This window comes from Mycoplasma sp. 327 (assembly GCF_053851655.1).
On record NZ_JBSQBA010000002.1, the window covers coordinates 1 to 57,671 of the forward strand.

41 protein-coding genes and 1 tRNA gene (1 of these 42 running past the window's edge) are annotated in these 57,671 nt (G+C 26.6%); 13 read left to right on the forward strand and 29 right to left on the reverse strand.

The window, feature by feature from the left end; genetic code table 4:
* Positions 1-399: 399 nt before the first annotated feature.
* Both ACWXVS_RS00540 and ACWXVS_RS00545 read right to left on the reverse strand, forming a co-directional pair.
* Positions 400-522 carry a hypothetical protein gene (locus ACWXVS_RS00540; RefSeq protein WP_438340749.1) on the reverse strand — a complete coding sequence of 41 codons (123 nt, stop codon included), beginning with the start codon at positions 520-522 and terminating at the stop codon, positions 400-402.
* Positions 523-750: 228 nt separating this feature from the next.
* Positions 751-11,619 carry a hypothetical protein gene (locus ACWXVS_RS00545; protein ID WP_455994526.1) on the reverse strand — a complete coding sequence of 3,623 codons (10,869 nt, stop codon included), beginning with the start codon at positions 11,617-11,619 and terminating at the stop codon, positions 751-753.
* A 196-nt stretch (positions 11,620-11,815) separates the two neighbouring features.
* Between ACWXVS_RS00545 and ACWXVS_RS00550 the strand changes: the two genes are divergently transcribed.
* Complete coding sequence (locus ACWXVS_RS00550) at positions 11,816-12,730, forward strand: gamma-glutamylcyclotransferase (RefSeq protein ID WP_438340751.1); 915 nt, start codon at positions 11,816-11,818, stop codon at positions 12,728-12,730.
* A 3-nt stretch (positions 12,731-12,733) separates the two neighbouring features.
* Positions 12,734-14,428: an excinuclease ABC subunit UvrC gene (gene uvrC / locus ACWXVS_RS00555; protein WP_455994528.1), complete on the forward strand. Its 1,695-nt coding sequence runs from the start codon at positions 12,734-12,736 to the stop codon at positions 14,426-14,428.
* A gap of 62 nt (positions 14,429-14,490) precedes the next feature.
* Here the strand turns inward: uvrC and ACWXVS_RS00560 are convergent, their stop codons facing one another.
* Positions 14,491-16,185 carry a S41 family peptidase gene (locus tag ACWXVS_RS00560; RefSeq protein ID WP_455994530.1) on the reverse strand — a complete coding sequence of 565 codons (1,695 nt, stop codon included), beginning with the start codon at positions 16,183-16,185 and terminating at the stop codon, positions 14,491-14,493.
* 459 nt (positions 16,186-16,644) lie between these two features.
* Here ACWXVS_RS00560 and ACWXVS_RS00565 point away from each other — a divergent pair.
* A tRNA-Arg gene (locus tag ACWXVS_RS00565) sits at positions 16,645-16,720 on the forward strand.
* A gap of 130 nt (positions 16,721-16,850) precedes the next feature.
* Here the strand turns inward: ACWXVS_RS00565 and ACWXVS_RS00570 are convergent.
* From ACWXVS_RS00570 to ACWXVS_RS00610, 9 genes are all read right to left on the reverse strand, one after another.
* Positions 16,851-20,159, reverse strand: coding sequence for a hypothetical protein (locus ACWXVS_RS00570; RefSeq protein ID WP_455994532.1), 3,309 nt, complete (start codon positions 20,157-20,159; stop codon positions 16,851-16,853).
* A gap of 239 nt (positions 20,160-20,398) precedes the next feature.
* Complete coding sequence (locus tag ACWXVS_RS00575; protein WP_455994534.1) at positions 20,399-21,229, reverse strand: hypothetical protein; 831 nt, start codon at positions 21,227-21,229, stop codon at positions 20,399-20,401.
* A gap of 271 nt (positions 21,230-21,500) precedes the next feature.
* On the reverse strand, positions 21,501-23,630 hold the full coding sequence (locus ACWXVS_RS00580; protein ID WP_455993963.1) for an MSC_0620 family F1-like ATPase-associated subunit: 2,130 nt from the start codon (positions 23,628-23,630) through the stop codon (positions 21,501-21,503).
* A complete protein-coding gene (locus ACWXVS_RS00585; RefSeq protein ID WP_438340756.1) occupies positions 23,614-24,087 on the reverse strand; it encodes an MSC_0621 family F1-like ATPase epsilon subunit in 474 nt (157 codons plus the stop codon). Before ACWXVS_RS00585 ends, ACWXVS_RS00580 begins: the two co-directional genes overlap by 17 nt.
* A complete protein-coding gene (locus ACWXVS_RS00590; protein WP_455994536.1) occupies positions 24,087-24,995 on the reverse strand; it encodes an MSC_0622 family F1-like ATPase gamma subunit in 909 nt (302 codons plus the stop codon). Before ACWXVS_RS00590 ends, ACWXVS_RS00585 begins: the two co-directional genes overlap by 1 nt.
* A 1-nt stretch (position 24,996) precedes the next feature.
* Positions 24,997-25,506 (reverse strand): MSC_0623 family F1-like ATPase-associated protein, encoded by a 510-nt coding sequence (locus tag ACWXVS_RS00595; protein ID WP_438340758.1) that lies wholly within the window; start codon positions 25,504-25,506, stop codon positions 24,997-24,999.
* Positions 25,493-26,974, reverse strand: a complete 1,482-nt coding sequence (locus ACWXVS_RS00600) for an MSC_0624 family F1-like ATPase-associated membrane protein (RefSeq protein WP_455994538.1) — start codon at positions 26,972-26,974, stop codon at positions 25,493-25,495. The genes ACWXVS_RS00595 and ACWXVS_RS00600 overlap by 14 nt, the downstream gene beginning before the upstream one ends.
* Positions 26,974-29,772 carry an Ig-specific serine endopeptidase MIP gene (gene mip / locus ACWXVS_RS00605; RefSeq protein WP_455994540.1) on the reverse strand — a complete coding sequence of 933 codons (2,799 nt, stop codon included), beginning with the start codon at positions 29,770-29,772 and terminating at the stop codon, positions 26,974-26,976. Before mip ends, ACWXVS_RS00600 begins: the two co-directional genes overlap by 1 nt.
* 140 nt (positions 29,773-29,912) lie before the next feature.
* Positions 29,913-30,791 (reverse strand): DegV family protein, encoded by an 879-nt coding sequence (locus tag ACWXVS_RS00610; RefSeq protein ID WP_455994542.1) that lies wholly within the window; start codon positions 30,789-30,791, stop codon positions 29,913-29,915.
* A 271-nt stretch (positions 30,792-31,062) separates the two neighbouring features.
* On the opposite strand from ACWXVS_RS00610, the gene tyrS reads away from it, so the two are divergent.
* Positions 31,063-32,295 carry a tyrosine--tRNA ligase gene (tyrS, locus tag ACWXVS_RS00615; RefSeq protein WP_455966318.1) on the forward strand — a complete coding sequence of 411 codons (1,233 nt, stop codon included), beginning with the start codon at positions 31,063-31,065 and terminating at the stop codon, positions 32,293-32,295.
* A gap of 699 nt (positions 32,296-32,994) precedes the next feature.
* Here the strand turns inward: tyrS and rplS are convergent.
* From rplS to rpsP, 3 genes are read right to left on the reverse strand one after another with little or no spacing between them, the layout of a single operon-like run.
* A complete protein-coding gene (rplS, locus tag ACWXVS_RS00620; protein WP_438340763.1) occupies positions 32,995-33,345 on the reverse strand; it encodes a 50S ribosomal protein L19 in 351 nt (116 codons plus the stop codon).
* Complete coding sequence (gene trmD / locus ACWXVS_RS00625; RefSeq protein ID WP_438340764.1) at positions 33,335-34,012, reverse strand: tRNA (guanosine(37)-N1)-methyltransferase TrmD; 678 nt, start codon at positions 34,010-34,012, stop codon at positions 33,335-33,337. Before trmD ends, rplS begins: the two co-directional genes overlap by 11 nt.
* Positions 34,013-34,014: 2 nt before the next feature.
* The gene (rpsP, locus tag ACWXVS_RS00630) at positions 34,015-34,275 is read right to left on the reverse strand and encodes a 30S ribosomal protein S16 (protein ID WP_438340765.1); all 261 of its coding nucleotides are present in this window, start codon (positions 34,273-34,275) and stop codon (positions 34,015-34,017) included.
* Positions 34,276-34,469: 194 nt separating this feature from the next.
* On the opposite strand from rpsP, the gene ACWXVS_RS00635 reads away from it, so the two are divergent.
* Together ACWXVS_RS00635 and ACWXVS_RS00640 are read left to right on the forward strand one after the other, a co-directional pair.
* A complete protein-coding gene (locus ACWXVS_RS00635; RefSeq protein ID WP_438340766.1) occupies positions 34,470-34,874 on the forward strand; it encodes a cytidine deaminase in 405 nt (134 codons plus the stop codon).
* A gap of 12 nt (positions 34,875-34,886) precedes the next feature.
* Positions 34,887-35,939 carry a helix-turn-helix transcriptional regulator gene (locus ACWXVS_RS00640; protein ID WP_455994544.1) on the forward strand — a complete coding sequence of 351 codons (1,053 nt, stop codon included), beginning with the start codon at positions 34,887-34,889 and terminating at the stop codon, positions 35,937-35,939.
* A gap of 78 nt (positions 35,940-36,017) precedes the next feature.
* On the opposite strand, the gene ACWXVS_RS00645 is transcribed toward ACWXVS_RS00640, so the two are convergent.
* From ACWXVS_RS00645 to ACWXVS_RS00660, 4 genes are read right to left on the reverse strand one after another with little or no spacing between them, the layout of a single operon-like run.
* Positions 36,018-36,599, reverse strand: coding sequence for a hypothetical protein (locus ACWXVS_RS00645; protein ID WP_455994546.1), 582 nt, complete (start codon positions 36,597-36,599; stop codon positions 36,018-36,020).
* 37 nt (positions 36,600-36,636) lie between these two features.
* Positions 36,637-37,110 (reverse strand): hypothetical protein, encoded by a 474-nt coding sequence (locus tag ACWXVS_RS00650; protein ID WP_444705090.1) that lies wholly within the window; start codon positions 37,108-37,110, stop codon positions 36,637-36,639.
* 10 nt (positions 37,111-37,120) lie between these two features.
* The gene (locus ACWXVS_RS00655; protein WP_455994548.1) at positions 37,121-39,469 is read right to left on the reverse strand and encodes an OppA family ABC transporter substrate-binding lipoprotein; all 2,349 of its coding nucleotides are present in this window, start codon (positions 39,467-39,469) and stop codon (positions 37,121-37,123) included.
* A 22-nt stretch (positions 39,470-39,491) separates the two neighbouring features.
* Positions 39,492-40,442: a hypothetical protein gene (locus ACWXVS_RS00660; RefSeq protein WP_444705092.1), complete on the reverse strand. Its 951-nt coding sequence runs from the start codon at positions 40,440-40,442 to the stop codon at positions 39,492-39,494.
* A gap of 101 nt (positions 40,443-40,543) precedes the next feature.
* On the opposite strand from ACWXVS_RS00660, the gene ACWXVS_RS00665 reads away from it, so the two are divergent.
* Together ACWXVS_RS00665 and ACWXVS_RS00670 are read left to right on the forward strand one after the other, a co-directional pair.
* On the forward strand, positions 40,544-42,409 hold the full coding sequence (locus ACWXVS_RS00665; RefSeq protein WP_455994550.1) for an MAG3240 family lipoprotein: 1,866 nt from the start codon (positions 40,544-40,546) through the stop codon (positions 42,407-42,409).
* 3 nt (positions 42,410-42,412) lie between these two features.
* Positions 42,413-43,423, forward strand: a complete 1,011-nt coding sequence (locus ACWXVS_RS00670; RefSeq protein WP_444705094.1) for an HxHSH motif-containing lipoprotein — start codon at positions 42,413-42,415, stop codon at positions 43,421-43,423.
* Positions 43,424-43,484: 61 nt separating this feature from the next.
* Here the strand turns inward: ACWXVS_RS00670 and ACWXVS_RS00675 are convergent, their stop codons facing one another.
* The 3 genes from ACWXVS_RS00675 to ACWXVS_RS00685 are packed head-to-tail and all read right to left on the reverse strand — an operon-like array spanning position 43,485 to position 46,596.
* Positions 43,485-44,660 (reverse strand): ABC transporter permease subunit, encoded by a 1,176-nt coding sequence (locus ACWXVS_RS00675; protein ID WP_455994552.1) that lies wholly within the window; start codon positions 44,658-44,660, stop codon positions 43,485-43,487.
* Positions 44,650-45,609 (reverse strand): ABC transporter permease subunit, encoded by a 960-nt coding sequence (locus ACWXVS_RS00680; RefSeq protein WP_455994554.1) that lies wholly within the window; start codon positions 45,607-45,609, stop codon positions 44,650-44,652. The genes ACWXVS_RS00675 and ACWXVS_RS00680 overlap by 11 nt, the downstream gene beginning before the upstream one ends.
* 51 nt (positions 45,610-45,660) lie before the next feature.
* Positions 45,661-46,596, reverse strand: coding sequence for a Vmc-like lipoprotein signal peptide domain-containing protein (locus tag ACWXVS_RS00685; protein ID WP_455994556.1), 936 nt, complete (start codon positions 46,594-46,596; stop codon positions 45,661-45,663).
* Between the two features lie 223 nt (positions 46,597-46,819).
* On the opposite strand from ACWXVS_RS00685, the gene ACWXVS_RS00690 reads away from it, so the two are divergent.
* From ACWXVS_RS00690 to recU, 5 genes are all read left to right on the forward strand, one after another.
* Positions 46,820-47,887 (forward strand): hypothetical protein, encoded by a 1,068-nt coding sequence (locus ACWXVS_RS00690; protein ID WP_455994557.1) that lies wholly within the window; start codon positions 46,820-46,822, stop codon positions 47,885-47,887.
* Between the two features lie 218 nt (positions 47,888-48,105).
* On the forward strand, positions 48,106-48,624 hold the full coding sequence (gene msrA / locus ACWXVS_RS00695) for a peptide-methionine (S)-S-oxide reductase MsrA (RefSeq protein WP_455994559.1): 519 nt from the start codon (positions 48,106-48,108) through the stop codon (positions 48,622-48,624).
* Between the two features lie 193 nt (positions 48,625-48,817).
* A complete protein-coding gene (locus ACWXVS_RS00700) occupies positions 48,818-49,669 on the forward strand; it encodes an MAGa7180 family putative nuclease (protein WP_455994561.1) in 852 nt (283 codons plus the stop codon).
* Complete coding sequence (locus ACWXVS_RS00705) at positions 49,659-51,785, forward strand: UU173 family protein (RefSeq protein ID WP_455994563.1); 2,127 nt, start codon at positions 49,659-49,661, stop codon at positions 51,783-51,785. Before ACWXVS_RS00700 ends, ACWXVS_RS00705 begins: the two co-directional genes overlap by 11 nt.
* A 51-nt stretch (positions 51,786-51,836) precedes the next feature.
* Complete coding sequence (gene recU, locus ACWXVS_RS00710; RefSeq protein ID WP_438340781.1) at positions 51,837-52,340, forward strand: Holliday junction resolvase RecU; 504 nt, start codon at positions 51,837-51,839, stop codon at positions 52,338-52,340.
* Here the strand turns inward: recU and ACWXVS_RS00715 are convergent.
* From ACWXVS_RS00715 to topA, 7 genes are all read right to left on the reverse strand, one after another.
* Positions 52,330-52,626 carry an HU family DNA-binding protein gene (locus ACWXVS_RS00715; RefSeq protein WP_438340782.1) on the reverse strand — a complete coding sequence of 99 codons (297 nt, stop codon included), beginning with the start codon at positions 52,624-52,626 and terminating at the stop codon, positions 52,330-52,332. The genes recU and ACWXVS_RS00715 overlap by 11 nt on opposite strands.
* A gap of 29 nt (positions 52,627-52,655) precedes the next feature.
* On the reverse strand, positions 52,656-53,630 hold the full coding sequence (locus ACWXVS_RS00720) for an NAD(P)H-dependent glycerol-3-phosphate dehydrogenase (protein WP_455994565.1): 975 nt from the start codon (positions 53,628-53,630) through the stop codon (positions 52,656-52,658).
* Between the two features lie 2 nt (positions 53,631-53,632).
* Positions 53,633-54,949 (reverse strand): ribosome biogenesis GTPase Der, encoded by a 1,317-nt coding sequence (gene der, locus ACWXVS_RS00725; protein WP_438340784.1) that lies wholly within the window; start codon positions 54,947-54,949, stop codon positions 53,633-53,635.
* Positions 54,949-55,617 carry a (d)CMP kinase gene (cmk, locus tag ACWXVS_RS00730; protein ID WP_455994567.1) on the reverse strand — a complete coding sequence of 223 codons (669 nt, stop codon included), beginning with the start codon at positions 55,615-55,617 and terminating at the stop codon, positions 54,949-54,951. Before cmk ends, der begins: the two co-directional genes overlap by 1 nt.
* Complete coding sequence (locus ACWXVS_RS00735) at positions 55,617-55,907, reverse strand: hypothetical protein (RefSeq protein ID WP_444705101.1); 291 nt, start codon at positions 55,905-55,907, stop codon at positions 55,617-55,619. The genes cmk and ACWXVS_RS00735 overlap by 1 nt, the downstream gene beginning before the upstream one ends.
* 3 nt (positions 55,908-55,910) lie before the next feature.
* Positions 55,911-57,020 (reverse strand): hypothetical protein, encoded by a 1,110-nt coding sequence (locus ACWXVS_RS00740; protein WP_455966292.1) that lies wholly within the window; start codon positions 57,018-57,020, stop codon positions 55,911-55,913.
* Positions 57,021-57,101: 81 nt separating this feature from the next.
* Positions 57,102-57,671, reverse strand: partial view of a type I DNA topoisomerase gene (topA, locus tag ACWXVS_RS00745; RefSeq protein WP_438340788.1) — the final stretch only. Its footprint extends 1,272 nt past the window's final position; the window shows 570 of its 1,842 coding nt (coding positions 1,273-1,842); its start codon lies beyond the right edge, outside the window — the gene reads right to left on this strand; it ends in the stop codon at positions 57,102-57,104.

Sequence of the window (57,671 nt, forward strand, 5' to 3'; positions counted from 1 at the left end):
TCTAAATATGTTCTTAATTGTTTTGATCATCTATAATTAAATTCAAGTATTTTTTCTGTTGTTATATTTTTATGCAAAAGCATTGATATCATTGAGTTTGAAGGAATTAAAAATAAACCAGAAAAATTTTTATATGCCCACTTTTTAAATAATTGTGAAACCGTAAATTCTTAATCAATATAATGAGATGCCAATGCCTTTATTAATTCGCTTTTTGTGTTAAAAATATTTTCCAAATGTTCATCTATATAAATCTTTAAAAAAATTAGTTATTGCCAAATATTGCCCGATAGGAACAACGGATGATATTTTTTATCATCTTATATTATTGTTATTTTTGCGCCGGGAAAATTAAAAATACTTATCATTTGATACTAAAAAATTGTCATTTTTTTAAATCTATTTTACCAATATTAACTCTCTTGTTGATATTATATTTTTTATTTTTTTATATTCGGTTCCTGCAACATAATATACATATTTATTATCATCTTTTCTAATGATTTTGACATTTTTAGGCATTTGAACTTTTTGGACTTTTAGTATAATTTCTACCTTATTTTCTTTAGTGTATTTATAACTAAATTATTATATATTTGAGGTCAAAAAAAGTAAAAAATGCTGATTTTTTTAATAAATCAGCATTTTCCCCTTATTTTATTTTAGTTATAAAAACCAGTAAAAGTTTAAGATTTAAAATATTTATACAAGAGAATATACATAAAAATTTCTACATTACTTTGATATTTTTTATCTTCAAATATAAGGTTTAGCATTTTTTGGATAGCCATCGTTATCTAATTCACCAGGGCCAATTAGACTACTACTGTAGAATCTATCTTTGAATTTTTTCCATTCTTCTAAAAATGCTTTATCTGTTGAGTCTGTATTTAAAGCTATTTTATCTAGCAATTCATATTTTTCTTCTTGGCTAATCAAACTTTCTGGAGCATTGGCTATTTTTTTTGCTCATCAGTTTAAGAAATTAATTTGTGACGTTTTTTTTCATCATTCAGAAACATTGTATGTACCGAATAATTGTTTATTTGATTCTAAAATAATTTTACTCTTATCTTCTGCATTTATAACACCTTCAAAATTAGTTTTTAATTGCTCTAGACTATATCGTGTCGAATCGTCAACTATTCCAGCATCTTTTACTCTAGCTATTAATTTTAGAAACTCATAATTTAATTTAGCATTTCTTCTATATTTGTAGTAGACATCAAATAACGCTTGATTTTCTACCTTGATAGCATGTATTCTATCAATATCCTGTTTTTCAAATTCGTATATTATATATGTTCATGAACTTTGAGGAATTGTAACATTATATGGACCCGCATCGGCCGGGTGTTTTTTGTAATTTGAATCAACTCTTTTTTTAAAGAATGGCAATCATTTTTTACTTTCTTTAGATTCATATTTAGCTATGAATTTTTCTACCTTAATTTTTATAGATTTATATTTTTCGATTGTATCAGCAGATTTGATTTCTGAAACCAAAGCATAATATTCTTTAGTGTACTGTTCAGTTAATGTTCCAGAAGCATCCATTGCCTTGTTATTTGGAGCAATAGACAATGATTGATTTAATGATAATTTCATAGCACTATTTCCTCTATCATCAATGCCATGTGATTCTAATCTGGTCTTCTTTAAATCATCTAACTCTGCATTTTTTTGCTGCATTATTTTAGTATTTATTGTATTTAGCTCATCATTAGATGAAGCGTTAGCTATCAGCTTATAAAGATCTTTTAGATTATATTTTGTCGCTTCGCTAGCTTCGGGTCTAAATTCACTAGGTAATCCACCTCTATTATTAGACAAATCAAATAGTGCTAATTTGTCAGCCTCTTTTCTTAATTCTATTTTTCTAGAAATAATTTTAATTTCTGATTTGATAGCCGAAAATTCTGGTTCAGTTTTTGATAATTCTACCTTATCTAAAAGATTCTTTTTATCAGGAGAATTAGGTAAATTGTTAATTTGTTTGATTAATTCTTGTTTTTTAGCTTGAATTTCAGCTTTTTGTTTTATTTCTTTATCCCTTTGTTTTTCGGCATCAGTTTTAATAGTTTCAAGGTGTTTAATACTATTTGTTGAGTTATTTAGTCTATCTTGCAGTTTTTTCTTTTCTTTTGGGTCGGAAATTTGTGAAATTGCTTGTTGAGCTAAACGCTTTTTGTCTTCATAATCCTGTTTATATTTTCTAACATTTTGTAATAGTGTTGAAATATTATTGTGATCAGTCTTAGAAAATTCTGTTAAGAATTCACTTTTCTTTGCTTCTGGTTTAATGTCATCTATTTCATTTTTTAATGTGCCAATATTTGTTTTTAGCGTATTTAGAGTCGCTTCCACAGAATTTTTGTTTGAATAATCAATTTTAGATGTTAGAGCTTGCTTAATTTTTTCTTTTGTATTTAATGAATCAATTCTTAATTGCGATGTATTTTCTGGATATGCTAATTTATCAATAAATAAGTTGAAGTTTTGTCTTGTAGCATTTGTCACAAGCGACTTAATGTCATTGATGGTTTTAGATAAATTTGTATGATCACTAGGAACTTGTATGTTATCGATATTTCTCGTTATATTATTTTTTTCATTTTGAGGAATATTGCTTAAAGTGCCAATTTTGACTTTTGAAAGACGTTTATAGTTTTGTATTATTTCATCTTTTAGGTTATTTTCATTATAAATGTTATTACCAGTTATTGTTGTAGGAACAGTTTGGTTTAATCTTGTTATTAAATTATTTTTATCTGCCCCGTTATCAAATGAACTATTAATTACATTTTTGTATGTCCCAATCTTATTTGCTCAACCATCAGGCAACGCGTTGTTAGCTTGGCCTATATTTTGTGCTGAATTTAGCTTTTGTTTTATTTTTTGAACTGCTTGTGCGTTATTTTGTGAATATTTCAGATTTCCGCCATTTGCATTTAATTGATCTTTCTTTGTTTGCATATAGCGACTAAAATTAGTTATTTCAGTTTGTTTTTGGTTTAAGCTTTGCATATCATTTAATTTATTAACAGCACTTTTTAGAGCATTTTTAGCTTGGGTTGCTTCATTTGAATTTGGTTGAGGATAAGGAATTTGGTCAATTAATTTATTAATCTCCTTTTTCTTATTAGCAATGCTTGTATCGCTATCTTGTTTTGTTTTCTTTTGTTTAGCTTTATTTAATTCATTTTCTAGATTTCTAGATATTTCTTCTAATTGAGCTTTTGTCTTTGCTGCTAGATGAGGTTTATTTTGCGAATTGTATGTATTAAGAATATTTTGTAGTTCTTTCTTAATTGTGTTGTATTCTTTTTTATTTAGGTTTGAAGTTATATAAGTGTTAATTGCATCTGCTTTTTGTTCCACTTGAGTTCTTAATGTTTGTTTTTGGGTATTAATAGCATCAAGAGCTTTTTTGGCAACATCCTCAGCTGCCGTTAATTTTTTATTAGCATCAATAATTTTGGCATCAGTCAGCTTAGTAGTTTTATTAGCTGCTGGTTGTGCTGAACTAATCGCATTTGTAAGTGCAGTTGTTGAATTACTTAATGCTGGTTCCTTAGCCATTTCTGTTTTTGTAGCATTTGCTTTGGCAAGAGTCGCTTCTAATTTAGCAATTTCAGCATCAGTCTTCTTATTTGCGGCCGCCCTTTGTGTCTCGGCATTTGTTGTTGCTTGCTCTAAGGCATTAGCCTTATCTGAAATGCTTTTAATTGGGTCAGTAACTGCTTTGGATTTATTTGTTTTAATTATTTGTTGCAATTGACTAATTATGGTAGCTAAATTTGCGTTGTTTGGATCTTGTTTTAATGAATTTAATTTTGTTTGTGCATCCCTGAGTTTTTGGTCATGTTGAGCTTGCACAGCATGAAGTCTATTATTAAAATCATTTATTGCGCGGTTTGCTTCATTTTTTAAGTTATCAATTACTTGTTTTTGCTGAATATATTTACTTTGATCATTAGTATTAATAATTCTTTCTGCCTCTTTAATAGCCTCATTTAAGCGTTTTTTAAGTGCAACCATTTCAGGGTCATGAGTAATAATGCGCGTTACAACGCCATTTATTTGATTTTTAGCATTTATTAGATTTTGTCTATTTCTTGCTACAATCTGGGTATCTTTTTGAGTTTTATCACTTTTGGCTTTTTCAAGTGCATCATGAAGTTTTGACTTAAGTTGTTCTAAATCGCGTTTTGTTTTAGAATTAATATTTGCTTTATCATTCTTATTATAATCATTTAAAACTCGTTCTAATTCAGTCTTAATTTGATTATAATCACTATTATTAGATAAATTTTGGGTTATATATTGTTGAACATTATTAGCGTTTGTCTGAATTTCACTTATCAATTTTGATTTTTGAACATTGATATTATCAAGTGCAGCTTTTGCAACTTTTTCAGCATCAGCAAGTACCTTATTAGCTTCTTTTATTTGAACATCAGTTGCATTTTTACTTGCATTTTTAATACCATTAGCTGTATTAATTGCTTGTTGCAAGGTTTGTTTTTGACTATTTAATTCTGGCTCATTATCCATCGCGGTTTTAGTTGCATCAGCCTTTTGAATTGTTTTTTCAAACTCAGCAAGTTCGTTATTGGTTTTTTGATTTGCAGTGGTTTTTTCTGTTTCGGCAGTTTGAATAGCATTTTGCAATGTTTCTGTTTTATTGTCTATATTTACAATGCTGTCATTATCGTTAATGCTTTTATTGTTATCAATAACTGATTGTAATTTTTTAATTACATTAGTTAAGTTTGCAGAGTTCTTGTCTTGATTTAATTGGCTTATTTTAGCTTCTGCTTCTTTAACTTTTTTATTATGCTCAGTTTTTGCGCGTTGCAATTTAGCTTCAAATTGCTTCTTCTTTTGTTCAGCTTCAGTTTTTAGATCTTCTAATTTTTGTTTTTGAGTAACATAATTACTTGCTTGATTATTATCAAGAATTGTTTTTGTTTCTTTTATTGCATCATCAAGTTTTGTTTTAAGTGTTGTCATTTCATTATCATGACTAGTAATTGAATTTGAAATATTTTGCAATGTATCTCTTGCTTGTGCAAGTGATTGTTTATTAGCTTCTTTGATATCATTATCTTTTTTATTTTTATTTTGTTGTGCTTCAGTTAGTGCATCATTCAATTCCTTTGATATATTTTCAAGTTCATTTTTAGATTTTGAATTTAACGCATTTTTATCTTTGTATTTATTATGAGTTGTATCTAATTTATCTTTGATTTCTTTGTATTCAGGATGGTTTTTTAATGTATTTGAAAAGTTTGAAACTTCATCTATTTTTTGAGAAATTTGATTTATTAAAGTTGTTTTTTCAGTATTTATATTTTTGAGAGCTTCTTTTGCCACATTATCAGCCTGAGTTAATGTTTGAATTGCACTTTCTATTTGAGTATCGGCTAATTTTTGATTATTATCTTTTGCTTGTTGAGCAACTCTTATAGCTTCACTTAATGTATCCTTAGCACTATTTAGTGCAGATTCATTTGCCATCATATCTTTTGTTTTATTTGCGGCAGTTATTGCATCATTTAATTTATTTAAAGCTGCTTGTGTCTTTTGATCTGCCTGAGTCTTGGCTTGATCTGCATTTTGCATTGCGTGTTGTAGAGAATCTTTTTTGTTGTTAATATCTTGAATTGCATCATTAATATTAGCGTTTTGATTATTGTTAATTTGTTGTTGCAAAGCATTAATTACATCAGTTAGGTTTGCTACATTTGGGTCGCTTCTTAGATTTTTTAATTTCTCGTTAGCTTCTCTTAGTTTTTGGTCATAGGCATCTTTTGCTCGTTTTACTTTGGCATCAAATGATGTTTTTTCTTTTTCAGATTTTTCTTTTAAATCATCAAGTTTTTTCTTTTGTTCAACAAATTTATCTGTTTGGTCTTGGGAAATTATACTTTCAGCTTCCTTAATTGCATCGTTTATTTTTTTCTTAAGGTCTGACATTTCCTTATCATTGCTTGTTATTGAATCGACAAATGTCTTTAAATTATCTTTTGTGGTTGATAATTCTTGCTTATTAAGAGCATTTATGTCATTATCTTTTTTAGCTTTGTCCACCTTAGCATCGGATAATTTTTTATTTAGATCCTCTAATATTTTATCTAATTCAGCTTTTGTTTTAGAACCAAGATTATTCTTATTATTTCTATTGAAATTATCTAATTCTGTAGTTAATTTATTTTTAATATCATCATATTGATTTCCATTTAGGTTATTTTTGTAATCCTCAATTTCCTTGGCTTTTTGGTTTATTTGCATCTTGATTGAGGCTTTTTGGCTATTTATGTTTGTTATAGCTTGTTCTGCTGCTGTTTTTGCTTTTAATAAGGTTTTATTTGCATTTTCTATATCTTTATCAGCTAGTTTTTTAGGTGTGTGATTTTTTATACCCTCAGCTGTTTTTATTGCTTCACTTAATTTATTTTTGGTATCCGATAATAAAGGTTCAGAATTCATTGAAGTTAGCGTAGTTTTTGATGCATTAATTGTATTTCCTAATTTTGCTAAATTTGCTTCAGTTTTCTGATTTGCAACAGCTTTTTCTCTTTCAGCTGTTTTTATTGCTTGGTCTAAATTATCCTTTTTAGTAGTAAATGATGAAATTGGGTCTCTGTCTTGGGCATTGTTATTTTGATTTATTGTGTTTTGCAAATTTTGAATTACAGTATTTAGATTTGCTGAGTTTGCATCATTTTGTAATTCAGATACTTTATTATTGGCTTCTTGTAGCTTTTGTCTATATGCGTCTCTTTCGGTATTTAATTTTTTAGTAAAGTCACTTATCTTTTTATCTGCTTCAGTTTTTAAACTTTCGATTTTTGAAATTTGCGATATATATTTATTAAATTCGTTTTTGCTAATTATGCCCTCAGTCTCAGTGACAGCTGTATTAATGTCTTGTTTTAGTTTTGTCATTTCAGGATCATGACTTGTGATGCTATTACCAACACTTTTAAGGGTTTCTTTTATTTTTGTTAGCTTTTGCTTATTTTGTTCTCTAATTTCTAAGTCTTTTTGTTGTTTTTTATTCTTAATGTCTTGTAGTTGTGAATCTAATTTAGATAGTAAATCGGTAAGTTGTTGTTTTGTTTTATTTGATAAGCTATTTTTTTCATTATTTACATAATCATTTAAGTGTTTTTCTAATTCGCTTTTTATATTTGCAAAATCATTTCCTGCTAAATCGGTATTTATATAATCACGAATTTCTGTTTCTTTTTGATTAATTTGATTTTTAATTTGGTCTTTTTGATCATTTATCTTTTTAATTTCTTGTTTGGCAATATTTTCTGCTTGTAGTAATGTTTTTTTAGCTTCATTGATTTCGTTATTTGCTAATTTTGGAGTTTGATTTTTTGCTGTTTGTGCTATTGCGATTGCTTGCTCTAAGTTAGTTTGGGCACTACTTAATAATGGCTCAGAAGTCATTGAGTCTTTTGTAGCACTAACATCTGTTATTGCTTTTTGTAGTTGTGCTAAATGCTCGCTAGTTTTTTGTGCCTCAGCATTTTTTTTGTTTTCTGCAGTTTCTATTGCTTTTTGTAATTGATCTTTTTTATTATTAATTTCTGATAGTGGTAGATTATCATCGATTGTTTGATTATCCGCAATTGCTTGTTGCAATTCTTGAATAACATTATTTAAATTAGCAGCATTTTCATCTGCTTGAAGTTGTGAGATTTTATTTCTTACGTCAAGAATTTTTTGCGCATGAGCTGCTTTGGTGTTTTGTAATTCCTTAGCAAATTCTGTTTTTGTGGTTTCTGCTTTTTTACTTAGGTTTTCTAGTTTTTCTTTTTGACTAACGTATTTATTTGATTCTTCATTTGTAATGATTGCTTCTGATTCGCTGATTGCTTGGTTAAGTTCGTTTCTTAAATCAATCATTTTTGGATCTTTGCTTGTTATTGAATTTGAAACATTTGTTAATGTTTCTTTTGCTTCTGCTAGAGCTTGCTTATTTTTAGCTCTTATTTCTGCATCTTTTTCGTCTTTCTTTTGTTTAGCAGAATCAAGATGCATATTCATTTGCGTTACTAAATCATCTAGTTGCTGTCTAGTTTTTTGCCCTAGAAGATTTTTATCATTTGCCTCATAAGATTTTAAAAAGGCATCTAGATCATTTTTAATAGCTTCGTATTCAGGTTTCATTAAAATATCGTTAATATAATTTTGAATTTCAACTTCTTTTTGAGCAATATTTGTTCTGATACCATCTTTTTGTTTATTTGCTTTATTGATGGCATCATTTGCTACATCCTCTGCTTGCTTTAGTGTATCTTGAGCTTGTTTTATAGCGTTATTAGTTAACTTCGGATTTTGTGTATGTGAAGTTCTAGCAACTTCAATTGCTTTTTCTAACACTGCCTTTTGTGTATCTAAATCTGGTTCTTGCTCCATTGTGTTTTTAATTTGTTCAGCATTTTCGATTTCTTGATTTAGTTTGTCAAGAGCAGCTTGTGTAATAGCATCAGCTTTTTCTTTTTCTGTATTATAAAAACTTGCTAAACCATTAAGTTCAGCTGTTGCAGCATCAATATTTTTTAAAGGACCGTTTTCATCAATAACATCATTTTGACTAATCTTTTCTTTGATTTTAGTAATGATGTCAGCATAGTTAGCGCTATTAGGATCACTTTTTGCTTGTTCTAGAACGCTATTAGCACTTTCTTTAGCCTGGTTAAATCTACTTTTTGCTTCTGCTAATTTTTGTTCAAAATCAATAATTTGTTGTTCTGCGCTTTGCTTTAGATTATCAATAGTTTGTTTTTCTTGAGTATATTTATCCGTTTGTTCTTTTGCGATTATTTCACGTGCTTTTTGGATTTCAACATCTAAGTTGTGCTTTAGTTGCATCATTTCGTCATCATTACTTTTGATGCTATCTTTTATAGCCTCAAGTTGGTTGGTTGATAATGAAAGCTGTTCTTTATTTTGCGTATTTGAAAGCAGTTGTTTTGCATTATCTAGTGCGCTTGTGATATTAGATAATTTTTGTTGTAATTCTTGGATAGTATTGTTATAACTTGGATAATTATTGTCTTTGACTAATTTTAGCGATTCTAATAATGGGGTTGTTATTTGAGGATATTCATCTTTATTTGCATTAGCAAAATCGGTTATTTCAGCAATCTTGTTATTAATTTTTTCGATTTCTTCATCTTTATTAGAATTAATTTGGATAATTTTTGTTTCCGCTTTTCGATTTTTATCCTTAAAATCTTCAACTAATTGTTTTAATTCATCAATAGCATCCCTATTGGTTGGATCTTCGGTTTTGGTTATTAAATCTTTTAGATCTTGTTTTTCAGGATTATATTCATCAGTTGGCATTTGCGATACAAAGTCATTTGCTTTTTTAACTAATTCATCCAATTTAGTATTTAATTCGCTAAATTTTTTATTGATTTCTTCTTTTTCTTTAGGTATTTTATCAACTATTTTTTTTAGATTAACTTTAACATCATCTAATCTCGCGACACCAAAATCGCTAACATTTGGCTCAATGTTAGTATTATAATCTTCTAAAACTTTGTCTAATTCCTTGATTAATGTCTTATATTTTTCGGAATTTTCATTTTTTAGCCCATTTTGAGCACCAATTAGTTCATTCTTTTTGCTAATAATGTCTTTTTTTAATTCGATAATTTCTTCAATTATTTTCTTGCGTTCATTTTCATCAGCATCACGGAATCTTTTAGCCTCTTTAATTGCTTTATTTAGCTCGTTAAGTTTTTCAAGAACATTGTAACTATTTGAGTTAGCATTGCTATTTGTTTCTTCGGCCGAATCTATTCTTGATTGTAGATCCTTTTTAGAAACATGATAAGTTCCCTTGTCCTTAAATTTTTCTTGTTCTAGTTCAGTGTTAAGTTTTTTAGCTTCAACTATTGTGCTTATAGATGCTTCCTTAGATTTTTGAAGGTAGCTATCCTTTAAAGTTTTAGCACCGTTGTTATATTCAACCTCAATTTCATCTACGGATTTTTGTTCATTATCTAATGTTTCTAGCGTTTTTTCAGCATCTTGTATGAATTTTTCAAATTCATTAGTCGAACTAATAATATTATTTTCTTTGGTATATTTAAGATTTTGTTTTGCGATAGCAATTTCTCTGGTCAGATTATCTCTTGCGACTTGCTTTTTAGTTTTTGTTAATAAACTATCAAGCATATTTTTATTTGTAACTAGATCGCCTAACAAAGTATTAGCATTATTGTTTCGTTGTGCATTTTCAATGGCATCGCTAATTTGGTCTCTATTATTTTCATATTCATCAGAAGATTTAATTTTATCTAATTGTTGATGTCCTTTTTCAATTAAGCCAGTTATTTCACTAATTAATTTGTCTTTTTGTTTTGCAATTAAATCACTTGCTTGTTCTGATTTGTTGTTTAGATTAGCCAAAGCTTCTGTAATACTATTTTTGTCAAGTTTTTTTAGAGCTTCATTACCTACATTTATTGCATCTTTTAATTCGTCCTCAATTTTTTGAGAACTAAATAAATCACTAGCTGATTCGATTTCTTTTAATAATTTTTGTGAAGAAGGTAATTCTTGGGTTAAACCGTCAATAGCTTCTTTAATTTGCTGTGCATCACTTTTTAGTGGTTTAGCCTTTTCTAGAATATCTCTTAGTGTAGCAATTTCATTATCTTTGCTCATTTTATTTTTTATGTTGGTTATTTCAGCGTCTAATTTTTTGGCTAAATTTTTATATTTGTCATAATCGAGGGTTGTGTTCTTATAATTTTCGGCATCTTTTACTAAGTCATTAATTTGCTTTATTAGGTTTTGTTTTTCTAATGATAGAGTTTTTTGGAATTCTGAAATTTTTTCATGTAAAGAATTTAGTGCTTTTTGTCTTTCCTCTAGGGTTGCATTTGGATTATTAAGAATTTTTTCAGCTTCTTTGATTGCTTTTTCAAATATACCTTTATTTTTGATATCAGAAGGAAATTTTGAATCAATGTTTTTTGCATTTAAAATTTCATCTGTCAGGTTAAACAACACTTGGAGATTGTTTTTTAATTCAATAGCTTTGGCTTTTACTTTTGCAAGTCCATCTTCATTGGTTGCATTATTGTATTGATTTTCCAAATTTGTTTTTTCTTGATTGTAAATAGTTATATATTTGGTAGCAAAAGGTTTATTATTGTACTTAGATTCATAGTTTGCAAGAAGATCACTAAATGACGATTTTTCAGAAATTGCTTCACCATTAAGTAATTCAAGATTATCATATTGACTTTTATAATTCTTGAAATTAATTTTAGATGATTGTAATTTAGTTAATATTTCATCTACTTTTTTGATGTCTTTTATATTTAATAATTGGTCTAGCTCATTTAGTTCTTTTTCAAAGGTTGCATAAAGATCGCGAGTATATGTTTTTTTATCAATTTCATTTTGTTTCTTCCACTCATTCATCTTTTTTATTAATGCTTGTAATTTTGCCATTGTGTGATTTCATTTTATTGTTTCATTTAAAAGAACATAGCCTGTTCCAATTGTTGCCCCAATTGAAACACCAGTTATTATTCCGGCTACAACTTTTTTTCTTCTATTTGTTTTTTTCATAAACACCTCAATAAAATATTTTTTGTATAGTTTTTTATATTAATTTAATATTTTAGATAAAAAAAAAAAAAAAAAAAGAAAGAGGCTCAAAATTAGGAAATTTTTAAATATTACAAACTAAAATGGGCTTAAAAAAATAATATTAAATATAATTAATAATATCTACCTAAAATTGGTTTATGTTTAAGGAGTAAAAATGGAAAAAGACAACAAAATTTATTTATTTTCATATGGAACTATTCAAGATGAATTGTTCTATAAAAATTTATTGTCGCCTGATTGCGTAAGAAGACCCGCTTTATTAAATGGCTATGCTAAGTGTGTTGATGAAACTGCATATTTTTTATTAAAAAAAGATATTGCCCATCAAGTTAAAGGCACTCTTTTTGAAATAACAAAGGATGAATTATTTATGATTGATAGATGAGAAATGTTTCCGCAATATCAAAGATTTCAAGCCAATGTTATCGCCACTGATACAAACGAAATTATTGAAAATGTATATGTGTACACTAAATTAGAATTTGGTAAATATTATCTAGCAACCGATGACATGGGATTTTCAACCTCACCTAATGAAAATGAGCAAAATTTAAAAGCTTTTATCACGTTAGAACAACAAACAGAATTATTTCCGTTGGTTGATAATGCTATTTTGTATGAAATTTCCGATGAAGAATTTGAAAAAATAATTCATCTTTCGCATCCGTATGTTGCGTTAATATTGGATGACCAAAAATTTAAAAATTATTTGGTTGACCCTTATGCAGTTTTAGGTATTAAAATTCATGATAAAAAATATGCTTTATTAATTTCGTTTGGTAGAAAAAATTCATTAAATAGTATTTTTTATTATCATGCTATAGAAAATAAAATTGAAGGGGTAGAAATTATTAAAGATATTAAACCACTTTATAAATTTAATATTGATTTCTTATTAGATAAAAAGCCAATTAAGTACATTAATTTAAAGTTAGATAAAACAATCGAAAAACCTAAGTTTGGTGTATTTGAAGATATTGCCTATGAAATAACCCTTAATGATTTTGATATCGATCCATTTAGAAGATTAGATATTATTATTCATACTCTTGAAGAAAATATGAAATAGCTAATGATTGATAAAGAATTAATTAAAGACGTTTCAACAAAACCTGGTGTTTATTTTTGAAAAGATAAAGATGGCAATGTTATTTATGTAGGCAAAGCCAAAAACCTAAAATCACGGATGTCACAATATTTTGACAAAAATGTTCATAATTCATTTAAAACTAGTGCAATGTTAAAACATATTGCTTCTTTTGATACAACCGTTTTTGATAAGGAATCGGAAGCCTTGATGTTTGAACGAGCTAGTATTAATAGATATAAACCTAAATATAATGTAATGCTCCCTTCTCATAATAATTATCCTTATATTTGTATTATAAAAAAAGCCAATAGTATTGATATACAACTTAAAAATGAATATAAAAAACGTGATGATATTATTTATTATGGTCCGGTTGTAGATGGCGAAAAAACACGCCTATTAATTAAATATTTAGTCCATTTATTAAAAACGCAAGAAGGATTAATTATTAAAAAAATGACTCCGGTAGAGGTAGATAAAAGATTCACAAAAGCAAAGGAAATAATAAAATTTAATAAGGAATTTAAACAAGAATTAATTAGTAAAATTAGAAGCGCCTCCTTACAACTTGATTTTAGAAGGGCGGAAGAACTTAAAAAAATTCTTGATTTTATAAACGAAAAGAATAATATCCAAAACATTAGATTAAAGACAAAAAAATCTATTGATGTATGGGGCGTATATTTATATGATAATATTTTGTTTGCTTCTATTTTACAATATCGTTATTCATTGTTAAATAATCGCCAAGACTTTCAATTTTGTTTTGAAAAAAATGAAGAAGAATTGGTATTTGAATTTATAGAAAATTTTTATAAAAACAACCTTATTCCTGATCAAATAATTATTGATGATAAATATAAAAATCAGCCTTTTAATAAAGAAATTAGAAATTCGATTATTAAAAAGAATTATAGTATAAATTCTAAATTACTTGATTTAGCTAATGCTAATGCTAAGAATGATTTAAGCAATAAAATAAAGAAAATAAAAGATAAAACAAAAACCAATGATATTCTCCAATCTTTAAAAAATATATTAAATATTGATTGTTCAAGGTTTGCAATATTCGATAATTCGTTTCAATCAGCAACTAAAGAAGTCGTTGGTAGAGGGATGATTTTTGTTGATGGAATTAATGTTAAGAAATTTAATCGTTCTTATATACTTTGCAAAAATGAAGATGCTAATTCTGATTACCATTATATGTATCAAAATATTAGTAAGTTTTTTTGTGACCATTCAATTGCTGAAGATATTAATTTGATTTTTGTTGATGGCGGTGAGATTCAAATTAATGCCGCAATTAAGGCCTTGAAAAAATTTCATAAAAATGTGCCTATTTTCGGACTTGTAAAAAATAATCACCACGAGTTTGCAAGATTAATTAATGATAGTGGCGTAGAAATTAAAATTTCAGATGCTAAGGTGTTTAATTTTTTATCGCAAATTCAATATGATGTCGATAAGAGTGCTAAGGCCGTTTATAATAAAAGACACAATAAAATAATTACAGATAGTTTCTTAACAAAAATAAAAGGTGTTGGGCCTAAGATAGAACAAAAATTATTGGAAAAGTTTGGCTCATATCGGGCAATAATTGACGCAGATATTTTAGAATTATCTAAAATTATTAATACAAAAATCGCTAGTGAAATTAAGAAAATAAAAATCTAAAAGTAGGAATTTTAAATTCCTACTTTATTGTTTAAAGAAAAAAATTCAATTTAAATTTAGATTTATTTAGGCAAAATTTTAGTTAGATAGTCTATATCATAAAAGTTGTTATATGGAATTTCAATGTCTGGTTTTACACCATCTTCTAGATTTATTTCTGATCCGTGATGTTTATATAAATAATTTAATGGTGAACTAGTTGATATTGATGTTCCATCATTTAAAACCAAGGGCAATACAGGCGCGGTCCCTCCTCCAGATTTTTGACCTATAATTTTGGCTACTTTTAGTTCCTTTATGATTCCTGAAAATGTGTTAGCAGCACTAAAAGTATTTTTGCTAGTTAATATATAGTAATTAAAGTTTTCAAATGCATCATTATCATAATAATTGCCATCCTTGTTAGCATCGATTTTATATTTTTGTGTTTCTATAATACCAGAAAGTAGTGATTTACTATGCACAACAATGTCCTTATTTGTTAATAAACCAACAGCACGATACATTGCTCCAATATTTCCGCCACCATTTCTAGAAATATCAATCACAACATTTTTAATATTTTTTTGTTTTAATATTTTTTGCAATGTATTTCTTAAAAATTCAAATGTGTCACTTTTGATATTTTTTGCATAAATTTCATTATTAGATGCTGTTTCAAAATTATCGATAATAATATATGCTAAGTTATCCTTTATAATAAAGCCATCTTGTTTAATTTTTTGCTCAAGTATGGCTCTTTTTTGCTCAAGGTATTCATTAACTTTGGCATATTCACTACGTTCAGTTCCATATAATTTAGATGCATAATCATTGATTTTTTTGCTATTGTTTGTGAATATATTTAACATATTAATTCTAGTATGCAAGTCATTTAATTTGTTAAAGAATAATTTTGCATATGCCTTGTTATATATATCGGGATTATTGCTTAATAATTCTTTTTTTATATCGCTGATATACTGTTGAAAGTTTGATATATTTTTATATGATTTAAGTCCATAAAAATTATCAAGGGTAAATAAGAGATTATCAAGGTTATAAATTCGATCCTGTGTTGTTTCTTTATCCGCCGACCATGAACCTTGTTGATATGAGTAAGCGTCATTTTCATCTTCTATTAGTGAAAAAAATTTACCATAAACTGCATCGCCATTATAGTAGAGATTGTAATAGTTTTGACTACAAAATAAGGTATTAAAAATACTTAAAGGAATAAAAGTTCTTCTCCCCTCTTTAAAAATATCGATGTGATAACTTCTTAAATCAAATTTGATAGGTCCGCTTAAATCGTTAATATTTTCAATTTTTGAGCCTTCATAACTTATGAAGCGTGAGTAATTAGTTGAATTGCTTTGCTTAACAAAATTAAAAAATGCTTCGTTGCTAACACTAATAATATCACGATCTGCGTCAATATACATTAATTGATTATTTGAAACTAGTTGTGTTGCATTGATGTCATAAGTCGGTATTTTTCTAATTAGCGAAGTATCAACGAAGCCATTTAAAACACCTAACATTTCCTCAATAGCAACATATGGTTGATGAATTTTATTGTCAAGAAAATATAAGTTTAGATTTTTATTTTTTATTGAATAATCTTTTGATGATAAATTTATAAATTTTGTTTTCTTGATATTAAAAATTTTAGAAGGACCATTGTCTAAATAATCAAAATCACTATAACATGAAACAGCACTCAATGATATTAGTGGTAATGGTGTACCTAATATAAATAAGAACTTTTTCTTCATATTTTAATTCCCTCTTAATTCCCTATAATATTGAAATTTTACGCTTTTATTAAGGTTCATTATCAAAATTATTGATTTACTTATGCAAAGATGTGAAATAGATTAATTTAATTAGTTTCTTTATAAAAACTTATTGATTTTGAAAAATTTATAAGTTTGTGTTGCTCTATACAAAAACAAAATTTTTTGATATTTGAAATTAAATATTTATTTTCCCAATTTTATGATTTAAAAATACAAACTCAACTTAAATTAAGATAGATTTATGATTTTATTTAATTGTTTAACTACAATTTTTATCAAAATTTTGCATCTTTTATTATAGGATAATAGCCTATATAAAAAGCTCATATTTTGATATCAAAATTCATTTTATATGTATTGTGATAATTAATGCAAAAATAAATTTTATAAAAAGCGTTCTTAAATTTATTTTAGTGCTAAAATATTATATGCAACGGTCGTGTAGCTCAGGGGATAGAGTACGTGCCTTCTAAGCATGTGGTCGCAGGTTCGAATCCTGCTACGATCGCCATTTTTTTTATTCTTTTTTTTATACTAAATTATTAATAAAACTTAATTTAATTGTTTTTAATACAAAATAAGAAAAGACCCAAATCTTTTTATTTAAATTTGAGTCTGATGTTTTTTGATATTTTTGTTTTTTAGTTATTAGTATAGGTTTGTGGTTTATTGATTAGTTGTTCAAGTTTCTTTGATTTTTCAACTAATTCTTGACTTGTTTTTTCTAATTCTTTTTTAGCATTTGTATTTGCTAAATTTGCTTCTTCTTTTTCCTTTGTTTTACTTACTAAAGTTTGGTTTAGGTTTGTGATATCTTTATTTATAGTTTCTAGTTTTTCTTCTTGTTCACTTATATCTTGTGTTGTTTCCTTTAAGACACTTTGAGATTCGCTAAGTTGTTGTTTGGTTTTTTGCAACTCGTTATCTTTATTTTTTAATTGCTCAATTGTGTTATCTAGATTTTGTTGTGCAATATCTAAAAATGATATTGTATTGTCTTTATTATTTTGAGTTTTTTGTTGCTCTAATTTTGTGAATTCGAGATTTTTGTTTATTTTATTTATTTCTGCAATTTTTTTATCCTTTGATTGTGTCAGAGTTTTTAACTCAGCTTCCTTTTCTTCTTTTTTGTTTAAAAACATTTGAATATCACTATTTATTTTTTCTAATTTTGAATCATCATTAGCTTTAGTATCTTTGATTTTTTTAATTTCTTTATTTGCTGCTTGCAGTTTTAAGTTTATATTTTCTATATTTTGAGCTTTATTTGCTACCTTCTTATTTGCTTCTTCTAAATCCTTTTGTGCTTGTGCATTTGTGTTTTCAGTTATGGTTTTTGATTGATTTGAGTTATCGATAGCATGTTCTATATTTTTAATATTTTCATTAACAATGCTAATTTGATTTGCTAATTTGTCAGCTTCTTGTTGTGTATTTTGTTTTGTAGTTTTATAATCTTGCAATACTTGTTGTTCATCATTTAATTGCTTTGATATGTTGTTTAATTCTTGATTTTTATTATTTAGTTTTTGGGTTGCTATTTTATGTTCAAAATCTGCTTTTTCCTTATTAGCTTGGGCTTTTTGTTCTTCTAGTTTTGCTATTTCATGTGCATTATTTTTTTTGTTTACTTCTTTTTGTTTTTCATCTATTGTTTGTATCGTGGTTTGAAGTTGCGTTTCGAGATCACTTTTATTTTTTAGAGTTTCCTTTAAATTATTATCAGCTTCTAGTTTGGCTAAGGTTGCTTCTTCTTTATTTTTCTTAATTTCCTGAATTTTAGCGTTTGCTTCTTTTAATTTAGTGTTTGCTAATTCAAGATCACTAGTTTTTTGTGTTACATTTTTATTAGCTTGACTCAATTCGCTTTCAGCTCCGTTATTTTCTGTTTGCAATGTTTTGCTTGAATTAGTTAATGGTGCTAATGAAAGGTTGATTTTAGCAATTTCATTATCTATTTGATTTATTTTTGTTTCAGTTTCTTGTATTTTTTGTTGAAATAAATTTTTATTTGTTTCTACATTATTTAATGTATCTACAGCTTTTTGTTCTTCTGCAATTTTTGCATTTAAGTTTTTTATATTACTTTCATATTCTTTTTTAGCTTCTTGTAATTCTGCTATATTTGATTGTTTTGTAACATTAGCATCCTGAAGTTCTTGCTTCGCAGCATTTAACTCTCTTTTTATCCTATCTATCTCGTTATTTTTTGCTTGAATAGAAGATTTTGTTTGCTCAAGTTCACGCGTTGCGTTATTTTTTTCACGTTCAGCATTGTTATATTCTTGTTGAACATTATCTTTTTCTTTAGTTTTTTCGGCAAGTATTTTTGTTTTTTCTTCTAATACCTTTTGGGCATCGTTATATTTTTGCTCATAGGATTCTAACTTAGAATTAAGCGGTAATATGTAACCATTATAAAAACCGTCGTCTTCGTCTTTTAAATTTCTTATTTCTCTTTCTATTTTTTTTATAATTGACGCACTATCATATGTTATTGCCGCATCATGTTTGCGTTCAGATTCTAGATCTTTTTCTGTATTTGTCGTTAGTGCCTCCAACATTTTAGCATATTGTTTTTCGATTTCTTTTTCAAGTTTTTTTATTTCATTATCAAATTCTATTTGGTCTTTTCTATTTTGTTCTATTAACTTATCATATTCATTTTTTACATTTTCGTAGTTATTATTTTCTACTTTTGCGGTTTCAAATGCTGATTTTTTTTCTTTTTCCGCTTTTCTAAATTCATTAGTTGCCTGAGCTAAAATTTGACTAATTCCGTCTAATTCGGTGTTTTTTTCTTGCAACACTTGCATATTATATTGTTCTAAACGTTGTAGATTTGATAAATTAGTTTCTTCTATTTCTAATTCTTTTTCTTTTTTAGATACAGCAACTGATTTATCTTTAATTGAGTTGTTAGTTTCATCTAATTTATTTTCAGTTTCTGTGACTTTTTGTTTACTTGTATCTAATGCACTTGAAGCTTTGCTTTTTTCTTGTGATTTGGTAGTTTTAGAAGCGGTTTTTTGTTTTATTTCTTCCGTGTATTTTTGTAGGTCTTGTTCTAGTTTTGCTTTTTCTTGTTGTAGTGAACTCTTTAGATTATTTTGTTGTTGCAATTCTTTATTTTTTAGAGCAATATCATTTTGATTTTGCGAAAGTTTTTGCTTAGCTTGTTTTGCTTTTTCTATTGCACTCTTTTGAGACTCATTTGCCTTTTTTAATGCATCAATCGCACTTTGTAAATCATTTGCTAATTGCAAAATTTTGGTTGATTCCTCTTGTAAATTATTGTTGATATTTAAAAGGTTTGTATCAGCCTCTTCTTTTTTAGTTTCTAGTTCTTTTATTTGTCTGTTTGTGCTTTCTAGGCTTTGCTTTGTTGCTTTTTGTGCTTCCTGAGCTTGTACTAGTTCTTTATTTGCCTCTATTAATTCATTATTTTTAGTCGAAATTTCACTTGCTTTTTGATTTAGTGATTGTGTTGCTTGTGTTAGCTTTTCATTTGCTTTTGTAACTTCTTGTTGTGCTTTATTTTGTTCAACCGCTAATTGTTTTTTTACATCGGTTTTATCTAGAATTTCTTTTTCTTTTTTGCCTATATCTAAACTAATTTTATCAAGAAGTTGTTGCACACTTTGTTTCTGAGTTTCGAGAGTTTCTTTTTGTTTTTGTGTAAGTTCTAATTCCTTGTTTTTTAGTGAAATTTCGCCTTGCTTTTCTAGCAGGTTTTGCTTTGCTTGTTCAGCTTTTTCTACTTTATTTTTTTGATTCTCATTTTCTTTTTTTAATTCATCAATAGCAGAGTGCAATTGCATTGTTATTTGATCGATTTTGTTGGTTTGTTCTTGAAAACTGTTGTTATTTTGTGATAAATTTGCCTCAAGATTTTTTCTTTGTTTTTCGAGGTCTATGATTGTTTGATTAATATTATCTAAATTTTGCATTGAATTATTTAGGGCTTCCTGAGCTTGCGCTAGTTCTTTATTTGCCTCTATTAATTCATTGTTTTTAGTTGAAATTTCACTTTGTTTTTGTGTTAAAAGATGATCGATTTGTTTGATCTTTTCTTGTAGTTTATTGATTTTCTCTTGATTGTCATTTTTTTGTGCTTCTAGTTGATTTCTAACATTAGTTTGTGCCTGAATTTCAGATTCTTTTTGGCTAATTATGTTGTTAATTCTTTCTAAATTTTATCAGCATTTTGTTTTTGGTTATTTATTAGTTCTTTTTTATTTTTTGCTTCTTCAAGCTCTTTGTTTATTAAAGAAATTTCGTTTTGTTTTTGGACTAAATTTTGGTTAGCCTCATATGATTTTTCTGTCGCATTTTTTTGGTTATGGTCAGCTTGCTTTAATTCAATAATTGCCATTTGAAGTTCTTTGATTGTTGCGCTTAGTTTTTTTGAATCAATAGAAGGATTTGTTTTTGGTGAGTCTTTATCTTTTTTTAGATTTTCATTCTGTTTTTTTAATTCCTGGTTTTTTGTAAGTGAATCTAAGAGTTTTCTTTCTAAATCTTCTTTAATTTTTTGCGCTTCTTTTAATAGTTTATTTGTTCTTTCTTGTTCTATTGCTTTCTTATTAAGTTCAGTTATATTGTTTAATGTCTTGAATTTATGGCTTAAAATAGGTTTATTTTTAAAAATTATTTGAAATTCATAATCAGTGCTAGATTCTAAAGGAGCTTCGTTTCTTTTCTCACCCCAAGAAATGGTTTCATTATTTTTGTTTATAATGTATTTCTTTTCAAGAAAAGCTTTTGGATTATTTTCGGGAAAGATTCTTGCTGTAAATTCGGTGTTTTCATAATTTTTATAGTTTTTTAGTATAAATGAAGCTGAGTTACTAGTTATTTTTTGTTTGTTTATTTCTAACTTATTTTGGTTATTGCTAACTAGGTATGCTGTTATTATGGCACCAGTTGCTAATGTTGCTGCTATTGCTAGTTCTGCTCCTAGTAAAACTCTAGGTGTTTTTTTCTTTTTTGTTTTAATTTCATGTTTGTTTTCAGTCATATTTAAACCTTTTCTTATGTTTTGGTATTTAATTTTTTTACTAATATAATAATGTTTTTTTTTTTTTTTTGAATTTCGGGTTATGAACATTGGGCAGGGTTATAAATTGGGCATCAAATTTGAACTTATTTTGCTATTGAAATGTGAAATTTACTAGCTTTTTTGAAAATTTAACCTAGTTAGTTTTTGCTTTTTTTTTTAAAAAAAAAAAAAAAAAAAATAGAGTTTTAATAATTGTGTAACAATTTCTTATTAAAAACTCTATTTTGAATTAGATTATTGACATTACAATAGAAAGAACAAGAACAAACAAGATTATGCCGATTACTGAAATTGAAAGTTTTTTTAATTTTATAGTACCGAGTTTTTTGCTTTTTATAGCAATAAAGGTAATTGCAATTATTGTTAATAATGCACTAATTGCAAATATTGCATAACCAGCTTGGTTTAAAGCTTTCTTCCCTTCTAGATTATTATCTTTAATTTGAATTTCCGCTTTTAGATATGAATTTGTAAATTTTTCTTTGTCTTCTTTTTTATCTGGTTTTTTATTATCGATTAAAGCAGCAAGAATATCAAATCTTTCAATAATGTTTTTGACTTGCTTAGTGTAATTATCATATCAGCTAAAAATATTAATAGTTCTTGAACCAGTTGAAGAAATTAAACGAGATATTTGTTTATTTATAAGGTCATAATATTGATTTATTAAATTTAAATCAAATCCATTTTGAGCAAAGTTTTTCTTAATAATGTCTTTATTTATCTTAATTATTTCTTCAAATTGTATTAAAACAGCTTTAAGAGAGTTAGCAAGACTACTAAAATAATCTACACCATTGATTGTTGAAGAAAATAAACTAGTTAATAATAGATAATTTGAGTTTTTAATGTCGGCTTCGATAACAGATTTGTTATTTTCGTTTTTTAAGAGATTTTCAGCAGCTTTTGTGATTATATCGTTAGCAGCATTTACATACGATTCTTTATTAGTGATTAAAACCCCTGTGCCAACCATATTATATAAAACGCTACGTAGCGTATCATTTCTTAAATCATTATAGTTTATTTTGTCATCAATTCCCAAAGCGGTAAATATTTTGCTAAATAGTTGTTTATTTTCTTTAATTATTTCTTCATATGCGTAATTAAGTGATTCTTGTTCCGGAGAAGTATCAATATTTATTTTAATTACATAATCACGACTCTTTTTAGGATCTACTCTATCACTAATTCTCACTGTTGCTGATAATGAATTTCCACCTTCACTTTTTAGATTAATTACGCTATATTTAAATCTAGTGTTAATGGCATTATCAAAAAAGAATATCTTTTCTTTTTCTTCTGCTTTTGAACTATCAAAAAACGTTTTTAGATTGTTTGCTGTTTTAGATGTGTAAATTGAAGAAACATTAGGTATTAGCGAAGGAAGAGCTTGAATTTGCTCTTGGGTATCAATTTCTTTTTGTTGTTTATCCCCGGGAATTATTGGCGGTTTTCTTATTGGTTCATCTTCTTTTTTATTTTTTTGTTCATCAAGAATGAATTTTTTATTCTGATCAAGATCAAATTTAACAAATTTCTTATGCAATTTCGAAACAATGTAATCTTCTCATGATGCAAAGTCTTTGGGCTGAGTAAAACTAAAACCATTAATTGTATTTTCTTTTTCTTTGAAGGTGCCGAATTTAATATTAATTTGTTCTCCTATTTTAGGAATGTCTACCTTGTCAAAAAGCATGTTTGGAAGTTGCTTTTGCAACGCGCCAAAGTAATCCTTTATTAATTTATCAAGTCTTTGTTTGGTAATTGTATTAAGTTGTTCTTTATCTTTTGTAATTTTTCCATTTGGCTTAATTTGTTCTTCATAGTTAGTTTCTTTAGTTTTTCCGACCTTTATGTTATCAAATTTTTGCCCTTCGTATTCAACTACAGATGGAATGTAATTTTTATTAGTTGACATTACATATGGAAAAACAATTGTGAAACCAAGGTTATTCATATGCTTAGTTTTTAATGCATCTTTGTTTTTTTCAAGATACTGTTGTAGGACTTGGATGTAGATGAGTTTTTCTAAATTAGGTTTAAAATCCTTGTCTAAATCTTTCAACAATTTCCCCTTTTCATTATCAAGATATTTAATGGTAAAGTCAATTATTTTTTCAACATTTTTTTCCACATTATCTTTTGTAAATTTGGCAAAGGTATCAAAGTCGAGAGCTAGGCTAGGTTTTTCTGGAGCTTTTGGTTTTTGCTTGTTTGGATCAGCGGGTTTTTGAGGCGCATCCTGTTTGAGTTCTTTTGTTTCATCTTGACGATTGTAGGCAGAAATAAGAGCTAACGAGGGAAGCGGGATCACACTGATTAAACTTAAAGAGAATAATTTATTTTTTAATTTCATAATTTTCCTCCTTGACTAATTTTAGTTTTTGCTCCATTTTTAGCATATATAGCCTTTGCTTTAAATGTTTTTCTTCAAGAAATTGGTCAAGACTTAGTCCAATTTTTTGCAATGATTCATAGTAATTAATTTTAGTTGTTATTTCTTTGATTTGCAAATTATCAAATTTTATCTTATTGTTTTGTTTGTATAATTCTAACTTACTAAATGAATTAATGTTAATTTCGTTTTCTTTGATGATTATATTTGCGTTAATTAAGAATAAAAATAATTCTTTTTCTTGATCAAGGTCTCTAATTTTAATAACTGTGTTTTCAAATGCCATCATTGAATTCGAATTAGCAAGACCCCACTCATCCTCTTCATCAATATTGATAAATAATATGGCATTTCTGATTGATAGATGTTTATTACCAATGAAGTGAATATTAATTTTAAATGAATTATTATTAATCATTATTTAATACCCCCAAAACCTTCGTTTGCTTTTGTTAATAAAACAATTTCTTCAATTTCCTTTTCGCGTTTAGTACGGATTATTTTTTTCTTAACCTTTGCAATATCTTCTTCAATTTGATTAATAATTTTATTGGTTGTAACAAGGTCATTTTTGGCATTGTAGAAAAATGACTCAATTAACAATGAATGTATAGCATTTTCTAAAATGATGTTTATTTCATTTTCAACAAAATCCTCAATACCGGGATAAATTTTATACCCAGAAATATCACCAACTGAATTTTGTTTATCAACTTCATTTACTAGTTTATTAATGTTGAATTCATCAATAGGAAGAACTGTAAAGTGCCCGTTATAATTTTTATTGGTATTAAGAACAAAATTAACTTTTGAATAGTTATTATCTATATATAAGGTCTTAACTAATTGACTAACTCTTCAAGCAAGATTGGTAGCCTGTTTTTCTTCTTCACCAAAGGATTTTATTACGTTAAACTTGTTTTGATTGCAAAATTCACTAGCTCTTTGGCCAATTGTTATAAAATCATCGTGTTTAGGATTTACATTTGTAAGTAGCTTTTTTTCATATCTACTATATGAATCTGTTGAGTATTTTTGGTTCTCGGTCAAATAAATCCAAAGTACTGATCGTTTTTTAAATATATTACGTAATTTTTGAATAGTTTTATTATTATTTTCAGAATCATTAATTAACTTATTTTTTATTGTGTATTTTTCCTTAATAGCATTGATTAAGTTGATATTTAGCAATGCATTAGAAATATTGAATTTTAGCTTTCTCGTAAGCTTCATTATCTCAATCAAAAGAATATTTTTGGAATTATTTACCTTTGTCAATATTCCTTCAAGGTTTTGTAATTTTTCTTCTCATTTTTTTAAATGCATACTATCATCCTATAATACTTTTTTCGTTGTAAAATATGTTTAATAAATTAGATTCATTATCTGTTTTAACAATAATATTTTCAATAATTTCAACAAAGAAATTCTTATTTAATAATTGCTTTATCTCTTCATTGAAGTAAAGTGCTATTTTTGATTTAAATAGGTTAGTTTCAGTTCTTAGATTAATTGATTCAATATTTGTTGATGGAAATTGCTTTATAAATGGTACTAGGTAGTAATTATTCAATCTTTCGTCCAATTTATAGGATAAAACAAATTCATCCAAAATAATTTCATATTTTTTATTTTGAGCCTGTTTTAGATAATTAAACAATTTTTTAACATCTATATCCTTTGATTTTGTTTGAGCTTTTAATTGAATTGTTGACATTAATTTATCAAAGGAGATAAAGTTAGGTTGTTTCTTTAGTTGCATGAAATCATAATTAAATACTTCTAAATCATTTTGTACAGCTTTTAAAATATTTTGTTCTTTCCTACTTAACTTCATTTGAAACTCCTTGGTTTATGACATTATTTTTCTTTGTAATTACTGTTAGAGTTCAAATTAGATTTATAACAGTTGATATGTTAAATAAAACAGCAAAACTTAAAGTAGTGATTACAAAAATTTGGTCCAGCGAAAGTTTTGAAGGAATATTATAGAATGATTGGTTATTATTTGAAAGTAGTAATGCATTTAAACCATTAATTATTAGGGTAAATATTACTAATAAAACTAAACTCTTCAATATTATTGAAACATATATAGGTTCATTTGAAGTTTTGTATTTATAAAGCATTAATATTATAATGCTGAATATTGAAGAAAATAAAAGAGTAATATTTGTGACAATAATTTCTTGATTTTTTAAACTTACAATTGCGGTTATTATTCAAATTAGTGTAAAAATAAAGCCGGTAAAAATTGTATTTAATAAAACTCCTTTAATTTTTAGTGGTTTTAGAAAACTTACTAGGACATAACTAATAAAAAATAGGACAATAAATATTAAGCCAATAAGATAAATATAATTTCTTGATGGTTTTTCAGCATCAATGACATTTGAACTTGTTTTATAAAATAGTGCACGAATAAATCAAATTACAGTAGTAAAGGCAAAACCAATATAAAGAAGTAGTCTTTCTCTAGATTCATTATTTTTTTGTTGTTTTGATGCGGTTCATAAAATTCTTTCGATATTGATTCCAAATATTAGCACTCCTAATGTAACAAAAATTAGAATTAAGTAAAATAGATTAATTCCACTTTTTTGTGAAAATAAACTTATAAAGAATTGATGTACAGGGTTATTATCTAGAAAATCAAATTTTTGCTCATCTTTTTTGATGGTGAATATTCATGCTGATATCGTAGCCATAAATCCTATGACTAAAATTGATCGAGAAATAATTGAAATAATAAGAGTTTTTTTGTTTTTGTAAAATAAAGGATTAGTTTTTTTCTTTAATTTGTATGTATAAATTGCATAGGCAACATCGACAATTAATAATATAACTGATAAGAATGATAAATAGTAGTAACTTAGTGTTTTTTCATTAAACATCGTAAATAACAATATTACAGAAATAATTGATAGGGTTGAATATATGATAAATCAAGGTATATATTTTTTAGCCGATTCTTTATGGGTGAAGATATTAGAAAAGTTTTTGCTAATTGTGTATAAAAAGATACTAATTAATAGTGAAATTCTGAATATAGCGAGGTAATTAATACGTTCCAATGATAAACTTGAAAAGTTTAGGAAGTATTCAGGGGTATTTGTAAAAGGAGCGAAAAGTTTTGTTGAAAAAATTGTTATGGGGGCAAAAAATAAGATTAATCCTGATAAAAAAATAAACAAGGAAATGATAGTAATTTTCAAGATTGATACTAACAGATTTTTTCGCTTATTATTGAATAATGACTCAAAGTCATCATATATGCGATTTTCTTTGACTGTGGAATTTTGCATTATCTTGTGGTTCCTTTCTTGAATTTAAATTGCTCTGGAATATTCTCATCACCTAATCCGTTTGCAAATAGGTTGGTTTTTTGTAGATTTGGATAAAGATTTTTTAGAGCTTGTCTATATGATTTTGTTTGATCCTTGCCACCACCATAAATTAAGTCATATTCTGGAAGATTGTATTTTCCGAATAAACCTTGATAATTAAAACCTTCTGATCTAAACGCAAGAGCAAGCCCAGTTCTTGCAAATTGATTGGTTGTATGGTGAATAGCAACTAATTCATTATTTTGGTTTCTAATTGATGAACCAGATGATCCGCCAGCTGGTGCTCATCTTCTTGGTAGATAGTTAAGACTCATGCTGATATATTTCTTGTTTTCATATTCAAATAATTTATCACCATTGATTGGCGCACTAATAAAAGAATCTAGAACCCCAGGTTTGTCAGCGAATGAACGATAACCAATTTGATATGATAAATAATTTCCTCTATTTAGCACATCGCTAGGGAATGAAGATGGCCCGTTTTCAGAATTGGTTAATTTTGCATCATAAAAGTCATAATTAGCATTAAATCATAAACTAAATGAATAACCAAACTTTGCTCTTTCTCTTTGATCATCATCGATGTATGCTTTTAAATAGAAATCTTCACGGGCGCTTGGCCATCCAACGGCAAATAAATGATCAAGACTAGGTGGAATCTTTCCGCTTAACGGATAATCTATTGCTTGATAATCCGCAAGATATGATTTGCTTCTAAATTTGATATGAGATTTTTTATCATTGGCATAATCATTTGTAACCTCTTTAGCTAGATTGAAATCTTTTTTAGCCTTTAAAACTTCAGTTAAGGTTGCTGAATTAGAGGATGCTGAAAAATCTTTAATTTTTTCAAAGTCAATTTCAATAACAGCAAAATCAGCAAATTCTTCAACACCTTCATAAATTTTCTTTTGACGTTCTGATAAAAAATCAGTTGGATGAGTGCTTAGGTAGTCAGTTGCATTAAAAATGGTTCTAATTGCATCTTTATTTTGAGTTCCAAAAGTTGTGATATTGTCATCCATATCTGATATTCTTAGTTTTGCTCCGCTATGAATGTCTTTATTAATTCTTGTTAATGAGAATCCACTTAAATCCTTAGTTATAGCCCTTGCAACGTGGGCATTTGTTCCAAAATATCATTTAGTTGGATATTTTCCTGTGCTATCTGGTTGAAAGTCTAGAATTCACATAGTACCAGATTCAACATTATTTTCCTTCTTTGATTCAGCACGTTTTTTGTATTCATTAATTTTTTGCTCTAATTCCTTAATTTCTGCCGGTCTTGTATGTTTTTCGAAATGAGTTATTCTATCATCATATTCTTTAAGACTTTGTGTTTTTTGCTTGTTAAGACTTTCCACAAGATGTTCATCAGTATTTTCTTTTATTTTTTTATCCCAATCTGCTTCAACTTGTTTTTTATCTTCTTTTAGTTGAGTAATTTTTTCTTGAATTTTTTTCTTGAAGGTTTCTTCATTTTTTTCATCTTGTCAAAATTTAATTAAATCATTAGATTCAGAAATTTCTTTTTCATAAGTTTTGTAATTACTTATTGAAATCGAAAATGTTTGTTTAGCTATTTTTAGATACTGTTCGTTAATGATTGTTCTTGCGACACCGATGGTTTTAAAGATATCTGGTTTTCCTAATGAATCAATTAAACTAGGTTGCTTACCAACCTCAACACCATTTAATTCCAATCCATCTAATGTGCCATCTTGTTTGTATGTAGGGACACTGAAACCTTTGTAGGCGGAATTTTCATAGGTATCTAATTTTAATTCTTGCGCTTTTTGATCAAATTCTTTTTTCTTTGCATCGCTTATATTTAGGAAAGCTCTGAAATCTTTTAAATTATTAATACCGTTTTTCTTATAATTATCCTTCAGTCTTTCTACATATTCATTGTTATCTTTTTTATAACGATCATATTGACTTAATTTTTGATATTTTTGGATTTCACTTTCTTCAATTTTTTCATCAGAAACTCTTCCGTTAGGTCTATTACCTTCGCTATCAACATTGAAATTATTTTTGTTTAAACCTGATAGTTTAAATTTGTAATTTTTTTGCGTGTTAGTTGCTTTATTTCTAAATACAAGTCTAATTTCAGCTTCGCCAGTGGTGTTGGCCTTATCTGCCAAATCAATATTAAAGACACTAAATTCAATTTTTTGGTTTATCGCATCATCTTTGGCTTTTATAACCAGTGATGCATATTGTTTTTGAAGTTGACTAGGAAAGATTTGCTTTTTTTCATGATAAGGGAAGAGATTTTTAAAAGATAAAACAAAATTAGTCTCAATATCTTGGGAACTAGTTAATCTATTAAAATCAGCTAAAAATTGTTCATCAGAATATTTAAGAGTGCTATCAATTTTTGGTTTACCATCGTTTTCTTCGTTAATTTTGCGAATATTTTCTAGTTCACTAGAAATTTGATTGTTTAGTTGAGATAATTTAGTTTTTGCTTTTTTTAGTTCAATGTTACTAATGTTATTATCTTCAAGCAATTCATTAATTTTTTTAATTTCATTTTTTGATTCGATATAGGCCTTGCTTTTGAAATTTGTTTTATTTTCATTTTCAACATTTTTTAATAAACCTTCTAATTTAGTAAGGGCTTCTTTAACTAAACGCTTTTCTTTATCTTGCTCATTTTCACATGAAATTAAGCTTAGAGTGGGCAGAAAACTTAATACCGATGATGCTATTAAAATATTTAGCAAAGTGCGTTTTTTCTTTGTATTCATAATCTTTCCTTTCAAATGCTATATTTTTATAATTTATAGTTTAAGGTTTTAATTTATAAATTAAACTTGTATTCAATTATTAGGAATTATATACTACTTTTATTTAAAAAACGAGTTTTTTACTCGTTGTTTAAACCTAATTATTTTTTTAGTAATGAGTCGAATTTTTTTTGGGTTTCATTATCTATAGAAACTATTGAAACTGCTACGGCCCCAATTCCTGTATGAATAGAAACATCGGCTGGTAACTTGTATGTATAAATTGGAATCTGATCATTTATGATGTTTTTAAATTTTGTCAAAAGCTCCTCAATCATTTCATTATCTGAATGAAGAACAAAAAGCACTTTTTCATCAGGAGTGTCTTTGTTTTTATTTCACATATCTGTAACAGTTTTTTCAAGTGATTTAGCAAATACGCGTCCAATTGAATCCTTTTCTAATACACCATTGTCAAAAGCGATTAGTGGAACTATTTTTAATAATTTAGCTATTGCAGCAGCACCTTTTGAAAGCCTTCCACCTTTGACAAGAGCGTCGTTAAATTGTGGAATTAAGATTAATCTTTCATTATTTATTTCAAAATGTTTTATAGCATCTTTAAAAGAAACACCTGAATTAATTTGAGATTCAAATTTAAATAAATCTTTTAGAATCAAGAAGGAAATTCTTTTTGATTCAACAATATATACTTTGTTGTTATCTTGAAATTGTGTTTTAAGAAATGATGTTTGTGATGATAAAAATTTAGAGATAGGATAAACTAAAATTAAATCATACTCATTTAAGTATTTGTTTATCTCGATATCATTAATCGCTGGCGAAGAAGCTGCAGTGGTGGCATTAATTTTTTTATTTTCTCTTCACATTTTAGCATAATCATCAACAACAATGTCTCTTCCGATTTGATATGTTTTACCGTCTATTTCGCATTGCAATGGTATAAATCCTCAACCAAGCTCATTAGCCTGCTTTTCTGTTAATCCAGATGAAGAATCAACAATAATTTTTATTTTCATACATTCCTCCTAAAAAATGGTTGTAGCAAAATAATTTAGTATTATATATAAATAATTTAAAAAAAAATTATAAAAACCCACAAAATAAGTTGATTTATTAAATTTTTTATATTTATATTTATGTTTGCCATTAGTACTTTTTCGTTTTTTAATTAGTATAAAAAGTTTTAAAAATTAAAAGTTAGCTATAATTTTAAAAATATTAAACAATAGAGTTTTAAAATAATCATAACCAAACTAGTTGGTCTTAACTTAAGGAGTTATTTACATTATGAATTTTTTAGAAGAGCTTAAAAACAGAAAAATACTAAATAATATTTCTAACGAAGAAAAGTTTTCTCAAATTTCTCATGATTCAGGAATTTATATTGGTTTTGACCCCACCGCCAAAAGTCTTCATTTAGGAAATTATTTGCAAATTGCTACCTTATTAAGATTTAAGAAACAAGGCTATAAGGCTTATGCAATTCTAGGGGGGATTACTGGAATGATCGGTGATCCAAGTTTTAGAAAGAGTGAAAGAAGCTTCCTTGATCAAAAAACCCTTATCAACAATAAGGAATCAATAAAAAAACAACTAGAAAATTTTGGCTTATCAGTGATTGATAATATCGAATTTTATAAAGATATGACGTTATTTGATTTTCTTTCACAAATAGGAAAAATGATAAATGTAAATTATTTATTAGAAAAAGAAAGTATTGCAACTCGATTGGATAATGGATTAACATTTACTGAATTTAGTTATCAGCTTATTCAAGGTTGAGACTTTAAGAACATGTTTGAAAAGTATGATGTGAAGATTCAGGCTGGCGGTTCAGATCAATGAGGTAATATTACAACTGGTCTTGAGTTTATTAGAAAAATTTATGGAGACGCTGCTTGTGCGATTGCTTTAACAATTAATTTATTAACTGATGAAAATGGAAATAAATTTGGTAAGTCAACTGGTGGCGGCTCCTTGTGGTTAGATAAAAATATGACAACTCCTTATTCTCTATATCAATTTTTATTAAATCAATCAGATTCCAAAGTGGATGAATATTTAAAGACATTAACTTTTCTTAAATTAGATGAAATTCAGAATATTATGAGAGAGCATGAGCAAGCTAAATTTAAAAGAGTAGCGCAAAGAATTTTAGCATTTGAAGTGGTTAAGGATATTCATGGAATACAATATGCAAATCAAGCAAAAAAAATAAGTGAAATTTTATTTGCAAATAGTAAAGAGGAATTATTAATTAGCGATATTGAAATAATTAAAGAATCCCTTAAAACTTTTAGTGTTAAACACGGTACTAAATTTATTGATTTTATAAAGGAAAATAAAATCACTTCTTCAAATAGGGAAACTCGAGAATTTATAGCTAAAAAATCCTTTATGCTTGATAACGAGATTGTTGAAAATGAAAATATTGTAATTAATTTTGATAGATATGATAATAAGTATGCAGTCCTTAAAAAAGGAAAAAAAGAGTTTTTTATTTTAATAAATGCAAATTAGAAGAAAAAATATTCTACCCTTAAATTTAATTAATGAAATAAAATTTAATTTATTTGATTTGTTTTAGGCAAAATAGCAAAAGTACAATTGATATTTGCAAAACATGGAAATTACTATTAAAGATTTTGCAGAAATAAAATAGAGGATGATTATAACATAAGATATTTTGGAGATAAAAGACTAGATAATTTTGAAAAATGCAAAGAAATCTCGAACCTTAATTTTTTTGTTGTTAACAAAGCCAAGAGTATATGCTGATTTTAGCTGTGAATAATTTTTTATAATTTAAATATGAAGATAACTGATGTATGCTAGGCAATAATTTTCCAAACTTATATTATGGTTTGCAAAAAAATAGAATGCCTAGCAAAAAATAGTAATTGTTTTTGTAATAATTTTTAGATTAAGAATATGTATTTGCACAAGTTAAATAGCAATCCTTAGAAGCAAAATAGAAGTATTGATACTTATTTTGAATTGCTATTTTTTTAATACTTTTGGTAATAAAGCTCCTTATTTTGAAAATATTGATATTAAGAAAATTATTTTAGCTATTGAAAAACTGTGGATACGATGTTTTGCAACTAATTTACTAAGATAGCAATATTAATTATTTTTAGGGTGATTGCTGAAAAAATTATTTTTTGTTATAAAAAAAGCATGTTAGGTGAAACATGCTTTTTTAAGATACAAGAATAACTATTTTTTAATTTCTTTCAATCTTGCGCTTTTTCCTTTAAGACCTCTCATGTAGTAAAGTTTAGCTCTTCTAACCTTATTTTTTCTAGTTACTTGAATAGCAGAAATTAAAGGAGAGTTAATTTTAAATACACGTTCAACGCCAATACCATATGAATCTTTTCTAACAGTGATAGATTTATTGATACCTTCACCATATGCAGCAATAACTAGCCCTTCAAATACTTGAATTCTTTCTTTATCGCCTTCTTTAATTCTAACATGAACTCTAACTATGTACCCTTCTCTTATTTCGGGAAGATCTGTTCTAATTTGGTCTTTTTCTACAAGTTCTAATAAGCTACTTCTCATTTTTTATCCTTTCGATAATATCTTTACGATTTTTTAGTGTTTTTAAATAAGCATGTTTCTCACGTCATTCTTTTATTAGTTTATGATTACCAGAAAGTAATATTTCAGGAACTTTTAGTCCTTTATATTCTGCTGGTCTAGTGTATTGGGGATAGTCAAGTAGTCCTTCGTTTTCAAAACTTTCGTTTTGATGGCTCCCCTTGCGCAAAACTCCGGGAACTAATCTAGCAACAGCTTCGCAAACAACCATAGCTGCAGTTTCTCCGCCTGTTAGAATATAATCTCCAATTGATAATTCTTCATCCACAAAATTTAAAACGCGTTCATCAAAACCTTCATAATGGCCACACACGAGTGTTATTTCATTATGCTTAGCAAGTTCGTGTGCTTTCATTTGGTTGAATTTTTGTCCTTGTGGACTAATTAGGATTTTATAGCTGTTGGGTAGTGTTTCAAGAGCGAGATCGATAGGCTCGACTTGTAGAAGCATTCCATCACCCCCGCCGTATATAGAATCATCAACCTTATTTCTTTTTTCTTTTGAAAATTTTCTAAAATCAATAATATTTAATTCTAGGTGCCCAAGACGTATTGCTTTGCCTATAACACTATAGGTTTTAAATGCTTCAAAATGTTCTGGGAATATTGTGAGAATGTTTATTTTCATAACTATTTGTTTTTTGATTCGATGTATTTTTTGTAGAAATCGTTCTTCTTTAAAAGAGTTCTAACTGTTTCAGTAGGCTTTGCTCCGTTGTTTAAGTATACAGTTGTTAATTCTTCATTTAGATATAAATTTTTTGTATGAGGATCATAGTATCCTAATTCATCAATAAATTTTCCATCACGTGGTGCTCTAGCATCAGAAGCAACAACTTTATATGTAGCATGGAATTTTTTTCCGGTTCTTTTTAGTCTTAATTTAACCATAAGTATTCCTCCTTGAAGTTTTTATATATTTTTAGTATATTTAAATTTTAATAAAAAAATTTTAACATAAAAAAATAAATGTTAAGTAAAAATGCTTAACACTTTAATTTGATTTTTATATTTGATATAAGCAAAGATAATTTGTATTATTTAGTTTTATAGTTTTGAAAACTATAAATAGTATAATTATTATTATGAACAAAGAATTATTAAAAGAAAAATTAAACTATTCATTTGCACCATATTCAAAGGTTAAAGTGGCAGCTTTAGCTATTGATAAGTTGGGCAATGAATATTATGGAGTCAATTGTGAAAATGCTGCGTATCCTAGTGGACTTTGCGCTGAAAGATCTGCACTTTTTGGTTCGGTAGCATATGGTGCAGAAGTGGGGACATTTAAGGAAATACATATAATTAGCAATTTGAATAAAATATTATTCCCATGCGGTGCCTGTCTACAAGTAATGTCTCAATTTTTAGATAAAGATTCCAAGGTAGTATTGCATTCTACTGATCTAACTGAGGAAAGACAATTTTCGATGAATCAATTAATACCTAGCGCAGTAAAAAATGAAGACATTATCCACGCTGCAAAATAAAATGGGGATTTTATGGAAACTGAACATGTTTGCGATTTAAAACATCTTGATTTGCATGGAAATAATTTTGGAGAAGAAATTTCTTATTATTTAGAAAAATTTTCAATATCACAAAAAGAATTGGCACAACGTTTGGGGCTTAGTGCTCAATATGTCTACATAATTATTAATAGCAAAACGAATGTTAATTTAAGTATTGCAATTATTGAAGGCTTGGAAAATGTTTTTAATTTGGAATTAGGTACGCTATCTGAGGTTTATTCAATATATGCTAATAAGGAAAAATCTAATCTGCAAGATGCTGAAAAACTTTTGGTGCAATATGGAGAGGACTTTATCATTAAGAATCCAAGTTTGCCACTGGTAAGTAATATTAAATTAACAAAGGATATGCCTATTAGCAAAAAATTGATGATTATGAATAGGTTTTATGGCGTTGCTAATTTAGATAATTATACCCGATATTTGCGTGAAAATGCACTAGCAGATGAAAGTATTTATGCCAACCCTAATAGTAAGGTTTGAATTAGATTTTGTGAGTTATCGGTTTTGGAAACAATTAGTACTAAAAAAATTGGTGTTTTTAGAAAAAATAATTTTGAAGTTGTGTATAAAAGAGTTGTTAAATTAATATGCGCTAAAAATTTAAACTTTAAAAATAAAATTGATGAAATACAAAATTATTTATTGACTAAAGGAATTATTTTGATTACAATGCCTTTTATCGAGAATAGCGATATTGCGGCCATTACTTTTCAAAAAGGAGCTAGAAGACTTATATTTGTTTCGGATATTTTTAATTGTGAAGCATTTATTTTTAACTATATTTTGCATGAATTAACACATTGTTTTTTTGTTAATAAAAGCGAAAATGAAATTGATGATATTTATATTGAGGCATATCATAAAATTAAGTCTGAATATAATTTTAAATATGAGGGTATTGATGATGCTCTATTGGCTTTTGACAAGTGTAGTGCAGTGCAACATGATGATCGCAAGGGTGAGGTTTGCGATATAACTAAGAAAGTTTTTTATAAATACGAAAAAGTTTCTTTTAGTTAATATTTCTTGTAAAATATTCATTAAATGAAATAATTAAGAAATAAAAATAGGATCTGACTTAATAGATCCTATTTTTATTTAATTGTCTAAATCCAAATAAATATACTCAGTGGCCTCAGTGTTCATTTTCCCATTAACAATTATATCTAGGCATTTTACAGAATATCTGATAGCAGGTTGCTTCTTTTCAAGACCTTCAAGTACAAATTCCATCTCTATAACATGACCAGAAAGATATTTTAAGTTTCCTAATGTTGATGTAAAAGATAAATATTTTTTAAAATTTTCATTTGCTTTAACATTTTCGAACGTTCTTGAAGGGTCATTAGCAGCTTTTGATGTAATTCCCCTATCAATTGGATAGGAATCAGCTCTAATTTTTTGCAATATTTTCATTAATTCTTCACGAGGTAACTTTTTACCTTCATTTGTTAGGGTATATGAAAACGAGTTTTTTATTTCGCCTAATTGTGAAGTCGTTAGAAGTTTTGCTTTAGGACGTTTTAAAGGGTTTATTTTGCCTGTTGCATTATTTTGACTTTTGTCAGGCAAAAGCTGATTGTTTTGGCTATTTGTCGGTCCTCCACACGAAACAGCTATTAGCGGAAATACGATTCCACTAAATGAACTAAATATTAGAAATTTTTTTATCTTTTTCATATCTATATTATACCACTCCATTTTTTAATGTTTTAAATTAATCAGTTTGCAATTTGACTATTCCATTAGCTTCTTCTTGATAATTTCTATCGACACATTTTATAGTGTATTTAATTATTGGTGTTTGTCCATCAAATGCCAGTTTGAATTCATATATATGTGCTGAACCTAAACCATTTAATTTATGATATTTAAATGAAAAGTTTTTTTTAAATTCAGCATCTCAATTAATGATTTGAAAAGTATTTATTTTAGTATTATATTTTGATTTTGTAAACTTATCTCATAAGGCATATAATTTTCCTTCTTCATTTAATTTTTTGCCCTCGGGTTTTAATGTGAATTCAAATTTGTCTTTTATTTCTTGGATTTGTGAGTCGGTTAATAATTGTACTTTTGGTTTATTTGGATTTTTTTTATCAAAATTACATGATAATGTAACAATTGGCAGTGCGAGGATAGAACTAGTAGCAATTATTGATAAGAATATTTTCTTCTTATTTTTAATCATTTTTTTCTCCTTATTTAATTTTTATATCTTGTAAATAATTTAAGTTATTTCAACCAAGTGGTTTAATGATGTTATTTTGATAAATAATTTTAGAAAAGCTATTGATGTTAATTTGATTTATAAGATTTATTGAATAACTAATTAGATTATTAATTTCATTAATAAGTTTTAATTGGTTTTCTACTTCTAAATTACTTAGATAAGTGATAAATAATGTTTCTTGTGTTTTGCTCAAACTATTTTTGAGATTTATATTATTATTCACTAAAAAATTATGCAATGAAATAATCTGTTCAAAACTAGTTAAATAATCTTTCTTATTTTTAGATATAAGGTCAATTAATTTATTTAAATTATTTTCAAAATTTGTTAATTGTTTGTATAAATATTCTGGCGTTGTTCCCTGGAATAGTTTAAATGTAGATTTTTTGTATATTGATTTATTTCTCTCAAAAAATTCTTGATATTTTTCAAAGTTATCAATTTTAGTTATATCTATGTTTAGCCGGCGGTCGATAGAATTAAAAATCTTTTTAATCAGCAGTATCCTTTTGTTAATAAATTGATTATCCTTGGTGATCATTATAGGAATATTTACATAAATATTTTCATTTGAATTAGATGTTTTATAAAAATTATCAATTATATTTCTTAGGTTAGTTTCAATAAATTTAAATCATGTTGATTTAATCTTGTCTTCAACAAAAACAATTAATGGATCATTTAGTCTATTTTTATTTTGGTATTGGAATGTATCACTTAATTTTTTATTATTTGCTCCAAAAATAATAGGTTTCGATATTTGATTATATGCATCCTTTAGTTCACTTATTCCAATAGCCTCATTAGAAGCTAAAATATCAAGATTTTCTGGTGCTTGACTTAATCATAGATTTTTGTCATCCTCAATTAGGCTATACTGGTTTATTAGGTTGTTAAATAATGATTGAAATGTCAAATTATTTTTGCTAAGTTCTAGTGAGTTATTATCTTTTAATCCATAATATAGTTTCATAAAGTTTTTATTCATATATTTCGTTTTTATATCAGGATTTTGGTTGATGATAATATTGTTGTTAATTGAATATCTATTATAATTTTTTTGATATGAAAAATTATATTTCTTATAGTTTTCAAGAATATAGTTTTTTTCATCTAAATTAAGGTCTTCATATTCTATTTTTGAAATAATATTTTGCTTAAAAGCATTTAATGATTGGAGTGAAAACGTAGATTGCGATAAGGGCAACGAGTTGTATTGAATGATTATTTCTTTAAGATTATCATCTTCATTTTTTTGATAGTTTTTATTTATTTTTAAGGTAGTTTCATTGGCATTCATATGCGAAATAAAATAATTACTTGCATAAAATCTGTTTTGGTAGGTTTCACCATAATTAAAAAATCAATCAAGATTTTTTAGGGGATCTTTGTAACTTGATTCTATTATTTCATAAGGAATTGCATCTAGATAATTTTGAATAATTAGGATATTATCAAATATTTGTTTTAGATTTTTAAATGATCCGTCCCTTGTTTTGATAGTAATTTTATTATTATCAAAATTAAGTAGTGCATCAACATCAATATCATTTTGAATTAGGTAGTTATATAGATCGAAACCATCATTTTTTTGTAGTTTTTTATTGTTATATTTTGAAAGATCAATCTTATGCTTTGTAGCAAAAGAGTGGCGATATTCTTTGTTTCGTAACAATTTTGATAATAACCCCAGTTTAAATGATTTGTGGTTAATATGATTATTGGTATTTATAATATTGCCTAGGTAATTAATCCAAACATTGTCTCTATTTTTGATGTCTATTATAACTTTATTTGTGTTATTCAAATCTTTAGCAAAGTTTGGGTTATTTATTGATTTGATATCACTCGAAGGAACAAATAGGAAGGGTGAGTTAAAACCATTACCCTTATCCTTTTTAGGCTTAAAAATACCATTTTCTGGTTTGTTTGATTCATTTTCATAATCTACAATATCAGTATTATCATTACTATATTCATTAGTGCCTATTGGCGTTGTGATATTAATTTTGTTGGCCCATTCTAATTTATAATGAAGTTCTGAGGGAGCTAAAACAATATTGTCTCTAAAATCAATTAAGGGCTGTTGGCTTGATTTTATTCGTATTAGTTTTGCTGCTGTTGCTAGGTTAATTTTGTGAATATTTTTACTAGTATAGTTATCATCAAGGTAGCTAAAGCTAGCATAATCATTGCCATAATTATTTTTTTCAATGAAACGATATTTATTGGTGTTGAAATTATTTTTTACACATGATATTGTAATTATGGGCATTAAACTGATTAACGGTGTTAATAAAATCATTTTTTTGTTCATTTTATTTCCTCCCTTAGTTTGTTTAAACATGACTATGAAAACTTAAAAGCATTATTGTTGTGACAATAGAAGCAGCAAAAATTATTAATGTTCGATATAAAGTTTTAGTATCTTTGTTTCTTATATGAATAAATTCGGGGACTAGTTCAAAGATAGCGGTAAATATGATAATTGCGCCTCCAAAAATCAATAATGAGGATTGTATTCATTTTAAATCATCGTTTATGAATCGCCCAGTAAATGCTCCTAAAAAAATGAAGGGGATTATAAGTAAAAAAGTTATGAAATTATATAAAACTGCCTTTCCTTTTTTTTCTCCATATTGAATTTGACGGAAGTATATGATTGTGACTTCAATAAGGATGTGGATGGTAAATGTTATTAGTAGAGTAAGTGAACTTGAAAAAGTATTTTGTGTAAATATTATTTTAAATATTGAATATCCAATAAAAAAACCATCAATTATTCTGTGACTTAATAACATAACAATTGCTAATCAAGCTGCTTTGGGGTTATCAATATCTTTAAATGAAATTAGGTGATCTGAGTGGTTATGTTCTTCATGACTTTTATGAGGATCTATTTTAGATTTTCTAATAAATAAATACCTTCCTGCAATAACAACACTAAAGCCTATTAATGCACTTATCCCGAGAATACCGACAGTTACTAGTGTCCTGTTTATTTCTGAACCAAACTTATTTGGGCCATCATGTGTAAAATCGATAGCAATTTTATATCCTTCCCGCAAAAAACCGAATGCTCCAATCATTAAAAACATTCCAGTTGAAAAAGCGTACATATAAATAATTGCATTACCTTTTTTTGCTTTTTCAGATGGCTTTATAAACGAAAGGAGACCTAATAATATGAGTGGTAAAATCATTAATATTGGGATATAAACTAGTATATTTATAAATATGGTTAATTCTATATTGTTTTCAAATGCAGTTCCCACGTTATTTATTATCATATATTTACCTCCTTTCACAATGTTTATTAATTCGTAATTTTGTAATAATTATACAATATTTTTATAACTATAATATAAAAAAAAGTGATAAAATTTGTATTATGAAAATAAGAAAAAAGCTATTAAATTTGTTATTAATTTCTCCTATTGTGGCAATTCCTTTTGCAGTTTTAAGTTGTAGTCAAAATATTAAAAAAGAAGTATATTTAGATATTGATAAGGTATCGAGAGTATTTTTGAATAGATTAACTCTTAGCCAAATAGCTTCAATAGAAAAAGATGAACATATATTTTATTGATTCGATAAGAATGGCCGCCATAATTTTGATGCAGTAAAGATAGAAAACAAAAAAATGTACCTACTTAATAAAAATGAATGGGTTGAATATAAACCGGATTTTCCATATAGAAATAATTGAAAGCAGTTTACTACTGGCAATAATAATATTCGTATATTTGATTCAGATGAAAAGAGTGATATTAATAGCTTTTTGAATGAATATTCGTTTGATGATGTTGACTCAGCAGGTTCTTTTAATGACGAATGATTTACAACTTTATCATTGATATTTGGAAAAGATTTTAATAGAAATAGGGATCCCTATTTTGAGGACATACAGACAGTAATTTTTAGATTGAACCAAGATATTGATTTGAATTATTCTATAATGAATCGTAAATATCTTATTAATGCTAAAAAGCATAGGGTATTGTTTTCGAATTGAATTCAACCTCAATATATACAAGCAAAATCTTTTTTGTCAAATGAACATAATGAGATGAGATCAACATTTGTAAAACTATTAAAACTTTATTTAAATAAGTTTAACGTTGATGTGGCATCAATCGATATTGATTGGAGTAATAGTGAAATAAAACATTCATACTCTGGAGCTACAGATTATATTTCCTTTGAGATAAGTAGTATTAAGGATTGAAACGGTCAAGAATTAATAAAATCTAAAAATAAGAATAAAAAGTATTATTTAAATGGCTTCAGAAATTATGCCACAAATGGAAAATTTGGGGTCGGAACTAAAGGAATAAAAGAAGAATATCCATTATTTACTGATTACGTCGAAAATCCCCTTTTATTCATGGATGGAAAGAGATATTTAACAATTATTGATAATATTAATCACTTCATAAAGTCATCAGGTTCAAAAGATTATTGAAATGCCAAAGGTTTGATGAATTTATTTTGAAATCTAAAAGATGAGATCTTTGTAATAAAGATTCCAGAATATAGAAAAAAAGAAGATCTTGAATATAAAATAGTTGATTTTGAATTTACTGATTATTTTGACACTAATCAGGTTTTTAGAGCAATTGTTGAGGTTACTAAGAAAGATGGCACAAAAAAGAAATATTCCTGGTTAAGTTCTAACTTTGATGATCATGGGCACAGGTTAAAGGGGTTGATTACTAAAAATAAAAATAACGCAAATATTTTACCTGAGGATATTTATTCATTTAAACCAAGTAATAATGGGATAAAAGCTGGCATAAAACTTTCGGATTTTGTTAACAGTAACAAGGATTCAGCGTTTATGGAAGGGCTTAACGAAGCATCAAATAAGATGGATAAATTGTTTAATTATTGAAATAACGATAGTAGACAAAATTTTGATGTTTCGCTTTTAGATAATAATTCATATCAAGTCAAGGTGCTTGAAGCATATATTAATAACTATTTATTAGCTTATGCTCTAGAAAATAAACAAGGCAAAACATTAGATGGTATAAAGAGAATTGAACTTAATTTAATACCAGAAAAAAATAAATTAGGTCAATTATATATTGAATTAAATTTTATTTCATTTAATAATCCGTCTGATTTTAAGTATAAATCAAAAAATGATAAAGTTATAGCAAAGGCTTCTGTTTATTGAAATTATTTTAAGGGCTATGATGTTCAAAAATCTAATGATATATTTACACTTATTAATTTTGAAAGGTTGGTATAACTAATGAGGATCAAAAAAATTTTGACTAGTTTTTTGGGATTATCTTTATTTGGGTTGCCTGCTATTTCGATCTCATGTATAAGATATCCAAATGATTCAGAAAATGTATCATTAAATGAATCGATAGAAAATAAGAGTAACATTGTTGAGATAAAACTTGAAAATAAACCAACACTTGAAATAAAAAAAATATACGATAATGAACTCTTGAAATTATTTTTAGAAGTTAAACAGACGTATCGAAATTATCGTAAGCGATATATTAGAATTATAAGAAGAATAGATGCTTTTAGAAACAAGGTTGCTGCATTAATTATCGACCAAGGAAAACCTGAGAATTCAAAAAAAATTAATGATTTTTTTGTTAAATGATTAGAAGAAGCAGGTAAACAAAAAACAAGTTTAGCTAAACTTTTAGATAAATATCAACTAATTTTTCAAGATGTTGATGCCGTTTTGAACGATGTTAATTTAGTTTTTGATAATCAACAGTTTATTAAATTTATCGAAATTATTGATAAGAGATTGAGTGGAAAGGATATTAATCTTGGTGAGCTGCAAAAGTCCATTATCGATGCCTGAGATTTTTTAAGAAAGAATGTATTTAATGAAAAAAAAGTTTCGAAAATAGAAGATCTTGACAAGATAAATATCGAGAGTGACAAGAATTCTCATACTCATTCACATGCCATTGTTAATCTTACCTTTGAAATGGGGTTATGGCATTTATTGTTAAAAAAGAGTGTAAAGGATCAAAAAATAATAGGTGAATTAAAAAAAGATTTTAAAGTTTTAAAAGAAAATGTTATTGACAACATTGGCCAAAAAAACTATGAATCAGATTATAATTTTTTAATTAAACTATTTAGTGAAAATATGGATTTTAACAAATCCAATAATCTAATTAATGATAAATATCAAGCCAAAGCTAAACAAATTATGGAAAGTATTAAGAAAATATTGATTGATGTTGCCAAAAAGGAAGGTATATCTGATAAATTAAATCTTAATTAATTGAATTATTTAAAAAAATAGGCCTAAGTTGAATTTCTTTGCGAAGTATGCTTGGCCTATTTTATTTTGTTTTTGGGTTAAATGTATTAGCTAAACTTGATGATAGTAGCTTTAAATTTATTGAAAAAGCAATTATAAATATTGATGCGGTTAAGAGATATCCAGGATTATTGGATACCAAACTAATTGCTTCTTTTAAAATGAAACCTATATTTATGCTATTTGAATCATTAATAAAATCTAGGAATGCTAATGAAGAAGCAATTAAGATATTAATAGAAAATCTTTCAACTAATATTATTAGAAAGTTTGCAAAAATTCTTTTGAAAATATGATTATAGGCAATTCTTCAATTTGATGCACCAACAGCCCTAGAAGCAACGATAAATTCTTGTGTTAGCAAGGAATTGATTTCTTCTTTTGCAAATTTGAAATATGAAATTCAGCAAATTATTGATAATGATATAAATAACCCATATAAACTTGTTCCGATAAAAATAGATAATAGAAAAACTCAAATAATTTCTGGGATAACACTAATAGAGTTAATTATTCTATCAATAAATCGTACAATTATATTTTGTTTATAAATATTTATAATAACCGCAAAATTAAAACCGATAAAAATATTAATAATAATTGCAGCAAGAATTACTAAAATAGTTGACCAAATAGATGTTATCGTTCTAGCATATATATCAATTCCTTGGTTGTTTGTTCCTAGAAATAAACCATTAGGAATTTCTATGGGCATATCTTTAGATAATTGTAAGAGATTTACTGCTTTGATTAGATTGTAAGGATTGTATGTTAAAGTAACAATATCTGTATAAATAGTTTGCTCTCCACCAATATCTCTAGCTGAGTCAAATTCAATTCAAAATATTAAGTTTCTATGTTCACTAGCCGCTGATTTTGCTTCCAGTTTTGCGATGTTTCTTATAAAATCTAATTCAACACCACGATTAAAGTTTTTTGTTATTTTTTGAGAAAAATTTGATGGCAGGTCATTAACTAGTGTTGTATTTTCATTGATTGAGTGAGTAGGAGAGTTTTTAATTAAAAATGTGGCAATTAATAAAGCTAATATTAAAATAGCAAAGCATATAAAACAAATAAGATTAAATTTATTGGCAAAAAATCTTTTTCAGTATTGTTTTGCGGAATTTGTATGGATAACATAAGGATTCGAATTCGATTTTTTTTCTCTTGCAAAGTTAAATAGATTATTGTGCATTTTTACCTCGTTTATATTTTTTAAAAAGAAGTAAAGAAGTGAATTCGTTTTTCGGGCTCAACTTTATTATAGCGATTTTATTGATTAATAAAAGAAAACTTAGTAAAATAAAATTAAAGATAAAGTAAAACATAATAATATCTACTTCACCTTTTCTGAAAGCAAATGAAATTAATAAACTTTGGCCTGGGATTGAAAAAATTCTTTCAACTAAAATTGTTATTGTGAATAATAAAACATAGAGAACAAAAAATAAGTTGAGTTCGCCAATTAACAATTCTTTTAAAACAACTTTTTTTAGTAAATCACGCTTTTTCATTCCATATGTTTTTGCAAATAGATAATAATCTGATTTAAGAATTTCAAACGTTTTTTTTCTTGATTTAGAAAAGAAGATAGCTACTGTTGGAAGTGAAGAAATTAGTATAGGAACTATTAGCGAAGCAAAGCTAAGTTTACTATTTAAAAACTGCGAGGGATAGCCAAATATGTCTGCACTTGATAAAGCAAGAATGCAAATAATTAAGATTGGTAAGGAACCTAAAAAAGAAATAATAATAGAGGTTATAACATCATATGATTTATTAAATTTATAAGCAGAAAACACTCCTAATATGTTGCTGACAATAAAGCTAATAATAAATACTGATAGACTTATTAAAAAGGTCCAACGAAATTGCCGTAGGTAGAGAAATAAAATGTTATTTTCAACACTGGCTAATTCATGAGAGTATATTTTTCCGGGATTAAATGTAAATAAATTTGTTAAAAAGGTCTTAAATCTAGCTCCATAGTTATGTGAAATTTGTGAATAAATAGCTATATTTTTTTTAATTTGAGGTTCAATTAAAACATTTATTGCAAAGAATATAATAACAATTGAAATAAAGAAAATAAAAAAATAGAAAGCAATATTTTTGAACAAGTTTATTTTAATTTTAGTTGTCATAATTTACCCCCTATTTTTAACTTTATCTATCATTGGCGTATTTTGAATGCGTTATTCTTCGTGATGGTCATCGATATTTTCTATTTGAATTGATTCTGTTTGAACTATTTTTTTGTCTGCGGTGTTATAGAAATTTATATTTAATATTAAGAAGTTATCTACAAATTTAGTTTTTGAATCATCAAAATTGATACTAAATTCAATATCATTTTTATTCTTATCAATTTTTTCGATTGGTAGTGTTTTTTGTAATTCTTCTAATAAATTTTTAAAGCCTTTTTCCTGCTCTGCTTTTAGTTTATTCAAGAAATTAGTTTGTGCTTCTTTTTCTTCAATTTTATTTTTTAATTTTGTTGTAAATTTTCAATTTGAAATCATTTTTACAGGTTCGATTTTTTTGAAACCAATTAATGTAAATCTAATTGTAGTATTTAAAACCTTGAATTTAATATCTAGGTGAATTTCACCCTCATCATCATGCGAATGAGTTGAAGCGGAGATACTTAATTCTTCTTTTTCTCTTAATTCATTTTCGATAAAAATAATTGAATATTTTGAAAAAACTTTTTTAACATCTTCTCATTTTTTTGCTGATTTTAATTCCTTAACTACATCAGAAGCAATAACTTCTTCTTGATTTTCGGCTATTTTTTGAACAATTAATCCTGATTTTTCTTGTGTGTTTCTTTTATTGAAACTTGATATTGCTAATTTTATTTTTTCTAATAATGATTTAACCTTTTTTTCGTCTTTTTCATCTTTTTTAAGTTTATTTATCTCTTCTAGTATTTTTTGAGCATTCTCTTTTTCATTTAAATCTTCCTCATATTTAATAATTTTTTGAATTTGGTCTTTTTTTGAAATAATTTGGTTGATTTCCGCAGTTGAATCGCCATTTTTATTACTACATGATGCAACTACTAATGGAGTGCTTAAAACTGCTATTAAAGGTGATAGTGATAAAAATAACTTTATGTTTTTTTTCATATATTTACCTCATTTAAAATTAAATTACTTTAATAAATTATAACAAAAATAGTTTAACTATATTTTTATTTTTTTTGCATTTTTGTCTTATTTATGCGATTTTTATTAAAATAATGTGAAAAATTAAATAAAATTTAAATTAACAAAGTAATTAACTAAAATTAATTATAAAATTGTTTCCAATTGGTATTATAAACTTGTTGCTGAAAGGTTAAGATGTTATATGAGTAAAAAAGATTTATTGATGTTAGAGAATCGAATAAATTCATGTACAACCTTTGGAGAATTTTTAAGAAATATTTTCAAAATTGCCAAAATTAAGACAAATGATGTTTGCAAAAAGATTAAAGCCGATCGAAGAAAAATATTTAACTTGTTAAACGATTTAAGAGATGATGTTAGTCTTAATTTAATTCAAGATTTAGAAAAAATGCTAGACCTAAAAATTGGCTATTTAACAAATAAATGATATTTTTTTAGAAATAATCTTAATGTTGGCCCATTAGATAAAGCAGAAATAATTAAAAGACTAGGCTGGGAGATACTTGAAAAAAATCGTTATCTTACTAATATCTTAGGTGATAATAGGCTTAGCCAGTCGCCAAGTGAAGAAGAAATAATTGAATTTCTTGAAAAATATTATGGAACATTGAACATTGAGGAATATTCAAAGCATATTTCAAAACATTTGTATATTAATCATTGCAAAATTACAAAACATAATAGAATCCCTTTTATTCGTTTTTGTGAATTATTCATTAGAGAAAATTTTAAAGGAAAAGACATTGCTTCAAGATTAAGATTTAAGGAATATTTACCAAAATTTGTTATTGTTAGATTAATTGATACACTGTTTAATGAAATTGATTCTTTTGATGAAAAAATTAGCAAAGTTTCTTTACTTCTTAAAGATAGAAATATTGAGTTAATAAAACTACCCTATATTGAAAAAACGATGACAAGATCGATAACCTTTTCATTTGGCCCTAAAAAATATATTATTATAACTGATATGTATAATTCCGAAATATTGATTTTATTTTCATTATTTAGAGAAATTATGATTTGCTTTAATCCTTGATTATCAAGAGAAGAGTATTATGAAGAATTTAGAAAAAAATATGATATTTGAAGAGGATACAATAAGGCTAGAAATTTAAGAATGATTGATGATATTTTAGAAGGAATTAAGCAAATTTCTTTGCTTGATAAGAATAATGCTAATTTTTATGAAAATATTCTTGAAATTTATAAGAGCATTGCTAAAAAATATAAAAAAATAAAATTTTAGATGTTAAATATTTTAAAAACTACTAAAAATAAGTTGATTTATAACAAAATAAAAAAACATAAAATAAAGGCTGATATCTTTTTTTATTTTTAATGTATTATATTAAAATAAACTAATAATAATTTAAATTATGAATACCTAATAGAAATTAAGATATATTTAGCTTGGTTTTTAAGTATTATATTAACTTAAAATTAAATTAAATAAGGAGGAAAATTATGAAAAAAACTATCTATCTAGCTGGCGGATGCTTTTGGGGTGTGCAAGCCTATTTTTCGCGTTTAAAAGGTGTTATAGAAACTAAGACTGGTTATGCAAACGGTAATACTGATGTAACCTCATATTATCAAATTAAATCAACCTTACATGCTGAGACAGTGAGGGTCATTTATGATGATGAGAAAATTTCTTTAGAGGAACTTGTTTTACACTTATTTAGAATTATTAATCCAGGATCCTTAAATAAGCAGGGAGGTGATATTGGTATCCAATATCGAACCGGTGTATACTATGATAATGAAAGTGATTTTACTAAATTAGAAAAGTTATTTAATATTTTAAAGGGAAATTATAGTGAATTTTATGTAGAACTTTTACCTCTCAAAAATTTTGTAATCGCAGAAGAATATCATCAAAATTATTTGCAAAGAAATCCATCTGGTTATTGTCACGTAAGACTTGATATTGAACCTGAATTAAATGAGAGTGAGAAAAAAATTATTAATTTATTAAAATAATATCATTATATTAAGATAGGTAACGAGAAAAAAACATAGCAAGAAAAGCTATGTTTTTAGTTAAATCCATATTATTTCGTTTATTTTTTTAAAAAAATTCAAATATAGTTAACATAATACTTAGTAAAATTAATAAATAATAACTTAAATGTATTTATTTTTATTTTTTTTTAAGTATAAGTGAGGTAAATAAATGAATGAAGAAAAGAAAATAATTATTCCCAACCGCTTGCATTATAACGGCAATCAATATGTAGTTGATCATGAAACAAAAACAGTTAAATTAACTGCTGAATACCATAAAAACTTATTATCAAAAAAACCTGGTGAATTTGGCGGTTTTAGAAAAATAACTGGTTCAGCTCTTGGAGATATTTTAAAACTAACTCAGTTTAATAGCCCTTTTGCTGCATTTGCGAGAATAGCTAATTTTAGATTTCCAGTATTGGATCCGAAATATGTAAATGCCGGAGTTATTCTAGAACCTAAAATTCTTGAAAAAATTGAAAAATCATTCAATTTACCTATTCAACGGTTCCCTGCCGAAAAGTTTAACTATGATTATTTCAAAAATAATGTTTTCTTTGGCGGATTACCAGATGGCTATATTGCTGAAAAGAGGATGATTATTGAAATAAAAACCGTCGGAAGCAAAAAACTTGAATCTTGGAAACAAGGTATGATTAATGTTGCTTATTTAAAACAAGCACAATTATATTCGTATTTGATGGGGGCCAAACATTTTGCAATTATTGCTTGTTTTTTAGAAGAAGAAGATTACAAAGACCCTAATTTAGTTGACATAAATAATCGAGTTGTTAAGGGCTGACCTTTTGAGGTAAATGAAGAACAAGTCTTGGATGATATGGCAGCATGCAAAAAATGATATGATAAATACACAAAATTAGGTATTAGTCCTACTTGAAATAATAGTATAGATGTTGATATTGTAAAATATTTAGAATGTAAGAATTATGATGAATGAAAAAAATTATATCTAGAGTGAGTTAATGAAGGCAAGGCTGTGGCAGAGTATGAAAAATAAGGTAAGATATTCATTTAGCGATTTTTTAGTTGCTAATACTACACACCCATGGTTAGTATTTAATAGCATTGATGGCAATTTAGATTCAAGCCATGAAATTTTTGCAGGTAATTTTAATTTTGATTTAGAGGACGATAATGATTCTAGTGTCAATCATGAACTTATTAACTTTTATTTTGATAAAATAGACAATATTTCAAACGAGTTTGCGTCTAAATATTTAGATAAGGAAAAGCAAGACTATATCCAAGAACTCGACACCCTGGAAAAAATAGATTTTTTAAAGGAAACAGTTCGTAATAATCATGAATTAATTAATAACACAGTTGATGAAGATGTATATAAAAATTTAAATTTTCTTTTTTCCATTTTTACAACAGTTAATATTCTTTCCTCGGGCTTAGATACCGTTTATGATCAGGCAATTGATTTTTTAGTTGATTTTTATAAAGAAAGATATCATATAAAGGACGAAGAAATCAAATATATATCATTGAAGCAAAAGCAGGATGACGTATTGGCTGATACAATTAAATCAATAAATGAAAATTATCGTTTGATTATAAATCCAGCCTTTGAATATCAATCTTGTTATGCAAAAGTTGCTTTCTATGATACAAAATTAAAACATTTTGGTGATTTAATTTATTCGCAAAAAACGAATAGAAAAAATCTATTAAAGGCATATTGAAATTATAATATCATCACCAAATCACTAAATAGTGATATTAATGAGATATTTTTGTTAAAACCTAGATATCAAAAGAAAAAGAATGTAAGAAAAAATATCCTAAAGTTCAATCTGTCAAAATATTGTTCTCCAAATAAAGGCGGCGTAGATATTAAACCTAATGATAAAGTATTATTATCCGAGGATGAAGTTGAAGCTAAATATATTTGTGATCCTAATTTTGCATATACAAAACCAGTAAGATCAAAAAAAACAAATAATTTATCAATCATTGACCATGTTAAAGGTGAATTGATTTCCGCTGGATACGATTTTAATGAGAAAAGATTGGCAAATATTGAAGAGCACACAAAAAATATAAGTGATTATACGTGTTCATTTAAAGAGTTTATTTATTTGATTAATAATAGAGATTCGCTACAAATGGATTGAACTTTAACTAAGGATGATTTCATTGACAATTTTAATTCGAATATTTTCTTTTATAAATTAGTTGAAAAACAGTTCCCTAAATATAAATTTGGAAGCAAAAAAATATTAAAGCTAATTTCCGGTTTAAATAATGATGTTGATTTACTAACAAAGAGAACTGTTAGTGAATTTTATGATAATAATCTTATTTCTATAAATCCAGAAATACAAAGCATTTATGAGTATAATGTAATAACGGATAAGAATGCCAAGATTGCTTGGTTTGATTTTGAAGGCGTAACATTACCTACTCCAATGCTCGATTATTTGCCAGCATGAAATCAAGTAATATCTCAAACATCAATTGTAAAGACGCAGAATGATGAAATTTATGAAAGTAATGATTATGTTTATGATCCTTTAACTTTTGATATCAATACATATAAAAAAATTATCGATGATTTATATGACCAAGAAGTTTCATATTATATTATTTACAATATAAATTATGAGAAGAGCAGATTACTTGAAATAAAAGAGTCGCTTCATATTTATTGTTTACAAAATAAATTAGACGAGATTCAATTTAATGAATATGCAAAAAAAATCGATTTTATTGTAAACCGTCTTGTTGACATATGCAATTTTTTTTCTGGACGAAAACAGAAAATTTTTGTTGTAGATAGAATGATAAATCTAGGATATATTAATGGATCATATTCAATAAAAAAGATTGAATATTTTGTAACAAATAATAATTTAAATAAACATTTAAAATATAATATCACTCCATATTCAAAACTTAATGTTAAAAATGGTTCGGAGGCGCTAACAATTGCTACGACAAGAGCCCTAAATCTTATTAAGGATAATGAATGAAACCGAAAAATTAAAGATCTAAAAATTTATTGTCATAATGATGTTATGGCAATGTTAATGGCTGCAGAGCTAGTTAAGTATTTGTTAAAAAATAAGGACGAATATTTTGAGAATTTTTATAAATACAATAAATAATTAGAGAAAAAACAAGGAAAAATTTTATTGTTTTTTTGTTGTAATTCTAACATGAAAGCTAATTTCAAAAATCGCGGTATGTTATTAGAAACAATCATCAATCAAACGAGAGAGTTTTATTTTAAGAATAGCATTTGTATTATCCATAAGAAGAATCTTGATATTACTTTTAAATCTGTTCAATTGCATGATAAAAAGTTGAAACTAGATAATGCAATAATCAGCAGCAAAAGCTCTGTTGATTATTATGGAATATATAAAGGAAGGTTTTTGGCATTTGAGGCCAAAAGTACTGAATCGGATGTTTTACCTTTTAATAATATTAAACAGCATCAAATTGAATACCTTGATCTTATTAAAAAGCATAATGGTATTGCTTTTTGAATAATTTATTTTAAGCCTAAAAATTTATTTTTGTTAATTGAACATCATATTTTGCAGGAAAAATTTAAAACAAAAAAAGCCCTTCACTATGAAGAAGCCTTGTGTTGAGGAAAAAAATTATCATTATCTTTTCCTGGAATATTGAACATAGTTGAGAATATTACTTTTTAATTTTTTGATATATTTCATCAACTTTTGATTTTAAAACATCTGAAAACTTAAATCTTGGGTCCATTTTTGAAGGAACTTCAATTTCCTCTTTTGTAATGTTATGCTGTTGGGTTTTTGCAGCTACATATTTGGAGGAAAAAACGCCGAAACCTGAAATAGTTATTTGTCTTGAATTAGCTAACTCTTCAATAATGATATCGACAACTTGATCAAAAATTGATTCAACCATTGCTTGTTGAAAGCCCGTTTCTTCCGATGTTTTTTTAATTAATTCTCTCTTTGTCATTATTCAGACTCCTTAATTTAATAAATAGTTTAAACCCTTTTAATTAAGCTATTAATAATAATTTGGGGATTTTCTTTATTATATACTATTTTGTAAATTCCTTCTATTAATGGTAAATTTAGTTTATTTTTAGATATATTTTGATGATAAATATATTTTAGGGCATATAACCCTTCGACGGTTGTTTGGCTATCATCTATTTTATTTTTTAGGAAGTTTAAACCATATTGGTAGTTTCTTGATTTTTCTGATAATCCTGTAAGAATTAAGTCGCCCAAGCCACATAAATCATATATTGTTTCGGTTTTAGCGCCTAAAAATTTTCCATATTTTACCATTTCTTTTAATCCCATAGTTAATAGCGCTGCCTGTGTATTGGTCGAATATCCTAATGATGCGATTATGCCCGATGCTATTGCTAGTATATTTTTATATATTGAGCCTATTTCAGCACCAATAACATCATCAATAGCCGAAACTGCAAATCAGTCATTTGTGAATATCGTTTTAACTTCATTAGCTTTATTTATATCCTTTGAAACGACATTGACAATTGTTATGTGTTTATTTATTATATCAATAGCAAAGGAAGGACCGATTAATGAAGTTATGCCTTTGATGTTTGTGTTATCTTTTGCCATTTCAGCCATTTTGTTGTGTACAAAACTGTTTGTATTAGGCCAAAAACCTTTTATTACATTAATAATTGTTACGTCGTTTTTGATTAATTTTATTAATTCTTCAAAAACAGGTGGAATAAATCTTGAAGGTATTGCTATGATGATAAATTCAACATTTTCTATTGCCTTTTCAAGGATTTTTGTTGTTTTGAAATTGGTAATTAATTTATTATCAAAATATTTTTTATTAAAGCCCTTTTCAAGGTCCTGCAATTCATTATCATTGATGCCATAAAATATAACGTCATGTCCGTTTTCAGCTAAAACATTTCCACATGCAGTACCCATTGCCCCGCTACCAAGAATAGCTATTCTTTTTTTCATAATTATTTGTCCTCTTTTTTATTTTTATTTTTTAGTATAAGGGTAATAGGTGTTCCACTGAAATCAAAATTTTGCCTTATTTGGTTTTCTATATATCTTAAATACGTAAAGTGCGCACATTTTTCATCATTTACAAATAATAAAAAAGTTGGAATTTTTCCATCAATTTGTCTTGCAAAGGTTATTGACAATCTTTTACCCTTAATGGGTGAAGCGGGTTTTATCATTTGTGCAGTCATCATTACTGAATTCAATTGATTGGTAACTATTTTTCTAGAAATATTGTTTTTAATTTTAATTATTTCATCTTTTAGTTTGCTTATTCTGACTCTGTTCTTAGCAGATATAAAAACAATAGGTGCTCAATCTACAAATTTTAATTTCTTAGAAAGGTTTTTTTTGTAAATATCCATTGTATTGGTATCTTTTTCAATTAAATCTCATTTATTTACAATAATAATTAATGGTTTTTTTAAATCATAGGCAATCCCAATAATATTTTGGCTAAAATGACTAACTTCTTCTGTGGCATCTAACATTAATAAACATAAATCAGCTTCCTGTATTGAATCTGTGGCTCGCATTAATGCATAGTGCTCGATGCTATTGGATAATTTACTTTTTCTTTTAATACCTGCTGTATCAATAATTTCAAATTCCTCATTTTCAATTTTTATTATTGAAGAGACAGAATCTCTAGTTGTTCCAGCAATATTCGATACAATAGAACGTTCCTCATTGGTAAGGGTGTTAAGTAGCGTGGATTTTCCGACATTAGGCGAGCCTAATATGGTAAGTTTAAAATGATTTGTTTGTTTATCATCATTAAAATTTAGATTTTTAACTATTTCATCTAGCAAATCGCCAACTCCATCGCCATGAATAGCACTTATTGGAAAAATGCTTTGAAACCCCAATTTATATATTTGATTATCAAAAAATGTTTTTATATTTGATTCTAACTTATTTAAAACAAGCAAAACTTTTTTGTTTGATTTTCTTAATAAACTAGCGACAAAAAAATCTTCTGATGTGATCGGTTCTCTACCATCAACTATGAAAACGATAATTTCAGATTCATTGATTGCTACTTCCGCTTGTTTTTTAATTTGCTCTTTAAAGTCTTCGTTTTCTTGTGTTATTCCTCCGGTATCAATAATATTAAAATCATATCCAGACCATTTTGCGCTATGATAAATTCTATCTCTAGTAACTCCAGGAGTATCATAAACAATTGATTTTCTTTTATCAATTATTTTGTTAAAAAGAGTTGATTTTCCTACATTAGGCTTTCCTATTAACGCTATTGTATTTTTCATTAGTTTAACCTCTTCTTGACCTCTTTTAGCATTACTAAAAAGTTTTCATCCACACTCATATTTGTCGAGTCAATCCTTATACTGCCTTCACTTTCTATTAATGGATCTATATCACGGTTTGTATCATTTTCATCTCTTATTTTAATTGATTCTAAAATCTCATCATATTTGGACTCTATACCAAGTAAATTATTTTGCTTTAAACGGCGATGAGCTCTAACTTCTGGTGTGGCTCATAAGAAGAATTTTGCTTCTGCATCTGGAAGAATACGGTAAGTAGCATCTCTTCCATCGACAATTATTCCCTTTTCTTGTGCGCCTTTTTTTTGAATGAATGTATTAACTTTTAAACGTACAGATTGATATTTGGCAATTTCTGATGCATACAAAGAAACTCTATCCTCACGAATTTTTAGAGTAATATCTTCTCCTCTTAGAAAAATTTTTTCATCTTTTGTTATGAATAAGTCCTCAAAATTTCATGCTTTATTAATTTCTGATTCGTTATTAGAATCAATGCCATTTAATATAGCATTATATGCAATAGCACGATATAAATTTCCGCTACTTATAAAAATGTAATTTAACTCACTAGCTAGCATTCTGGCCATTACAGTTTTGCCTACGCCGCTAGGTCCATCTATTGCGATATTAATTTTATTTTTCATTACTTATTTTCCTTCCTAAAGTCTTTTATGAGTTTTTCTAGTTGTTTATCAGTTTTTAGTTTGATAGGTTTAAATTTTTCTTGGATTGGTTGTTTTTTTAGCAAATAGATTAAATTTTTGATTAATAGTGTGATATCATCAGATTGATTATTATTTAATTTATTAAGCAAATCGTTTTGGTCGATGTCAAGGTTGTATTTTTGTGCTACTTTAATTAGTTTTATTGCGACTTGATGATCGCTTTTGATGATGGCCTTTAAATTGTTATAATTTTCCTTATCCTTACTCATATTTTAAACATCCAAGGTGAAAATTTTTATTTCATTATTGCTTTTAATTTTTTTGTTATTAATATTAACAAACTGATATTTGATGGTCAATTCATTAACACCTTTTTTCGGATTTCATAAAACATATTGGTCATTATCTTTTTCTTTAAACGGAACAATTTCAAAAGTTTTCTTTGGATATATGTCTTGTGCAGCATTAGTTTCATTTATCGCCTTAACAAATCATGAAAAAATTTCTTCTTGAAAATTATTGGCCTTGAAGATTTTATCTACTTCCTGTTTTAAGTTATTAATTTTAATTTTTAAATCTTCTAATTCCTGCATTTCTAAAGGAGTTTTTGATTCTTTTTCATTAATATCTTTTCGTTTTTCTTCATATTTCAGAATTTTTTCTTTAATTTTTTTGTTTATCTCATCATATTTGCTTACAATCTTTTCGGCTTCTTTTTTAATTTTTGGTCATTCTTTTGAAAATTCTGTGCCTTGATGTGTTTTTAAGGTATTTGATAAAAAAGTTACAACTTGGCTTGATTTATAATAGTATTTTGATTCAGGGGTGGATTTTATTTTATTTGTTTCAAAAACTCCACTTGCATATTCATAATTTAAAAAAACTTCATAATGAATTCTAAGGTCAAAAGGGTTATTTTGAATTCTTTCAACATCTGTAAAATGAAAATCTAAAAACTTTGATTTTTCAAAATCGAGGATAATATTAATTTTGTTTTTTAAAAATTTATCCGCGTCAAATGGTTTTGGCCGATTATTGAGGATTTTTCTTTGTTCAAAAGTAAGTTTGCTCTTGTTCATTTTAATAATATCTTTATAAGTATTATCAAAATCTTTGGTTCGGATTTCTGCAAGTTTTTGTTGATTTTTAAAATCTTCATACAAATTCTTAGCTTGCAACGATCCTATGATATTTTTTTCTAAGAGAATTTCTTTGGCTTTATTATTGAATTTATCAATTGACCAAAATTCTTTTTGAATTGTTTGACTATTTTTAACAATATAATATATAGCACCCGCTACTGCAGATAGAGTGACAGTTGGTATTACAAAAAGTGTTCAAAAGTCTGATTTTCCCCTAGCTTTCTTTTGCCTATTTTTCATGATTAATATTTTACATATTAATATTTTTTTTAAATAAAATAAAAATAAAATACATAGTATTTTACGAACTTATGTATTTTATTATTTTTTTGCTTTTTTTCTTCTGTAGAATTTTTTTACAGGATTATCAATGTTCTTAATAAAATTGCATTTAGGGAAAGCAGAGCAACCAATAAATTTTTGCTTAGTTAGTTTTGTATAGCGATAAACGAGTTCTGCATTGCATAAAGGGCAGCTTTCATTAGGTTTGGCTGGCTCCAAAATGGTAACATTTAATTGATCCTTTATATCTTCATAGCGTTCATTGAAACTATCTCAGAATTTTTTCATTAAAGTTTTGTATTCTTCTTTTCCTTCTGAAATTAAGTCTAATTTTTCCTCAACCTTAGCTGTATATTCTTCATTAATAGTTCTTGGGAAACTTGTTAAAAGTTTTTCAAGAACAACCTTTCCGAATTCTGTGGGTACTAGATGTCCGTCAATTGGTTCAACAAATATTCTTTGTTTTAATACTTTTATTGTTGAAGCAAATGTTGAAGGCCTTCCAACTTTAATATCATCAAGTTTTTTAATTAATGAACCTTCACTATAACGTGCAGGCGGTAATGTTTTTTTGTCCTCTTTAATAAAATCTTTTGCCTTGATGATATC